This window comes from Citrobacter cronae (genome assembly GCF_016893685.1).
Classification (GTDB): Bacteria; Pseudomonadota; Gammaproteobacteria; order Enterobacterales; family Enterobacteriaceae; genus Citrobacter; species Citrobacter werkmanii.
On record NZ_CP069763.1, the window covers coordinates 622,859 to 680,529 of the forward strand.

General features: G+C 50.8%; 54 protein-coding genes and 2 tRNA genes (1 of these 56 cut by a window edge). 17 read left to right on the plus strand and 39 right to left on the minus strand.

All coding sequences use genetic code 11. The features are described from left to right. Positions 1 to 8: 8 nt before the first annotated feature. From infB to JSN25_RS02585, 4 genes are all read right to left on the minus strand, one after another. Positions 9 to 2,699 carry a translation initiation factor IF-2 gene (gene infB, locus JSN25_RS02570; protein ID WP_038634196.1) on the minus strand — a complete coding sequence of 897 codons (2,691 nt, stop codon included), beginning with the start codon at positions 2,697 to 2,699 and terminating at the stop codon, positions 9 to 11. A gap of 24 nt (positions 2,700 to 2,723) precedes the next feature. Then, positions 2,724 to 4,211 carry a transcription termination factor NusA gene (gene nusA, locus JSN25_RS02575; RefSeq protein ID WP_038634199.1) on the minus strand — a complete coding sequence of 496 codons (1,488 nt, stop codon included), beginning with the start codon at positions 4,209 to 4,211 and terminating at the stop codon, positions 2,724 to 2,726. 28 nt (positions 4,212 to 4,239) lie between these two features. Then, the gene (gene rimP, locus JSN25_RS02580) at positions 4,240 to 4,692 is read right to left on the minus strand and encodes a ribosome maturation factor RimP (RefSeq protein ID WP_003024996.1); all 453 of its coding nucleotides are present in this window, start codon (positions 4,690 to 4,692) and stop codon (positions 4,240 to 4,242) included. A gap of 207 nt (positions 4,693 to 4,899) precedes the next feature. Next, a tRNA-Met gene (locus JSN25_RS02585) sits at positions 4,900 to 4,976 on the minus strand. A gap of 334 nt (positions 4,977 to 5,310) precedes the next feature. On the opposite strand from JSN25_RS02585, the gene argG reads away from it, so the two are divergent. After that, on the plus strand, positions 5,311 to 6,654 hold the full coding sequence (gene argG / locus JSN25_RS02590; RefSeq protein WP_006687887.1) for an argininosuccinate synthase: 1,344 nt from the start codon (positions 5,311 to 5,313) through the stop codon (positions 6,652 to 6,654). 196 nt (positions 6,655 to 6,850) lie between these two features. Here argG and JSN25_RS02595 read toward each other — a convergent pair. The 18 genes from JSN25_RS02595 to rlmE all read right to left on the minus strand — a co-directional run bounded on the left by JSN25_RS02595 (position 6,851) and on the right by rlmE (position 25,190). Beyond that, positions 6,851 to 6,937: transfer RNA gene (locus tag JSN25_RS02595), tRNA-Leu, on the minus strand. A gap of 9 nt (positions 6,938 to 6,946) precedes the next feature. Beyond that, positions 6,947 to 7,279 carry a preprotein translocase subunit SecG gene (secG, locus tag JSN25_RS02600; RefSeq protein ID WP_006687886.1) on the minus strand — a complete coding sequence of 111 codons (333 nt, stop codon included), beginning with the start codon at positions 7,277 to 7,279 and terminating at the stop codon, positions 6,947 to 6,949. A gap of 214 nt (positions 7,280 to 7,493) precedes the next feature. After that, positions 7,494 to 8,807, minus strand: a complete 1,314-nt coding sequence (locus tag JSN25_RS02605) for a M23 family metallopeptidase (protein WP_159121504.1) — start codon at positions 8,805 to 8,807, stop codon at positions 7,494 to 7,496. Further along, the gene (locus JSN25_RS02610) at positions 8,804 to 9,643 is read right to left on the minus strand and encodes a prepilin peptidase (RefSeq protein WP_162620706.1); all 840 of its coding nucleotides are present in this window, start codon (positions 9,641 to 9,643) and stop codon (positions 8,804 to 8,806) included. The genes JSN25_RS02605 and JSN25_RS02610 overlap by 4 nt, the downstream gene beginning before the upstream one ends. A gap of 79 nt (positions 9,644 to 9,722) precedes the next feature. Next, the gene (locus JSN25_RS02615; RefSeq protein ID WP_204525423.1) at positions 9,723 to 10,559 is read right to left on the minus strand and encodes a hypothetical protein; all 837 of its coding nucleotides are present in this window, start codon (positions 10,557 to 10,559) and stop codon (positions 9,723 to 9,725) included. Then, entirely contained in the window at positions 10,556 to 11,584 is a 1,029-nt protein-coding gene (locus JSN25_RS02620; protein ID WP_199966645.1) for a type II secretion system F family protein, read from the minus strand. Before JSN25_RS02620 ends, JSN25_RS02615 begins: the two co-directional genes overlap by 4 nt. Beyond that, the gene (locus JSN25_RS02625; protein ID WP_204525424.1) at positions 11,568 to 12,926 is read right to left on the minus strand and encodes an ATPase, T2SS/T4P/T4SS family; all 1,359 of its coding nucleotides are present in this window, start codon (positions 12,924 to 12,926) and stop codon (positions 11,568 to 11,570) included. The genes JSN25_RS02620 and JSN25_RS02625 overlap by 17 nt, the downstream gene beginning before the upstream one ends. Positions 12,927 to 13,102: 176 nt before the next feature. Beyond that, positions 13,103 to 13,711 carry a hypothetical protein gene (locus tag JSN25_RS02630; protein ID WP_051594486.1) on the minus strand — a complete coding sequence of 203 codons (609 nt, stop codon included), beginning with the start codon at positions 13,709 to 13,711 and terminating at the stop codon, positions 13,103 to 13,105. Next, a complete protein-coding gene (locus JSN25_RS02635; RefSeq protein WP_150345482.1) occupies positions 13,699 to 14,595 on the minus strand; it encodes a hypothetical protein in 897 nt (298 codons plus the stop codon). The genes JSN25_RS02630 and JSN25_RS02635 overlap by 13 nt, the downstream gene beginning before the upstream one ends. Before the next feature lie 3 nt (positions 14,596 to 14,598). Then, on the minus strand, positions 14,599 to 15,141 hold the full coding sequence (locus tag JSN25_RS02640) for a hypothetical protein (protein WP_038634220.1): 543 nt from the start codon (positions 15,139 to 15,141) through the stop codon (positions 14,599 to 14,601). 12 nt (positions 15,142 to 15,153) lie between these two features. After that, positions 15,154 to 16,611: a type II and III secretion system protein gene (locus JSN25_RS02645; RefSeq protein ID WP_150345598.1), complete on the minus strand. Its 1,458-nt coding sequence runs from the start codon at positions 16,609 to 16,611 to the stop codon at positions 15,154 to 15,156. Positions 16,612 to 16,624: 13 nt separating this feature from the next. Beyond that, positions 16,625 to 17,056, minus strand: coding sequence for a TcpQ domain-containing protein (locus tag JSN25_RS02650; protein ID WP_199966648.1), 432 nt, complete (start codon positions 17,054 to 17,056; stop codon positions 16,625 to 16,627). A 30-nt stretch (positions 17,057 to 17,086) separates the two neighbouring features. Then, entirely contained in the window at positions 17,087 to 18,970 is a 1,884-nt protein-coding gene (locus JSN25_RS02655; RefSeq protein ID WP_204525425.1) for a prepilin-type N-terminal cleavage/methylation domain-containing protein, read from the minus strand. Between the two features lie 116 nt (positions 18,971 to 19,086). After that, on the minus strand, positions 19,087 to 19,803 hold the full coding sequence (locus tag JSN25_RS02660) for a type IV pilus major pilin (protein WP_085048647.1): 717 nt from the start codon (positions 19,801 to 19,803) through the stop codon (positions 19,087 to 19,089). A gap of 445 nt (positions 19,804 to 20,248) precedes the next feature. After that, positions 20,249 to 21,586, minus strand: coding sequence for a phosphoglucosamine mutase (gene glmM, locus JSN25_RS02665; protein WP_038634228.1), 1,338 nt, complete (start codon positions 21,584 to 21,586; stop codon positions 20,249 to 20,251). After that, entirely contained in the window at positions 21,579 to 22,427 is an 849-nt protein-coding gene (gene folP / locus JSN25_RS02670) for a dihydropteroate synthase (protein WP_038634231.1), read from the minus strand. The genes glmM and folP overlap by 8 nt, the downstream gene beginning before the upstream one ends. Before the next feature lie 99 nt (positions 22,428 to 22,526). Next, positions 22,527 to 24,461: an ATP-dependent zinc metalloprotease FtsH gene (ftsH, locus tag JSN25_RS02675; protein ID WP_003025013.1), complete on the minus strand. Its 1,935-nt coding sequence runs from the start codon at positions 24,459 to 24,461 to the stop codon at positions 22,527 to 22,529. Between the two features lie 99 nt (positions 24,462 to 24,560). Then, positions 24,561 to 25,190 (minus strand): 23S rRNA (uridine(2552)-2'-O)-methyltransferase RlmE, encoded by a 630-nt coding sequence (gene rlmE / locus JSN25_RS02680; RefSeq protein ID WP_006687879.1) that lies wholly within the window; start codon positions 25,188 to 25,190, stop codon positions 24,561 to 24,563. 125 nt (positions 25,191 to 25,315) lie between these two features. On the opposite strand from rlmE, the gene yhbY reads away from it, so the two are divergent. After that, positions 25,316 to 25,609, plus strand: coding sequence for a ribosome assembly RNA-binding protein YhbY (gene yhbY, locus JSN25_RS02685; protein WP_003025016.1), 294 nt, complete (start codon positions 25,316 to 25,318; stop codon positions 25,607 to 25,609). A 153-nt stretch (positions 25,610 to 25,762) separates the two neighbouring features. Here yhbY and greA read toward each other — a convergent pair whose 3' ends face one another. After that, positions 25,763 to 26,239, minus strand: a complete 477-nt coding sequence (gene greA / locus JSN25_RS02690) for a transcription elongation factor GreA (protein WP_003025019.1) — start codon at positions 26,237 to 26,239, stop codon at positions 25,763 to 25,765. A 248-nt stretch (positions 26,240 to 26,487) separates the two neighbouring features. Between greA and dacB the strand changes: the two genes are divergently transcribed. Beyond that, positions 26,488 to 27,921 carry a serine-type D-Ala-D-Ala carboxypeptidase gene (gene dacB / locus JSN25_RS02695; protein ID WP_085048645.1) on the plus strand — a complete coding sequence of 478 codons (1,434 nt, stop codon included), beginning with the start codon at positions 26,488 to 26,490 and terminating at the stop codon, positions 27,919 to 27,921. Between the two features lie 36 nt (positions 27,922 to 27,957). Here the strand turns inward: dacB and opgB are convergent, their stop codons facing one another. The 5 genes from opgB to rplU form a co-directional block, all read right to left on the minus strand. Then, on the minus strand, positions 27,958 to 30,282 hold the full coding sequence (opgB, locus tag JSN25_RS02700; protein WP_199966652.1) for a phosphatidylglycerol--membrane-oligosaccharide glycerophosphotransferase: 2,325 nt from the start codon (positions 30,280 to 30,282) through the stop codon (positions 27,958 to 27,960). Between the two features lie 123 nt (positions 30,283 to 30,405). Then, on the minus strand, positions 30,406 to 31,578 hold the full coding sequence (gene cgtA, locus JSN25_RS02705; RefSeq protein ID WP_038634240.1) for an Obg family GTPase CgtA: 1,173 nt from the start codon (positions 31,576 to 31,578) through the stop codon (positions 30,406 to 30,408). A 15-nt stretch (positions 31,579 to 31,593) separates the two neighbouring features. Beyond that, on the minus strand, positions 31,594 to 32,559 hold the full coding sequence (locus tag JSN25_RS02710; RefSeq protein WP_006687874.1) for a DMT family transporter: 966 nt from the start codon (positions 32,557 to 32,559) through the stop codon (positions 31,594 to 31,596). A gap of 127 nt (positions 32,560 to 32,686) precedes the next feature. Beyond that, positions 32,687 to 32,944, minus strand: coding sequence for a 50S ribosomal protein L27 (gene rpmA / locus JSN25_RS02715; RefSeq protein WP_003025030.1), 258 nt, complete (start codon positions 32,942 to 32,944; stop codon positions 32,687 to 32,689). A 19-nt stretch (positions 32,945 to 32,963) separates the two neighbouring features. Further along, positions 32,964 to 33,275: a 50S ribosomal protein L21 gene (gene rplU, locus JSN25_RS02720; RefSeq protein ID WP_003025032.1), complete on the minus strand. Its 312-nt coding sequence runs from the start codon at positions 33,273 to 33,275 to the stop codon at positions 32,964 to 32,966. Between the two features lie 258 nt (positions 33,276 to 33,533). On the opposite strand from rplU, the gene ispB reads away from it, so the two are divergent. Further along, complete coding sequence (gene ispB / locus JSN25_RS02725; protein ID WP_204525426.1) at positions 33,534 to 34,505, plus strand: octaprenyl diphosphate synthase; 972 nt, start codon at positions 33,534 to 33,536, stop codon at positions 34,503 to 34,505. A 224-nt stretch (positions 34,506 to 34,729) separates the two neighbouring features. Next, positions 34,730 to 35,014, plus strand: a complete 285-nt coding sequence (gene sfsB / locus JSN25_RS02730; protein ID WP_038634246.1) for a DNA-binding transcriptional regulator SfsB — start codon at positions 34,730 to 34,732, stop codon at positions 35,012 to 35,014. 56 nt (positions 35,015 to 35,070) lie between these two features. On the opposite strand, the gene murA is transcribed toward sfsB, so the two are convergent. The 7 genes from murA to mlaF form a co-directional block, all read right to left on the minus strand. Then, on the minus strand, positions 35,071 to 36,330 hold the full coding sequence (gene murA / locus JSN25_RS02735) for a UDP-N-acetylglucosamine 1-carboxyvinyltransferase (RefSeq protein ID WP_047026390.1): 1,260 nt from the start codon (positions 36,328 to 36,330) through the stop codon (positions 35,071 to 35,073). A 53-nt stretch (positions 36,331 to 36,383) separates the two neighbouring features. After that, positions 36,384 to 36,638, minus strand: coding sequence for a BolA family iron metabolism protein IbaG (gene ibaG, locus JSN25_RS02740; protein WP_032940719.1), 255 nt, complete (start codon positions 36,636 to 36,638; stop codon positions 36,384 to 36,386). Positions 36,639 to 36,807: 169 nt separating this feature from the next. After that, a complete protein-coding gene (gene mlaB / locus JSN25_RS02745) occupies positions 36,808 to 37,101 on the minus strand; it encodes a lipid asymmetry maintenance protein MlaB (protein WP_038634251.1) in 294 nt (97 codons plus the stop codon). Further along, positions 37,101 to 37,736 carry a phospholipid-binding protein MlaC gene (gene mlaC, locus JSN25_RS02750; RefSeq protein ID WP_038634253.1) on the minus strand — a complete coding sequence of 212 codons (636 nt, stop codon included), beginning with the start codon at positions 37,734 to 37,736 and terminating at the stop codon, positions 37,101 to 37,103. The genes mlaB and mlaC overlap by 1 nt, the downstream gene beginning before the upstream one ends. 18 nt (positions 37,737 to 37,754) lie before the next feature. Next, a complete protein-coding gene (gene mlaD / locus JSN25_RS02755; protein ID WP_038642894.1) occupies positions 37,755 to 38,312 on the minus strand; it encodes an outer membrane lipid asymmetry maintenance protein MlaD in 558 nt (185 codons plus the stop codon). A gap of 4 nt (positions 38,313 to 38,316) precedes the next feature. Beyond that, a complete protein-coding gene (mlaE, locus tag JSN25_RS02760) occupies positions 38,317 to 39,099 on the minus strand; it encodes a lipid asymmetry maintenance ABC transporter permease subunit MlaE (RefSeq protein ID WP_085048643.1) in 783 nt (260 codons plus the stop codon). Between the two features lie 7 nt (positions 39,100 to 39,106). Continuing rightward, a complete protein-coding gene (mlaF, locus tag JSN25_RS02765) occupies positions 39,107 to 39,919 on the minus strand; it encodes a phospholipid ABC transporter ATP-binding protein MlaF (protein ID WP_038634255.1) in 813 nt (270 codons plus the stop codon). A gap of 215 nt (positions 39,920 to 40,134) precedes the next feature. On the opposite strand from mlaF, the gene JSN25_RS02770 reads away from it, so the two are divergent. From JSN25_RS02770 to npr, 11 genes are all read left to right on the plus strand, one after another. Then, on the plus strand, positions 40,135 to 41,112 hold the full coding sequence (locus JSN25_RS02770; RefSeq protein ID WP_038634258.1) for a calcium/sodium antiporter: 978 nt from the start codon (positions 40,135 to 40,137) through the stop codon (positions 41,110 to 41,112). 13 nt (positions 41,113 to 41,125) lie between these two features. Continuing rightward, positions 41,126 to 42,112 carry an arabinose-5-phosphate isomerase KdsD gene (gene kdsD, locus JSN25_RS02775; RefSeq protein ID WP_038634261.1) on the plus strand — a complete coding sequence of 329 codons (987 nt, stop codon included), beginning with the start codon at positions 41,126 to 41,128 and terminating at the stop codon, positions 42,110 to 42,112. Between the two features lie 20 nt (positions 42,113 to 42,132). Continuing rightward, positions 42,133 to 42,699, plus strand: coding sequence for a 3-deoxy-manno-octulosonate-8-phosphatase KdsC (gene kdsC, locus JSN25_RS02780; RefSeq protein ID WP_079225927.1), 567 nt, complete (start codon positions 42,133 to 42,135; stop codon positions 42,697 to 42,699). Beyond that, positions 42,696 to 43,271 carry an LPS export ABC transporter periplasmic protein LptC gene (gene lptC, locus JSN25_RS02785; protein WP_038634267.1) on the plus strand — a complete coding sequence of 192 codons (576 nt, stop codon included), beginning with the start codon at positions 42,696 to 42,698 and terminating at the stop codon, positions 43,269 to 43,271. Before kdsC ends, lptC begins: the two co-directional genes overlap by 4 nt. Beyond that, the gene (gene lptA / locus JSN25_RS02790; RefSeq protein ID WP_038634270.1) at positions 43,240 to 43,788 is read left to right on the plus strand and encodes a lipopolysaccharide ABC transporter substrate-binding protein LptA; all 549 of its coding nucleotides are present in this window, start codon (positions 43,240 to 43,242) and stop codon (positions 43,786 to 43,788) included. The genes lptC and lptA overlap by 32 nt, the downstream gene beginning before the upstream one ends. A gap of 6 nt (positions 43,789 to 43,794) precedes the next feature. After that, positions 43,795 to 44,520, plus strand: a complete 726-nt coding sequence (lptB, locus tag JSN25_RS02795; RefSeq protein WP_003025073.1) for an LPS export ABC transporter ATP-binding protein — start codon at positions 43,795 to 43,797, stop codon at positions 44,518 to 44,520. Positions 44,521 to 44,566: 46 nt separating this feature from the next. Then, the gene (gene rpoN / locus JSN25_RS02800; protein ID WP_038634272.1) at positions 44,567 to 46,000 is read left to right on the plus strand and encodes an RNA polymerase factor sigma-54; all 1,434 of its coding nucleotides are present in this window, start codon (positions 44,567 to 44,569) and stop codon (positions 45,998 to 46,000) included. Between the two features lie 22 nt (positions 46,001 to 46,022). Next, positions 46,023 to 46,310: a ribosome hibernation promoting factor gene (gene hpf / locus JSN25_RS02805; protein WP_038634275.1), complete on the plus strand. Its 288-nt coding sequence runs from the start codon at positions 46,023 to 46,025 to the stop codon at positions 46,308 to 46,310. Positions 46,311 to 46,392: 82 nt separating this feature from the next. Beyond that, a complete protein-coding gene (gene ptsN / locus JSN25_RS02810) occupies positions 46,393 to 46,884 on the plus strand; it encodes a PTS IIA-like nitrogen regulatory protein PtsN (RefSeq protein WP_087856899.1) in 492 nt (163 codons plus the stop codon). A 45-nt stretch (positions 46,885 to 46,929) separates the two neighbouring features. Beyond that, positions 46,930 to 47,784: an RNase adapter RapZ gene (gene rapZ / locus JSN25_RS02815; protein ID WP_003025085.1), complete on the plus strand. Its 855-nt coding sequence runs from the start codon at positions 46,930 to 46,932 to the stop codon at positions 47,782 to 47,784. After that, on the plus strand, positions 47,781 to 48,053 hold the full coding sequence (npr, locus tag JSN25_RS02820) for a PTS phosphocarrier protein NPr (protein WP_003025086.1): 273 nt from the start codon (positions 47,781 to 47,783) through the stop codon (positions 48,051 to 48,053). Before rapZ ends, npr begins: the two co-directional genes overlap by 4 nt. 66 nt (positions 48,054 to 48,119) lie before the next feature. On the opposite strand, the gene mtgA is transcribed toward npr, so the two are convergent. The 4 genes from mtgA to mnmL form a co-directional block, all read right to left on the minus strand. Then, positions 48,120 to 48,839 carry a monofunctional biosynthetic peptidoglycan transglycosylase gene (gene mtgA, locus JSN25_RS02825; protein ID WP_038634281.1) on the minus strand — a complete coding sequence of 240 codons (720 nt, stop codon included), beginning with the start codon at positions 48,837 to 48,839 and terminating at the stop codon, positions 48,120 to 48,122. Further along, positions 48,836 to 49,489 (minus strand): isoprenoid biosynthesis glyoxalase ElbB, encoded by a 654-nt coding sequence (gene elbB / locus JSN25_RS02830; RefSeq protein ID WP_110496732.1) that lies wholly within the window; start codon positions 49,487 to 49,489, stop codon positions 48,836 to 48,838. The genes mtgA and elbB overlap by 4 nt, the downstream gene beginning before the upstream one ends. 229 nt (positions 49,490 to 49,718) lie before the next feature. Beyond that, positions 49,719 to 52,055 carry an aerobic respiration two-component sensor histidine kinase ArcB gene (gene arcB, locus JSN25_RS02835; protein ID WP_069324404.1) on the minus strand — a complete coding sequence of 779 codons (2,337 nt, stop codon included), beginning with the start codon at positions 52,053 to 52,055 and terminating at the stop codon, positions 49,719 to 49,721. Positions 52,056 to 52,262: 207 nt separating this feature from the next. Beyond that, positions 52,263 to 53,192: a tRNA modification radical SAM protein MnmL/YtqA gene (gene mnmL, locus JSN25_RS02840; protein WP_110496730.1), complete on the minus strand. Its 930-nt coding sequence runs from the start codon at positions 53,190 to 53,192 to the stop codon at positions 52,263 to 52,265. A gap of 683 nt (positions 53,193 to 53,875) precedes the next feature. On the opposite strand from mnmL, the gene gltB reads away from it, so the two are divergent. Further along, positions 53,876 to 57,671 carry the 5' portion of a glutamate synthase large subunit gene (gltB, locus tag JSN25_RS02845; protein WP_137347345.1) on the plus strand. Its footprint extends 665 nt past the window's final position, so only the first 3,796 of its 4,461 coding nucleotides appear in the window; it begins with the start codon at positions 53,876 to 53,878; its stop codon lies off the right edge, out of view.

A 57,671-nucleotide genomic window follows, 5' to 3' on the forward strand; every position in this document is an offset into this window, starting at 1 on the left:
TACGAAGATTATGCGATGGTACGTTTGATCTCGATAATCTCGAACACTTCGATCATATCGCCAACGCGAACGTCGTTGTAGTTCTTAACGCCGATACCACATTCCATACCGTTACGGACTTCGTTAACGTCATCTTTGAAGCGGCGCAGGGATTCCAGCTCGCCTTCATAGATAACCACGTTGTCGCGCAGGACGCGGATTGGGTTGTGACGCTTGATAGTACCTTCGGTAACCATACAGCCCGCGATCGCACCAAATTTCGGTGATTTAAACACATCGCGCACTTCAGCCAGACCAATGATCTGCTGTTTCAGTTCCGGAGACAGCATACCGCTCATCGCCGCTTTCACTTCGTCGATCAGATGATAGATGACGGAGTAGTAACGCAGATCCAGACTTTCAGATTCGATCACTTTACGCGCAGAAGCATCAGCACGGACGTTGAAGCCAACCAGAATCGCGTTGGACGCCGCAGCCAGGGTCGCGTCGGTTTCAGTGATACCACCTACGCCGGAACCGATGATCTTCACTTTCACTTCGTCGGTAGACAGTTTCAGTAAGGAGTCGGAGATCGCTTCTACAGAACCCTGTACGTCAGCTTTCAGTACGACGTTCACTTCGTGAACTTCGCCATCGGTCATGTTGGCGAACATGTTCTCAAGTTTAGATTTCTGCTGACGAGCCAGTTTAACTTCACGGAATTTGCCCTGACGATACAGTGCAACTTCACGGGCTTTCTTCTCGTCACGCACCACGGTCACTTCGTCACCGGCAGCCGGAACACCGGACAGACCGAGGATTTCCACCGGAATGGACGGACCTGCTTCCAGAACTTCCTGACCCAGTTCGTTACGCATCGCACGCACGCGGCCGTATTCGAAGCCACACAGTACGATGTCGCCTTTATGCAGCGTACCTTCACGTACCAGGACGGTAGCAACCGGACCACGACCTTTATCCAGGAAGGATTCGATTACCGCGCCGCTCGCCATACCTTTACGAACAGCTTTCAGCTCCAGAACTTCGGCCTGCAGCAGGATCGCATCCAGCAGTTCGTCGATACCGGTACCGGCTTTCGCAGAAACGTGGACGAACTGGCTTTCGCCGCCCCACTCTTCCGGCATGATGCCGTACTGGGACAGTTCGTTTTTAACACGATCCGGATCCGCTTCTGGCTTATCGATTTTGTTGACTGCAACCACCACCGGCACACCTGCCGCTTTCGCGTGCTGGATAGCTTCGATGGTCTGCGGCATCACGCCGTCGTCTGCTGCAACAACCAGAACCACGATATCCGTTGCCTGAGCACCACGAGCACGCATAGAGGTAAACGCGGCGTGACCCGGAGTATCCAGGAAGGTGATCATACCGTTGTCAGTTTCAACGTGGTACGCACCGATGTGCTGAGTAATGCCGCCCGCTTCGCCAGAAGCCACTTTCGTAGAACGAATGTAGTCCAGCAGGGAGGTTTTACCGTGGTCAACGTGACCCATGATGGTTACAACCGGTGCGCGCGGTTCAGCCGCAGCGCCGGTGTCACGGTCGCTCATTACTGCTTCTTCCAGCTCGTTTTCACGACGCAGGATAACTTTGTGGCCCATCTCTTCGGCAACCAGTTGTGCGGTTTCCTGGTCGATGACCTGGTTGATGGTCGCCATTGCGCCCAGTTTCATCATCGCTTTGATGACCTGAGAGCCTTTAACCGCCATCTTGTTAGCCAGTTCGCCAACGGTGATGGTTTCGCCGATCACAACGTCACGGTTAACGGCCTGAGCTGGCTTCTGGAAGCCCTGCTGCAGAGCGGAACCTTTACGCTGTTTACCGCCTTTACCACCACGAACTGCGGCGCGCGCTTCTTCACGGTCGGCTTTCGATTCAGCGTGTTTGTTGCCTTTCTTCGCCGGACGCGCGGCTTTCGCGCTGCGAGTACGACCACGGCCGCCTTCAACTTCACGATCGTTTTCGTCTTCTGCCTGGCGAGCGTGCTGAGAAGTCGTGACGTGATAATCGCTGGTATCTTCAACAGGTTCAGCGTTATCCACACCATTTTTCTCGTTTTCTTCCGCCATACGGCGAGCTTCTTCCGCTACGCGGCGAGCTTCTTCTTCAAGCTTGCGACGTGCTTCTTCTTCCGCTTTACGTTTCAGTTCTGCGGCTTCATTTTCACGGCGGGCTTTTTCGGCCTGGGCGGTTTTAGTCATATCGTCGGTCTGTTGATTGCTCACTTTGTCTTTTTCCGCAGCTTCACGTTTCGCTTTATCAGCGGCTTCACGCTTAGCTTGTTCTGCGGCCTCACGTTCGGCTTTTTGTTGCGCCTCGCGTTTGGCAGCTTCTTCTGCCTCACGACGGGCTTGCTCTTCCGCTTCACGCTGCGCCTGCTCTTCCGCGGCCAGGCGTTCAGCCTCTTGCGGATCGCGTTTCACAAAGGTGCGTGTCTTGCGGACTTCGATTTGTACCGATTTGCTTTTCCCACCGGTACCTGGAATATTGAGAGTACTGCGCGTTTTACGCTGCAATGTCAACTTATCCGGCGCTGAGCCGTTCTCACGGTTCAGATGCGCCAGTAAGGTTTGTTTCTCTTGTGCGGACACAGAGTCATCAGCAGACTTCCGGATACCTGCATCAGCAAATTGCTGTACCAGGCGATCCACGGAGGTCTGTATCTCTGCAGCCAGCGTTTTTACGGTTACATCTGTCATACTGTTCCTTCCTGCTACAGTTTATTACGCTTCGTCACCGAACCAGCAAATATTACGGGCAGCCATAATCAGCTCACCGGCTTTTTCGTCGGTCAACCCTTCGATATCAGCCAGATCATCAATGCCCTGTTCGGCGAGATCTTCCAGCGTACAAACACCACGGGCAGCCAGTTTGAAGGCCATATCGCGATCCAATCCTTCCAGATTCAGCAGATCGTCAGCCGGTTTGTTATCACCGAGGCTTTCTTCCTGGGCCAGTGCCAGAGTGGTCAGTGCGTTTTTAGCACGCTCGCGCAGCGCTTCAACGGTCGGTTCATCAAGGCCGTCAATTTCCAGCAGTTCTTTCATTGGCACGTAGGCCAGTTCTTCCAGCGTCGCAAAACCTTCTTCCACCAGAACTGTCGCGAAATCTTCATCGATATCGAGATATTTGGTGAAGGTATCGATGGCGGCATGTGCTTCAGCCTGATGCTTCGCTTGCAGGTCATCAACGGTCATTACGTTGAGTTCCCAACCGCTCAGTTGTGAAGCCAGGCGGACGTTCTGACCGTTACGTCCAATCGCCTGAGCCAGGTTACCGGCTTCAACCGCGATATCCATGGTGTGTTTGTCTTCATCCACCACGATAGAAGCGACATCTGCTGGCGCCATTGCGTTAATCACGAACTGCGCCGGGTTATCATCCCACAGGACGATATCGATACGCTCGCCGCCCAGTTCGGTAGAGACCGCCTGAACGCGCGCACCGCGCATACCCACACACGCGCCGACCGGATCAATACGCTTATCGTTGGTCTTAACGGCGATTTTCGCACGAGAGCCCGGATCGCGAGCAGCCGCTTTAATTTCAATCACTTCTTCGCCAATTTCTGGCACTTCAATGCGGAACAGCTCAACCAGCATTTCCGGTTTGGAACGGGTGACGAACAGTTGCGCGCCGCGCGCTTCCGGGCGCACAGAGTACAGAACACCGCGAATACGGTCGCCAGGGCGGAAGTTTTCACGCGGCAGCATGTCTTCGCGCAGGATCACGGCTTCAGCATTGCTGCCCAGATCCAGGGAAATGTTGTCACGGTTAACTTTTTTCACCACACCCGTAACGATTTCGCCTTCGTGTTCGCGGAATTGATCAACAACCATTGCGCGTTCAGCTTCACGTACTTTCTGTACGATAACCTGTTTCGCAGTCTGGGTGGTGATACGGTCAAAGGTGACAGATTCAATCTGATCTTCAACATAGTCGCCCACGTTCAGGCTTTCGTCTTCGAAGCGTGCCGCTTCCAGCGTAATTTCTTTGGTTGGCTGGGTAACTTCTTCTACGATTACCCAACGACGGAAGGTATCGAAATCACCGCTTTTACGATCAATTTCTACGCGGACGTCGATCTCTTGCTCATATTTTTTCTTTGTTGCTGTAGCCAGCGCACTTTCCAGCGCTTCAAAAATTTTCTCGCGTGGCAGCGCTTTTTCGTTGGATACGGCTTCAACAACAGCCAAAATTTCTTTGTTCATCGCGGGCTTTTCACCTCAATCCAGACTGTTAAAAGTGGGGAACCAGGTTCGCCTTCTGGATATTACTCAGCGCGAACACTTCATCTTTACCTTCGACTGTGACCGTGATCATCTCACCGTCCACCGCTTTGATAACGCCCTGCCATTTACGACGGTTTTGAACCGCCATACGAAGAACCAGCGTGACTTCTTCCCCCAGGAAACGCACGTAGTGTTCAGCAGTGAACAGAGGACGGTCGAGACCCGGCGAGGAAACTTCCAGGTTATAGGCAACGGTGATTGGGTCTTCGACATCCATCACGGCGCTTACCTGATGGCTCACATCAGCACAATCATCAACATTGATGCCATCTTCACTATCAATATAGATGCGCAGTGTGGATGTGCGACCGCGAATAAATTCGATGCCGACCAGTTCGTAGCCCAGGGCTTCAACCGGGGCTGTAATCATCTCTGTTAATTTTTGCTCTAATGTGGACAAGCCCACCCCCAAGACATAAAAAAAGGGCCTAAAGCCCAGTTATTCTGTAGTCAGATAACAAAAAACCCCGATAAATCGGGGCTTTAGATAACTGAACCCTATAACCGCACCTGCGGTTCGGAGAACCTTCCGAAAGAATTTTTTTCAAATCCAGCTACGAAGGCCTAAGTCTTCACAGTATATTTGAAAAAGAACTCTAAGGGAAAGTGGTTGCGGGGGCCGGATTTGAACCGACGACCTTCGGGTTATGAGCCCGACGAGCTACCAGGCTGCTCCACCCCGCGCCTGAAACGTGGCAAATTTTACTCGTTTTGGGTAAAAAATGCAAATACTGCTGGGATTTGGTACCGAGGACGGGACGTAAAATCTGCGCACAGTATATTGATACTCTATGTGTTATGTCAACCTTGTTACCACTATGCAAATCAATGAATGCTGACCAGCGGGTGGTAATCAAGATAAATGTACCGGCCGCGCCGTTATTTAACGAAATTATCACTAAACTCTTCCTGTCATCCAGAAAAGATGATTAAATGAAAACTCATTTATTTTGCATAAAAATGCATTTAGTATAATAAGCCGACCTCTTCACCAGTCTATCAAGCAGGGTTTTATTTTATGACGACGATTCTCAAGCATCTCCCGGTAGGTCAACGTATTGGTATCGCTTTTTCCGGCGGCCTGGACACCAGTGCAGCACTGCTGTGGATGCGACAAAAAGGGGCTGTCCCATATGCATATACTGCGAATTTGGGCCAGCCGGATGAGGATGACTATGACGCCATTCCTCGCCGCGCAATGGAATATGGTGCTGAGAATGCTCGCCTGGTAGATTGCCGTAAGCAACTGGTTGCCGAAGGGATCGCAGCCATTCAGTGCGGCGCCTTCCACAACACCACCGGTGGCCTGACCTATTTTAATACCACCCCACTGGGCCGTGCAGTCACCGGCACCATGCTGGTTGCCGCCATGAAAGAAGATGGCGTGAATATCTGGGGTGACGGCAGCACCTATAAAGGCAACGATATTGAACGTTTCTATCGTTACGGCCTGCTGACCAACGCGGAACTGCAGATTTACAAACCATGGCTGGATACCGATTTTATCGACGAGTTGGGTGGTCGCCATGAGATGTCCGAATTTATGATCGCCTGCGGTTTCGACTACAAAATGTCTGTCGAGAAAGCGTACTCCACTGACTCCAATATGCTCGGCGCGACCCACGAAGCGAAAGACCTGGAATTCCTGAATTCCAGCGTCAAAATCGTCAACCCGATTATGGGCGTGAAGTTCTGGGATGAGAGCGTGAAGATCCCGGCAGAAGAAGTGACCGTACGCTTTGAACAGGGTCATCCTGTAGCGCTAAACGGTAAAACCTTCAGCGACGACGTTGAGATGATGCTGGAAGCCAACCGCATCGGCGGCCGTCACGGTCTGGGCATGAGCGATCAGATTGAAAACCGGATTATTGAAGCTAAGAGCCGTGGTATCTATGAAGCCCCGGGGATGGCGCTGCTGCACATCGCTTACGAGCGTCTGCTGACCGGTATCCATAACGAAGACACCATTGAGCAATATCACTCTCATGGCCGTCAGTTGGGCAAACTGCTGTACCAGGGCCGCTGGTTCGACTCGCAGGCGTTGATGCTGCGTGACGGTCTGCAGCGTTGGGTCGCCAGCCAGATTACCGGCGAAGTGACGCTGGAGCTGCGCCGCGGCAACGACTACTCCATCCTCAATACCGTGTCTGATAATCTGACTTACAAGCCAGAACGTCTGACCATGGAGAAAGGCGAGTCAGTATTCTCACCTGACGATCGTATCGGCCAGCTGACTATGCGTAATCTGGACATCACCGATACCCGCGAGAAGCTGTTCGGCTACGCGAAAGCCGGTCTGTTGACCGCCTCTTCAACGACCGGTCTGCCGCAGGTTGAGAATCTGGAAAACAAAGCGAAGTAACGACTCATCATTTTAAGGCCGCGAAAGCGGCCTTTTTTATGCGCGGAATATAAGGTGTCTGTAGGCCTGATAAACGTAGCGCCATCAGGCGTTGCAATAATGTCGGATGGCGGCGTAAACGCCTTATCCGACCTACAGACAGCCACGAGTAACAGACGAAAAAAAAGACGCTTTGCAGCGTCTTTTTTCTGGAATTTGGTACCGAGGATGGGACTCGAACCCACAAGCCCGTTAGGGCACTACCACCTCAAGGTAGCGTGTCTACCAATTCCACCACCTCGGTACAGAATACTTAGTGTGGGATATCGCTGGTCGGCTGAGCCGGAGCAGCTGGCTGAGTTTGCTCGGTTTTCGCCGGTGCGCTCAGATTTTCCCACTCACTTCCTTTATTGGTCTTATTGCTGTTCATGTTACCCAGCACCAGACTGATGATGAAGAACAAGGTTCCCAATACAGCTGTCATACGGGTCATGAAGTTACCAGAACCACTTGAACCAAACAGAGTACCAGAAGCGCCTGCGCCAAAAGAGGCTCCCATATCAGCGCCTTTACCTTGTTGCAGCATGATCAAGCCAACCAGGCCAATTGCCACAATAAGGAAAACTACTAAAAGAGCTTCGTGCATAATCAACCTGTTCCTTGCGGAGTTGCCGCGTACAATGCTTCGACCATTAAAGCGGGAATATTTACTGTTTCCCACTGAAGCGGGTGTGAATACTAACCAAAGCGAATCACCTTCGCAAGGGCATTTTTAGTGCATTGTATCAACTGCGGAAAAAAACAGCAAAAGCGCCGCATTCTGCCGGTTAAGGGCGGAAAAACGGCTATAAAACAGCCGGCTATTCGGGTTTTGCTTCCGGCGACACTTTCACGAGCCTGTATTTTCCATACCGTTTAACAATGCGCCATACGCCATCCGGCGTCTCTACGGGTTCTCTCTGCGCGTAGAAGGTGGTTTTTTTACCGACGCGCACGCCTATCTGCAAATTCTCCCCTTCCCCACTAATCAAAGCGATGGTCGGCGTCATATCCACCGGCTCGATAACCGCCTGTGTATCTGCCACGTGCGACGCCCGCCTGGCATTGGGGTTTAATGTCGACGCAAAAAGCACCTCCATTGGGTTTACCAACTGGTGATGATGGCTGAGTTCCAGGTGGAGATGAGGACCATTGATGCGCCCGGTCGCCCCTGATAAGGCGATAACATTGCCTCTGAATACCTTATCGCCTTTATGAACCTGAAGCGTATTTAAATGCAAATAGCGGCTGCTCCAGCCATCGGCATGACTGACGGTAATATAGAACCCCGTCACCGGACCATAGCCGGTCGCCGTCACTTCGCCATCGGCAACCGACATTACCGGGCTATTTACCGGTGCGCGCAGATCCACGCCTTCATGCCGCATAAACTGACGGGTGACCGGGTGGTAACGCATGCCATAAGGAGACGTTACAACAATTTCGTGCGTCAGGGGGAAGATAAACGCCCCGGCAGGCAGGGTATCGACCTCAGAAACGGCATGACGATTCGATAAAGACTGCCAGTTTGGCGCTGGGGCGCTGTTCGTGGGGATCGTCAGATTCAGCACCGAAAAAAAGCTGCTCGCCGTATCATTATCAGGAGCCGGATTGGTTGCAAAGCGATCGGTAGATACAACGCCAGCAGGAAAGAAGCTTGCCAGCGCCATAACCTGCGCGCAGGAAAGATCATCATCGGCATCGGCGTTCACCGTAACGTCAGAGGGCCACGTCATAAAAGCGCGACGTGACAAGGTAGCAGCGCTGATGCGACAGGAGAGAGGGTCGGTTTCCCGTCGGGTCTCAATAAGGTTCGCATGGTGTTTACCAGTCTGAAGATCATCGAAACAAGGCTGATAGCGCTGCCGTATTAAAGGCGATGTTGTTACTGGCGGCTGATTCATCAGCACCGCTGTTGCACAGGTTTTCTGCTGATGCACTGGCCGCCATACTGGCAGCGACAATAAATAAAGCGTACGTGGTATTCGCCCCGTCATGGCTGGCACGGTAGTGTATTGTCGTGGAGCGGGCGGAATGAGCGATACCGTCACGCTGAATTCATCACGCGCAACCTCGTCCCGATACATATCTGGCGCAGCGCGCAGCAAAAGTAACGAAAGCAGAAGAGTGATCACAGGTTAAGCACCGCCGTATACATTAGATAGATCGACATCACAACGATCGCCGGGCCAAATGGTATGTATCCCTGTTTCGCCAGCTCTCCCTGCGGCGCGAATCTGCGGATATAGAAGTAGCGAAACAGAAACAGGCAAAGACCCAACAGGGCTGAGCCCAGCATCAGCACCGCAATATTTTCCACCCCTAACCATGTCGCACACGCGGCGAACAGCTTAACGTCCCCTTTACCGAAACCTTCCCGACCGGTTATCCAGCGGTAACCTTCGGCCATTAGCCAGGTAAAGCCCCATATAAAAACGGCGCCCATTACGCTATCCCGCGGTGAAATTGGAATAAGGTGGCGTACGGAGGCAATAAGTCCCGCCCACAGCAATAAAAACACCAGGCAGTCAGGAAGCAAAAAGGTGCGGATGTCGATAACCGCAAGGGTGTACAACAGGCAGAGAAATAACGCCATGAACGCGAGCTGGAGTAAGCTATATTGCGGATAAAGCCAGTAAACCAGAGTGCAAAACACAACGCCAATGACCGCCTCACTTAACGGATAAATACCCGAAATTGTGCAATGGCAATGGCGACATCTGCCGCGTAACAGCAACCAGCTCACCACGGGAATGTTATCCCAGGGCATAACATTGTGCTGGCAGCATGGGCAGTGAGACGGCGGCCACCATAAATTTACCGCGGGAAGCGCACTTCTTTCTTCATCGTCTGCGGTTTCACGCATCAGCATAATCGGTAATCGATAAATAACGACGTTGAGAAAGCTGCCAATGAATAATCCCAGAAGTAGCGCTAGCCAGGGATACGAGGGAGATAAAAAAGCATCCATGCAGAATTTAACTCTTATTAATAGTCGGTGTTGCATTAGTAACGATCGTCTTTTAATAACCGGCGATCGTTACGCGAGATTATTTGCAGTTATCAGGGATAAGCGCCTTCTGGCTTTCTGACATATCCACCTTGTGCGCATGAGGTAATAACGACTTCCATGGGTCACCAGTGCCTGATGACAACCAAACCTGTAAAGCGGCAAGTGCCGTTGGCCTTATTTTATCAGGTAGATTAACGCCATTGAAATTAGCCCCGGCCGCAGTACCACCTACAGCTGTCAATTGCATTTCATCTTTATTCCCTGTCGCTCTATATTCAAAATATAATGGTTCCACATACGGATTATAAGAGTCTGTAAAAACACCTACGGGTCCGGAATAAGGTGTAAAGAATTCGACTCTCAGTAGTTTAAGGTACCGTATAGGCAAAGAAATCCATGAGAGAGTGCCGTCATAGTAAGGGGAACCGGAAAATATCTTAACGTCATCATCAGGAAATTCGGCGACAAGATCTTTATATGCCGAAATACCCTTACCTACGCTTCCCTTACCTTTAGCCACACAACCACCGTCGTTCTGACAAAAGGCCGAGTCACGTCCACTGATTAAACGCGACGGCCAGACAGATTGGTTATTAATAGTGTAAAGATCAATGTAGTCATCCACATGCTTACGTTTACCAGCTGAGATATATATGATGTTAAGCTCAGGCCTGGAATAATTAGACACCCAATTACTTGAAGGGACCTGAAACGAAAGAGGGAAAAAGGTATCCCAAAGCTCGCAGTACTGGAGACTGTCGCTAAGACCATATTTTTGCGCTCCTTGCGCCGTTACGCTCGCCAGGAATAAGGCACCCAGTAAGAGTGCACGCTGACAAATGCTTTGTGGTTTTATATTCATTTCATCAATCATCCTACTGCACTTTTCGACAACGTATCCATTAATGAGAACAGCGCCAGAAATACCCAGATAACGCTCCCGCCCAGGATAACGGTGGCTAAGTTCTTTAACAGTCCGGCAAGTTTTTTAATATACTCCTGTATATGATCGCGGGAGCGCTCCGATACCGAGAGCAAAACCTCATTAAACGAGGGGAGATCGGCATACAGGCTGATGTTGAGTAACTCTTCCGCGCCCATCAGTCCGGTATCGAGCGCTTTACCATAATTCACGCCGTGCGCCATTTTCTCCAGCATGGTGAAAAGATGCCATTTTAGCCAACGGTTAGCATTGAGCTGAATAATTGAAAGCGCATCCGTCAGAGGAATATTGTTACTCAACATTAGCGACAAATTATTCAAAAAAATGGAGGAAGTTAGCTGCCGATAAGTTGAGAACGGCATAATTCTGTCGAGAATCTTATTCCTTATTGTGCCGCTAAAATTGGCCATTGTCAGCCGTGAAAAGATAACCAGAAAGATAAATCCCAGTAGAATTTTTAGCCACAACCCCTCGTAAAGCGCCACGCCAAAATTATAGAGATTCTGTGTCACGGTTGGCCATTTATCAATCGGCACAACGGAGGCAAAGGCGGGGAATACCTTTTGCGAATAGCCGGCAATAACAATTAACGACAAGGTAATCATTATCAGGGGAAATATAAGCGCACCGATGATCTTTTTACGCAGTTCATCGTTGTATTTAATAATCGAAACCAGGGTAAAAAATCCATCAGAAAGGCTGCCGCTTTTCTCCGCCGCGGTGATCACACTCAGTTCAGAATTCGGCACCATACCTTCGAAAACAGCCGCAACGGATGTTTCCTGCTTCATTTGCGTGATAAGATCCATCAACCGTTTACTAAAGGCTTTCCCCAGTAAAGATTGACCTTCTTTTTGCAGTTTTTGCATCGAATCATACAAAGGCAGACCGGCCTTAATCATGTCTGCGCAAAACTGGTAGATATAGATGCGCTGTTTCTTACTGAATTTTTTCAACGATCATCTCCAGATCTTCTGTTGGCAATACGCCAAATTCCATTGCGTACCAGCGCGCATCCACACGACCAAGCAGCACATGCGCCATGACTTTTTCACGGATCTCAAACCCTTCAGCAAGTCCTACCGCTGTCTTTCTTTTTTCCCGCCACAGGGTGTAAACATTAAGCCACTCCTGCCGGGAGATAGCCGCCAGTTCGTCATAGGTTGGCAAAAAATACTCCATCGCCAGCTGCCGTCCTTTGATACCGCTCTTCTTACACTTTACACACCCCTTCTCGCTTGCCCGGAACAGAGTAAAAGTGCGGCCGGAAAGGGTAATCTCTTCATGGACTTGCTTACAGGTATCGCAAAGCACCGGCACCAGTTTCTGACACTGCAACCCAGCAACGAAGCCTGGCGTGGAGAGCTTGTTACTGCTGATACCTAATGCGGACATACGCTGCAGGAGTGAAACGATATTGCCCGCATGCACGGTGGTAAAACAGTAATGTCCACTCTCAACGGCGCCCGCCAGAGCGTTAGCTGAAACATTGTCACGAATCTCCCCCACCATCAGTACATCCGGGTCGCGGCGTAACGCAGATTTAATTGCGGCGTGGAAGCCTCCCCCCTCGACGCTGACAACGGAGCTTTGCTTGGCACCGTATATCTGATATTCCACGGGATCTTCGACCGTCAAAAAGCAGCCGCGATCGTCATAGCGGTTTATTTGTAGCCATTCCATCAGATTTTTCAGCGTGGTCGATTTGCCCGAACCTGTCGTTCCCGCAATGACATACGCGCCATAAGGGTTGCTAAGGATCTTTTTCAAATCGGCAATTTCGGCAGACGAGACGCCTATTTTATCCAGCGAGCCCAGGTTATCTTTTTGCAAACCGGAAGGAATAATACGCAGCACAGCATGGTAACAATCCGCCGTTTCGCCAAAAATGGGAAAATGGGCATAACGGAAGCGGTACGGTTTACCGTTAAGACTGTAGAGAATATTCGCGTTCTGCGGAATTGCCCGGTTCCATGTTGTATCTCTGGTTGTAGCCTCTACGTTGTACAAGACAAATACCAGTTCATCACACTGCTGTGATTTAATCTGCATAAACGGCATCAATACGCCATTTACGCGCGCCTCAAGCAACGCCAACACATCATTCCGTGTAATATGAAGGTCGCTGGCCCCCATATTTACAACGCGCTGTAAGATATTGACCAACTGTTTTTGCGTGTCTGTGATATCAATATCATTATGCGCAGCGTTAAGGGCTTTAAGAGAGATAAATTCCAGTATATGAAAATAATCTTCTTCCGTTACTATCGCCAGGCCAATGACTGGCCGTTTATGCATTGATTTCAGCCGGCTTATCTGGAGCTTGTATTCAAATAGCTTATCGATATTGATAGTGTGTACTAATAAATACTCATAACCATCATGAATAGCATTAATGCCTATTCCTTCAAATTCATGATATTCCCAAAGACCGGAAAATATATCTTCAGTCGTTATTCGTTTAAAATCTATATTCACGGGTTAGCTTCCTTAATTTGCAACCCGTTTTTACGATCTTTGGTTAAAATGTATTGTGCGCCGTCCATGGAAAATACATTTCCTGGAGTGACGTATAACAATGTATCACCGCGTTGATTAGCAATAGCAACCCGAGAAAGACCGCCAATGACTGATTCCAGTACTACGTGCGGCTTCGCAATATTATTACCTGTATTTACCGCAGGCGCGCTCTTTTCAGTCTTGATCTTCGCTTCGATTACGGGAGTTGGAGTTGCCCTCGCTTTTATTTTATCTTCACCGCGCAGCTTACGAATTTCGCTCAACATTTTTTCTAGTTCAACCTGTTGCTGTAGCTTGCGATATTCTGACTGATATAGATAATCCTGCTCAACGAGTGCCTGAATATGATCCTGCATCGTCAGTTCCGCTGACTGTTCATTCAGGGCTTTCTCATCGACATTTTTTACCTCAGGAGACGCAGCTTTCTCGCCATTGCCTACCAGCGCTGGTTTACCGGTCTGGTTTTTGGGGGCAGGCGGCAAGTCAGTAGTCGGAGCGGCCTGTACCAGTCCGGATCCCACCATTAATACTGCAAATATGATGATATTTTTTACGCTTTGCATACTAATCCTCCGGATACTTTTATTCCATCGTTAATTGTTTCAATCTTCCTGATAAGAAAGGCATCCCGATACGCCTGTTTATACAAGGCAACCTGTAATAATATCCCTTCGTTCACTGATGTGGAGTGTGGTTTTGTCAGCGTCATGTTCCACTCTGCTGAAAGCATACCGTAAGCCTTAACGTCCCCCGCTAATGTTTTTTCCAGCGCTGCGACTGTCGATTTAGGCAGGGTCTTAAATACAATCTCGCCATTTTTCTTTTTACCCTTTCCGCCCGTCAACGTTGAGTTATAGCTTTTGATATAAGAGATAACCTCATTACAGGAATATAACGACAAAGGTTTGTTCTTCTTATACGCGCTTAATAAGCCGTTTTCTTTGCGGGCAATTTTCATGTCATTGTATTCAAGTGAAACCCCATTCGACCTGTTCTTTCCTTTTTTTACAGGAAATGATGCTGCGTAGGTTTTACCAAAGAAAGTTAACTCTGGTTGCGTCAAAATAGCAGCGGGATCGATTTCAAAAGTCATGTGACACGCCTTTAGCGAACAGCCATAGCTTCGTCCCTCAACAGGAAGTTTAATCAATGCGAACGGAATAACGCTGCGATGAATTTCATCAATCAGGCGAATACCGAAATCAATGCTCATTCCCTCTAATGATTTCTCATACCAGTCATGTACAGAAGCCTTATCGTTAAGCAGTTTCTGCGCAGCCTGGTGTTGCTGAGCAAGCATTTCGTCTTGCGGCATCTTTATAAAATAATACCAATAGCCTGCACCAGCACCACACAACAGTAAAGCAATAGCCAGAATAATAATTATAATTCGACTTGTAGAAAATGTTCCGCTCTTACCTTTCCAGAAATAGAGACCTTCCAGCATAAATTACCCCGCCACCAGAAAATGAAGTGCTAAAGCAAGCAGCGCCAAAAATATCAGACCACCAGCCAGAATGGAGCTAATAATGAATCTGCGACGTCGCTTCAGAGAGAGCTGATGCGCCGCGCATTTCTCTATCACCACAGAAAGCTGGACTTCGGTCAGCGACGTCACTTCCAGGTGTTCATATTGTTCCGGGTGCCGCATGAGCTCATCAAACAGGCTGCGCTCTATAAAGCAATCGGTTCCACTGACAATCCGGCCACCATTAATAATGAGCAGATAAGTGAAATTATCATCACCATGTGAGAAATAGATGCCATCCCCAAATAACTCTTTAATATAAATCGCAAAAGGCTCATAAAGGGTAGAAATTTTCTCACAATAACCCACTGCTAAACGCCCGTCAGAATCTTTATAGATTACCCGACGATTAGCCTTTACCATTCCGCGAAAAGCTGCCTGCGCGCCAGGGTCAAGATGAGACATACTGTCCGGTTCCCAGAGCAGACCGGTAAGGATATTATTATCCTGTAACAGTTTATCCATAACCATTTATTCCTATCGGGAAGTAATAGGCTGACGATAATAATCGACGCCAATTACCATGACGATCGTCGCAGATTCATCTTCATTTTTGTCACCGATACCCAATACCTGATATTCCAGACCACCATTTTCACCTTTCACATCATACTTGCCTACCATTAGCAGATCGCCCGGCATAATAATTGATGAGTTAAATGATTCCGTGGTGCTTACGTTCGGTAACTGCACATCATCATAAGTTTCAATGCCTTCCAGATACCGTTTTGTGAAACCACTCACTACCTCAATTCGACCATCTGAAAGCACACGGGGGGTGATGATAAAACTGGTCCCTGTAATAATGGATGATGTTGCGACCGCGACGTTAACCTCACCATTGTCATCGACGGTACGGGTTTTGCTGGAGACGTAATTTTGCGACTTCGTCATATTCAGCGGTATCGCCATATTGTTGCGCGTGATAAAGGAACCGCTTTGTAACGTCCGATCACCCGTTAACTTATATAACGCATCCAGCCCGCTGCTGATATCAACATTGCTGTTTTTCCAGCCTGCCGATATGCCACCCGTTAATGAGTCCAGCAAACTTGAACTGATCTTCATGGTGTTTTGCCCATCATCCAGAGAGAAGTTAACGCCGGCAGAAAGCTGTTTCACTTTCGATTTATCGAGCGTGAAAATTTTATAGGTAACAATAAACTGACGGCTGTTATCCGCTTTATATTTATCTAACGCACGATTGAGCGCCTCATACTCTGACGGTCTTGAGTTAACCATTAAGACAGAAGAATCTTTGAATAGGTTGTAGTTTCCTGAAGAAATATAATTCTTCGCCATATCCTCCACATCATCCCAGAAAGATGATTCGAATTTGGTTTCGGTCTTTCCGGTCAACCCGCCGCTGGAAGTCGCCTCGTTACCAGAAAGATCGAGGTTCGTTTCTGTCTTATTGTTTTCACCATAAAAGTCCAGCTTAATGACATACGTTTCATAAACGTTTATTTTAAGAACGTTATGATTATCAAGTTTTGGGCTTACGTCATAAAGAGAAGCGATATACTGGATAAACGCCTCAAAGGTACCATCAAATTTTACGCTACGCGCCGTATTCCAGCTACCGCTGTTATTTGACGCACCGGCTTTTGCGCCTATCGCACTCTCGTTGATCCGGTAACTGATTCCCGTTTGTGCAGAGACAGCGTCCATAATGACTGCCAGCGTGGCGGGTTCATAGGATGAAATTTTGACATGTTTTCCCATGATTCGCTGCTGCTCAACGCTATAATCCACCTTTTTCCCTATGTATGCGCGGTCGTACTTAATATACGGCTTCGCTTTTGATTCATCCTGGGTGGTCGCATCTTTAAAATGCTTCTGAATCTGGCTTTCTGAGTCATATTTTTCTTCAAAATCGCTGACACAACCCTGAAGAAAAATGGCTAATATTAACAACCCTGTCTTAATCTTCATCCCTGCACCCATTTTACATTTCATCAATAACAATAACGCGATTTTTTTGATATTTCTTGACTACCAGGCCATAATTCTCAGAAAAAAACAGCTCGCCAAGTTCTTGCAGGATCTCGTCATCCGATTTCCCTGCCAGCGTAATATTGTTATAAACCAGGTAATCTTTTGCACTGTTCCAGAAAAGCTTATAGCCATTAGCCTCCACCCATTTTCTGATTTCCTGGCTTAATAATTTATCTTCCTGAATTACCAGTGGCGGCGCTGAAGGCGTATCCGCGTGATAAGTGTCACCAGTAAACGGGTTTCTGCCGGTATGTTGAACAACCGCACCAGAAGACACTGGAGATGCCGTCATATGGATCTCTGATGAACTATTATTACTTGCCATAGCCTGCGGCAAAAGCATTACCGACAATAAAAGCAGGCAGTATTTCCTGATAATCATATTATCTTCCCTCTGTTTATCAGATTGCTATTATTTGTATTCTGTCGTCGTCAATAAATCATATGGCGTACCTGATTGCGGTATCGTACTGCACCATTTGGTAATAACATAAGATATTGTCTGCGGGTTTACTATGCTAAACCCTGCTCCCGTTTCTGAATCATACAGGCCCATCGTTGCGGTCACTGCCCATATATACTTACTGCCCGGGAATTTATATTTTTGCGCTGAGTTATGATCGGGACGAACCCCACTTGAAACGTCCATCTCAGCCAACTCTACCTGCACAGTAACGCCGCCAAGCAAATCTACTTTCTTGCTATCATCTAATTTGGCGCGAGTCTCATTTTGTTTGACATAGCTACCAGATATGCCGCCATCGTTATAAGCCGAGACAGAAGATATACTGGCAGACAACCGTGGATATAACGCCCTGGTAACTTTTGTTTTTTCCTTATTGCCATCTTCATCCAGGATTGCGTCACCGTTGGCGTCACGCAAAATAATTTCCTGTTCGATAACAGGGCAGGTCTGCACTGCAAATCGATGCAAGCCAGAGTTTATTGAACTGTCATCATATGCTGCTACATAATCTTTCTTATCTGTAATATCCGCAGATAAAAGTTCATAGCCAGAATATTCACTCACTGACGGAGTCACAAGTTCAAATGCATCATATGCACTGGAAGGATAATAATTCGAAATAACATCAAATCCAGCCATGCTGCTGCCATCCCAAGGACGATAAGAGGTATTATCATCCAGATAAAAATCACCCTCAATTTCTTCATTATTGTTATTTTTGTATGTAAAGCGCTCAGGGCTACCGTCGGCGGAAAGCATTAAATCACCGCCATAATTACGCTTGAATAAAAAAACTGGCCGTGACGTATTTTCCATCACCAGATTGGCTTTTAGCGTACCCGTTTTGGTCTCATCACCATAATTCTCCGGATCGGTCATATCCAGCGAAAGGATCTGATCTTCGCCATGGGCACCTGTGCCTGCCTCCTGGTTGTAACACAGTTCAACTTTACTTGTCTGGGTGTTCCAGCATGCCGTGCCTGAGCCGCCGCCATTGCTCCCCTGATCGTTATCATTCATGTCAAAGGTGATGCGAATACCCAGTTGCTGACCCTTTCCCTGCGTTTCCAGTCGCTCCAGGTTAGACGCCATATCGGAAAACTCGACTGGCGTACTGCCGTCAGATTTCGTTATCAGTTGCCAGGCGTCCGCCGTCCTGACCCGGCGAACAAGCATGATATGCGAAGCAATCAGGCCTGAGTTATTTAACGCATTGTTAAACGCGGAGGCATAATTGGCAAAACTATACTTGTCGTTACTCTCCGTGTAGTTGAACGCAACAATAGCATCCATACGCGCAATTGTGCTGGAGGGGGTTTTAAGATCGTCAGAAGCAAACCCAATCCGTTCAATTTTCGCCGCGGGATTTTTAGCCGCCGTCACAAGTGAGCAGGGTAAATATTCTTGTGTCAGTTCAAATGTTGATTTAAGTGAGACGTTACAGCTTTTGCTGATGAACAAATAACGTTGTTGCTTTTGCTGATTCGCCCCCTCTCCCCACAAAAAATAGTTCGTCCCGGTCCCGGTATCAATGTCCGTAACGTTATTAGTTATCCGGTAACGATATTGGGAATCGGTACTGCTGCCTTGCGTGGCTTCATACAGTGGGTTATCTTTTTCACCGTCTTTTGTTTGCAGAGTTTCATCACGCAAATAATTCATCACGCCCTTCATCTCCTGGACAAGCGCGTTCGCGATGGTCTGGCGCATTTCTTTCGCTGCTTGTTTACGGGCATAATTGGTATACATAGCTAGCGCGCCACCAATGATTGCCAGTACAACAATAACTTCCAGTAGTGAAAATCCAGCCTGATGGTTTCGGGACCGCATACTAATTCCTGAAGAACATGAATCATTTTTATATAAATAATAAGTGGCTATTCACAGTAAATAGCCACTTGTTTTTATTCTAAAAAAGAACAGATTCTAATTTAGAGCACAAAGTATTATTTACTACCGAAGATAACACCGTTAATAGAACCCTGACCGTCACAGACGCCAGTTGCAACAATATCAGAAGGCGAAATATCACTCGAGGTCAGCGTCTTAAGAATTGCACCACTTTTACCCACACTGAAGTCTCGGTCAGCGATACTTGGTTCAGACCCGGCAGCGGCACCGGTATTGAGCGCTTCAACATAGTCCCACTGGTTACCCATCTGGGAAATCAGGTTACGACACTCTTCAGACGCCAGACCATTCACCACCACAACAAAGCCTTTTCTCTGAGAACTTGAGCTATCCGTTAACGCGTTATCCATCTGGAACGCATCGTTAGAGAAGCCGTTAAACGCTTCATCAGCAGAGATTTTACCCATACGTACCAGAGTGGCGATTGGCGAGTCATTGGATACAGAAGTATCGTTGATATCGGATTTAGACAAACCTTTAATAGAATCGCTTTGCGCCGGATATTGAGCCTGATCTTTATAAGCTTCATTCATTGCAGTACGTACACTGGTCAAGTCATCCTGTACAGCAGACAAGTCCTGAGCCGTAAAAGCCCGCTGGGCTAAAATAACCACACCAGCGGCAATAACACCGATAATCCCTAAGACAATAATTATTTCCAACAGCGTAACACCTCGCTGTTTCTTCATCTCTTTTAACTTAGAGACCTTTTTGGTCATATTCCCTTTTATGTTTAAAACCATTGTACTCATGTTATACACCCTTATTAATTCCGTTAAATTCAGGCTTAGCCACCTGTTCGAATATTATTAATATGGAAAAATAAGAATGCAACAGAACGAAAAAAAACTAAGAATACATTTATATTCAGCAAACACATTTCATACATTATTTTTATAAAATTTATAGGAAAGTATAATTATTATGAATTAGTTAAACCAATAAAACAAAACGTACTTTATAGCTGTACTTTTACATGAGATGCGGAATATTTTCAATAATTAAATGTCAATCTTGATAAATTTCTCTTCTTCCTTATTTATTAAGCCCTTATCGATAAAACAATACCGATAATACTGTCATTCCTGTTACTCTGGCATGAGAATGAAAAAAAATGCCCGGTTAAATTAACCGGGCGTCTGATAACAAATTATAACGTTCTTTAATAGAGGTAAAACTAACCCCTATAGCTATGTATTAAACCGCTTTCACTGCATCTGCAATACGATGGGCGAACTCAGATACCTGTGCCTCGTCTTCACCTTCAACCATCACACGAATTAATGGTTCAGTGCCAGACTTACGCAGCAGGACACGTCCACGATTACCCAGCGCCGCTTCAACATCTGCCATCACCGCTTTCACATTGTCATTTTCCAGCGGATCGCCGCTACCTGCGGTGTAACGTACGTTAACCAGCAGCTGCGGGAACATTTTCATGCCGCTGCACAGGTCGTGCAAACTCATATGATTGCGCACCATCGCGGTCAACACCTGCAGACCCGCCACGATACCGTCACCGGTGGTGGTTTTATCCAGCAGGATCACATGGCCTGAGTTTTCCGCACCGATACTCCAGCCTTTTTCCTGCATTTTTTCCAGGACATAGCGGTCACCGACTTTCGCACGGGCAAACGGAATGCCCAACTGTTTCAACGCCAACTCAAGGCCCATGTTGCTCATCAGCGTACCTACCGCGCCACCGCGTAGTTGCCCCTGACGCAGCGCTTCACGGGCGATGATATACATGATTTGGTCACCGTCGACCTTATTGCCTTCGTGGTCGACCATGATCACGCGGTCGCCGTCACCGTCCAACGCGATACCCAGATCGGCTTTTTCCGCGATCACGCGCGCCTGCAGGGCACGGACGTCGGTAGCGCCGACTTCTTCATTGATGTTAACGCCGTTTGGCTCACAACCAATGGCAATAACATTGGCGCCCAGCTCACGCAGTACGTTTGGCGCAATGTGATACGTCGCACCGTTAGCGCAATCGACCACAATCTTAAGCTCGCTCAGGCTCAGTTCATTCGGGAAGGTGCCTTTGCAAAACTCGATATAGCGACCGGCGGCATCGACGATACGGGTGGCTTTACCCAGCTCAGCCGAGTCCACACAGGTGATCGCTTTTTCCATCTCGGCTTCTATGGCTTCTTCAACCGCATCCGGCAGTTTGGTGCCGTCGATAGAGAAAAATTTGATCCCGTTGTCATAGTACGGGTTGTGCGAAGCGGAGATGACAATCCCGGCTTCCGCACGGAAAGCACGCGTCAGATAAGCAACGGCAGGTGTTGGCATTGGGCCAGTGAAAGAGGCAGAAAGACCTGCGGCAGCCAGGCCCGCTTCCAGCGCAGACTCCAGCATATAGCCAGAAATACGCGTATCTTTACCGATGATAATTTTTCGTGAACCATGACGTGCCAGCACTTTTCCTGCCGCCCACCCCAGTTTGAGCACAAAGTCAGGGGTAATTGGGGAGTCGCCTACGCGGCCACGGATCCCATCAGTGCCAAAATATTTACGATTACTCATAGCGTTTGTTTTCCTTTGCAGACAATGTGGCTTCCACCACACGCATCGCTTCTACAGTTTCTTTGACGTCATGGACACGAACGATCTGCGCCCCCTGCATTGCGGCAATCACCGCGCACGCAAGACTACCGTTCAGGCGTTCGGATGGCCCCACATTCAGCAGTTGACCAACCATTGATTTTCGTGACATTCCAACCAGCAGCGGCAGCTCAAAATGATGAAACTCAGCCAGGCGTGCCAGTAATGTGTAGTTGTGGGTGAGATTTTTACCGAATCCGAATCCCGGGTCGAGCAACAATTTATCTTTTGTGATTCCGGCTCGTTCACAACGTGCTATTTGCTCAACAAAGTAACGATTTACCTCAGCGAACACATCCTCGTACTTTGGCGCTTCCTGCATAGTTTTCGGTTGCCCCTGCATATGCATCAAACAAACCGGCAGTCCGGTTTCCGCGGCGGCTTCCAACGCCCCAGGTTCCGAGAGTGAACGAATGTCATTAATGATATGTGCGCCGACCCGCGCGCATTCGCGAATCACTTCGGGTTTTGAGGTATCGACGGAAATCCATACTTCAAAACGTTGAGCAATCGCCTCCACCACAGGGATCACTCGCTGCAGCTCTTCTTCCACGCTCACATCAGCAGCGCCAGGACGCGTGGACTCCCCCCCCACATCAATGATAGTCGCCCCAGCGTTAATCATCAGATTTGCGTGTTTTACCGCCTCAACCAGAGAGTTGTGCGCCCCACCATCGGAAAATGAATCTGGCGTAACGTTTAAAATCCCCATGACGTGAGGATGGCTGAGATCCAGTGAAGAACCCTGAGCAAAGAGTTTCATAGTTTTATCCCTGGTAAAAATCTTGAGTATGCAGATAAGAAAAACCCCGGAGCAAGCCCCAGGGTTTTCGATTAAAACACGGTCATCATCAACGATAACTTATTTGTCGCCCAGTTGCTCTGACATGGTGCCAGAGTCCGGCGCACGCGGTTCATCAACCGGACGCGGCGCGCTCGGCTTACCGGTGCTGCCAGAGTTGTTGTTAGAAGAACCCGGTTCTTCCCAACCCGCTGGCGGACGCACGTCGCGGCGAGCCATCAGATCATCAATCTGCGGCGCATCGATGGTCTCATATTTCATGAGCGCATCTTTCATCGAGTGCAGAATGTCCATGTTTTCGTTCAACAGACGACGCGCACGGTCATAGTTACGCTCAATCAACAGCTTAACTTCCTGATCGATGATGCGAGCCGTTTCATCGGACATATGTTTAGCTTTCGCAACAGAACGTCCCAGGAACACTTCGCCTTCTTCTTCAGCGTACAGCAGCGGACCGAGTTTATCGGAGAAGCCCCATTGAGTAACCATGTTACGCGCCAGGTTAGTCGCGACTTTAATGTCGTTCGACGCACCGGTAGAAACATGTTCAGCACCGTAGATGATCTCTTCCGCCAGACGACCGCCGTACAGCGTGGAGATCTGGCTTTCCAGCTTCTGACGGCTGGCGCTGATTGCGTCGCCTTCAGGCAGGAAGAAGGTCACCCCCAGCGCACGACCGCGCGGAATAATCGTTACTTTGTGTACCGGATCGTGTTCCGGTACCAGGCGACCGATAATCGCGTGGCCAGCTTCGTGATACGCGGTAGATTCTTTCTGCGCTTCCGTCATCACCATGGAGCGACGTTCCGCACCCATCATGATTTTGTCTTTCGCTTTCTCGAACTCAACCATCGACACGACGCGCTTGTTGCCGCGAGCAGCAAACAGCGCCGCTTCGTTCACCAGGTTCGCGAGGTCAGCACCAGAGAAGCCAGGCGTACCACGCGCAATGATTGCAGCATCGATATCCGGAGACAGCGGTACGCGACGCATATGCACTTTCAGGATCTGTTCACGACCGCGAACGTCCGGCAGACCAACCACAACCTGACGGTCGAAACGGCCTGGACGCAGCAGCGCAGGGTCAAGAACGTCCGGACGGTTAGTTGCCGCGATAACGATAATACCTTCGTTACCTTCGAAGCCGTCCATCTCAACCAGCATCTGGTTCAGGGTCTGCTCACGTTCATCGTGACCACCGCCCAGACCAGCGCCACGCTGACGGCCTACGGCGTCGATTTCATCGATGAAGATGATGCACGGTGCCGCTTTCTTGGCCTGTTCGAACATGTCACGCACACGAGATGCACCCACACCCACGAACATTTCCACGAAATCAGAACCGGAAATTGTAAAGAATGGAACCTTCGCTTCACCGGCGATAGCTTTCGCCAGCAGGGTTTTACCGGTACCCGGAGGACCGACCATCAGGACGCCTTTCGGGATTTTACCGCCCAGCTTCTGGAAACGGCTCGGTTCGCGCAGGTATTCAACCAGCTCAGCAACCTCTTCCTTCGCTTCGTCACAACCCGCAACGTCAGCAAACGTGGTTTTGATCTGATCTTCCGTCAGCATGCGCGCTTTGCTCTTACCGAACGACATGGCGCCTTTGCCACCACCGCCCTGCATTTGACGCATGAAGAAGATCCAGACACCAATCAGCAGCAGCATTGGGAACCAGGAAATGAAGATAGAAGCCAGCAGGCTCGGCTCTTCAGGCGGCTCGCCGACAACCTTGACGTTTTTGGTCAGCAGGTTATCAAGCAGCTTCGGATCGTTAACCGGAATGTAGGTCGTGTAACGGTTACTATCTTTCTTGGTAACGTTAATCTCACGTCCGTTGATCTTCGCTTCACGAACCTGGTCCTGATTGACCTCTTGCAGGAAGGTAGAGTAATCAACCTTACGGCCATTAGACTCGCTGGGCCCAAAGCTCTGGAATACTGACATCAGCACAACGGCAATGACCAGCCAGAGAATTAGGTTTTTCGCCATGTCACTCAAGGGATTAACCTCATATTACAACTGTGTTAAAAACAGCGTCAGGATACTCTATATCCAGTTTCTTTCAAACTTTCGTTTGAAATCTACCGGTTATGGTTTACGCCCGGTCGCTACAATATACACTTCACGCGAACGGGCGCGAGAAGAGTCCGGCTTACGAACTTTGACCTTCGTAAACAGGGAGCGAATCTCTCTTAGATACTCATCGAAGCCTTCGCCCTGGAACACCTTCACTACAAAACTACCACCTGGCGCTAAAACATCTCGAGCCATTCCAAGCGCCAGCTCTACCAGATACATGGCCCGGGGAATATCCACCGCCGGTGTTCCACACATATTTGGTGCCATATCAGACATGACAACTTGTACTTTACTGTCACCTACGCGTTCAAGTAACGCTTGCAGGACTAATTCATCACGAAAGTCGCCCTGAAGGAAGTCCACACCAACGATTGGATCCATAGGTAAAAGATCGCAAGCGATAATGCGGCCGCTGTTGCCGATCTGCGTAACCGCATATTGCGACCAGCCACCCGGTGCAGCGCCGAGATCAACAATCGTCATCCCCGGTTTAAAAATTTTGTCACTTTGCTGTATTTCATCAAGTTTAAACCAGGCACGGGAACGTAACCCCTTTTTCTGCGCCTGTTGAACATATTTATCGCTAAAGTGTTCCTGAAGCCAGCGACTCGAGCTGGCAGAACGCTTTTTACCTGTCATTTCACATTCCCAAAGGGCAGTTCATCGTAACCAATGGTGTAAATTTCTACACAGCTATTTGGTGATATATGGGAGATGGCGGTAGAATGACCCGTTTTCAATCCCAACGTAAGCAAAAATATACGATGAATCTGAGTACTAAACAAAAACAGCACCTGAAAGGTCTGGCACATCCGCTCAAGCCGGTAGTTATGCTTGGCAACAATGGTTTGACCGAAGGGGTACTGGCCGAGATTGAACAAGCGTTAGAGCACCATGAACTTATCAAGGTGAAAATCGCCTCGGAAGATCGCGATACCAAAACCTTGATCGTGGAAGCTATCGTACGCGAAACCGGCGCCTGCAATGTACAGGTCATCGGCAAAACGCTGGTACTGTATCGCCCGACTAAAGAACGTAAAATCTCGCTGCCACGCTAAGAATATCCCAAAGTCGCACACGAAGTTTGTGTAAAACGCGGGGTTTTCCGCTAGCAGGAGAGCAAAATGCCACGCTCTCTTCGTTGATAAAAGGCCGCTATGCGGCCTTTTTCCTTTCTTTACAATGTATCAACATCTTAACCAAGATGCGAATTACAGGTATTCGACCTTCGTTACTTCATATTCAACTTCACCGCCCGGCGTTTTGATAACGACGACGTCATCCTGCTCTTTGCCAATCAGGCCACGAGCAATAGGCGAGTTCACTGAAATCAGGTTCTGTTTAAAATCAGCTTCATCATCGCCGACAATACGCCAGGTCTGCTCTTCGTCATTATCGAGATTCAGAACGGTAACCGTCGCGCCGAAAACAACACGGCCATTGTTCGGCATTTTAGTGACGTCAATCACCTGCGCATTGGACAGTTTAGCTTCGATATCTTTAATGCGTCCTTCGCAGAATCCTTGCTGTTCGCGAGCCGCGTGATACTCCGCGTTCTCTTTCAGGTCACCGTGCTCACGCGCTTCCGCGATAGCGGCGATAATTTCAGGACGGCGCACAGATTTCAGAAAATCCAGCTCTTCGCGCAGTTTTTCAGCACCACGTAAGGTCATCGGGATAGCTTGCATTTGTTATACCTCTTGAACATTCCTGTAGGGGGCGATGCTTCTCACCCCGGCTGCTAAGCCCACCCTGGCATACACCATGCCAGAGTCAGAAGCAAAAAAATACCGACCCGGGGCTCAAGGTCCCAGGTCAGCTACAATTCTCTATTTGATGATCATTTTACCCTGGAGTTCCCTATGGGTCATCGTTTACTTTTTGGGGCGTTGCGCCGTAGTATGACGGCCTGTTTCCAGGTTGTTAGCGCGAGATTATGCGATTTCCCAGATTTACCATTGGATTGACTGCCAGTATAGCGTTCAGCGTTCAGGCTGCGAATGTCGACGAATACATCAACCAGCTTCCTGCCGGGGCCAACCTCGCCCTTATGGTACAGAAGGTTGGCGCATCTGCACCCGCTATTGATTTTCATAGCCAGCAGATGGCGCTCCCCGCCAGTACCCAGAAAGTGATCACCGCGCTGGCGGCGTTGATTCAGCTCGGGCCTGATTTCCGTTTTACCACCACGCTTGAGACGAAAGGCAACGTGGAAGGCGGCGTTTTGAAAGGTGACTTAGTGGCGCGATTTGGCGCCGATCCGACGCTAAAACGCCAGGATATTCGCAATATGGTAGCGACTCTGAAAAAATCTGGTGTGACGCAAATTGCCGGAAATGTTCTGATCGACACCTCTATTTTTGCCAGTCATGATAAAGCCCCCGGTTGGCCCTGGAACGACATGACGCAATGTTTTAGCGCCCCGCCTGCCGCAGCCATTGTCGATCGCAACTGTTTCTCGATTTCGCTCTACAGCGCGCAAAAACCGAACGATCTGGCATTTATTCGCGTGGCATCCTACTACCCGGTCACCATGTTCAGCCAGGTGCGAACCCTCGCGCGTGGCTCTGCCGAAGCGCAATATTGTGAACTGGACGTGGTTCCAGGCGATCTCAACCGCTTCACGCTGACCGGATGCCTACCTCAACGCGCCGATCCGCTGCCGCTGGCATTCGCCATTCAGGACGGTGCCAGCTATGCCGGGGCGATTATCAAAGATGAGCTAAAACAAGCGGGTATCACTTACAGCGGCACGCTGCTGCGCCAGACGCAGGTCAACGAGCCGGGAACCGTGGTTGCCAGCAAACAGTCAGCGCCGCTGCATGACCTGCTTAAGATTATGCTGAAAAAATCGGACAACATGATCGCCGATACCGTTTTCCGCATGATTGGCCATGCACGATTTAACGTCCCGGGCACCTGGCGGGCAGGTTCCGATGCCGTACGCCAAATTTTGCGTCAGCAGGCGGGCATCGATATTGGCAACACCATTATTGCCGACGGTTCTGGTCTCTCCCGCCATAACCTAATTTCCCCGGCGACCATGATGCAGGTGCTGCAATATATCGCTCAGCACGATAACGAGCTGAACTTTATTACTATGCTACCGCTGGCGGGCCATGACGGCTCCCTGCAATACCGTGCGGGCCTGCATCAGGCTGGCGTGGATGGCAAAGTATCGGCGAAGACAGGCTCACTACAGGGCGTCTACAACCTCGCAGGCTTCATCACCACGGCAAGCGGTCAGCGTATGGCGTTTGTGCAGTATCTGTCGGGCTATGCGGTACAGCCGGCTGACCAACGTAATCGGCGTATTCCGCTGGTACGCTTCGAGAGTCGGTTGTACAAAGATATTTATCAGTCTAACTAAGCGAATGCAGGGAGCGGTAACGCTCCCTCGTCGTTTCTAATCGTTTACCGGGATTATCCGCAGCTCGGTTAACCCAATCCCCAGCTTCCTTGGCGGAGCGGATTTAGGAAAACCGATATAATTTCCCTCGTTACTCAACTCCGGATAAGGGGGGACAATCGTTAGCGTATCGAGTCTGTCAGGATTCGTCATATGTAATATCACCGTTTCCGCCTCTGCGTGCAGGGTGAGATAGTGGGTACAGGAACCGATGGAAACGGGAAGCGGTGCACCAATATTTTTGCCAAAGGCTTTTGCCTTGATCTCAACGTCAAATTTCGCGGGCAGTGGTTGGTTATAGGTGATAGCCACCGCGGGTGACAGGTTCGCATCTGACCACCGTCCCCAGTATTCTGGATGCCCCACTCCTGTTATTGATTTCACAAATGCAGGCAGTCCTTCCGCCGCAAACAGTATGCGATCGGACTGATAGCGGACATCCTTTGCGGAAAGTAATAACCGCGCCTGGATACGCTGAAAGCGTTCATGATTCGTTTCGCCCGGAAATTCACTCATCCCGCCTGAATAATCTTCAGCCATTATTTTCTCGATGTGAGTCTCGCTACCGGCTTTTCCAGAGGCAACACACCACCCAGTATTGACGGCAGAATCCGGTTGCCATACGGGGCCAATGCTCAGGCATTGATCTATCCAGATAAATTTATGGCCTTCAGGCAGAAATCCCAGGGTATTCCTTAAAGACATTCCCACGTCATTCCCGTCATCGACAACCGGCCAGACTCGTCCCGGAGATACTTCCAGTAAGGCGGGAATAGGGTATTCAAAACTATCAAAACGCAGCAACTTTCTTCTGGTATCAACGGTAAAATTTTTAATGGACTCGGGAATTCCCCAACGGGAGCGGATAGCAGGCCCCCAGGCTAACAACTTATTTTTAAAGTCGTCAAAAACCGCTGCCAGTGAAGGCTGACTTAATGAACTTCTCCCTAAGCCTATTGCATTATCGCCCCCCATCAGCTCAAGCACCGTTGCCCCATTATCTAACGTGCTTCGCTTATCGGCGATAACTTTCGGCGTCACACCATTTCTGAAAACCACAAATAAATTGCGACGAGGCATTTTATTTAAATAATCCACAGCAGCCGTCATATTTTGCATTACCAGATGATCGGATGAGAGAACAATAATTGTATTACTGGCCCAGGGCGAAGCCTGTATCCGTCTAATGAATTTAGCGATTTCCCTTTGGCTACAAAGCACAGAGGTTAACGCATCGACTTCACTACCATTTTTTTTATAGCTGACAGGACAGCTCGTGGGGATATAACCTTCAGGGGGATGGGTATCCAGCGTCAACGTGAATAACGCAAAAGGCGTTTTTTGCCGGGACAAATGCTCAAACTTGCGCCAGACCTTTTCCAGCAGCATATCATCATATAGCCCCCAGGCATTCTGGGCGGAAAAATCCTTCTCCAGGCCAGACTCCGCCAGTCCCCAGGCATGGTCAATGCCGTGCGTTTTAAAAAACACATCCTTATCGGCGAAACGTAAATCAGCGCCCTGCATAAACCAGGTTTCATAACCTGAATTTTTCAAAATATCCCCAAGGCAGACTGAAGAGGAAAAGAAGCCCAGGCTTGCTTTCTTGCCACTTAAATCGGTCGGTGCAAACAGCGGAAGACCACACTGCGATGCCACGATCCCTGCTATGGTAAAATCCATCGCCGGATACTGTTCTGTGCCGCTAAAATCCAGGCCATCTTGTTTCAGCGCCGTTAAATCAGGCAGCAACTGAGGAAATGTGTCTTTATCAAAGTAGGTTCTTTCCAGGCTTTCTGCATAAATATATACCAGATTATATTTTGGATTATTAATCCTGGTATCTGGCGTAATATAGTAGCGCGAAAAATCGGAACCATCTACTTCTGCTGGCGGCTTGTTATAATTAGTGAATTGTAATAATGCCGGAGAGATGCCAACAGCAAAAAATGTCAGCAATACGGCGGTTATCGAAGCGTACTGTTTTCTCTCTTTTTGAACATTTTTACCTTGCATGAATCGCCAGCTCAGAAAGAGTAGCAGTCCAATCAGCAAGACAGCAACGACAAAAGGCGCGACGTAATCTTCAAAATCCGCGCCATAAAGCGAGCGGGTCAAAGTATAAATAACAGCGTCATTAACCCCTTCGCCCGTAAAGTAATAACAGCCTAACCAAAACAGGCTTAAAAATAAAGAAATGCACTGAGCAAGTAAAATAAGAAACGCGTAATAGATTGCCCTATAGCCTTTACTTTTATAAATCAGGGCGGCCAAAACCATTGATGCCAGTGATATAATAATTGCTACAAATGAGTATTGCATTACCTCGTCTCATACATGCACGCTAAATGAGGAGGAATTATAATTGGTCGTTTAATGCGGGAACATCATTAATATTTTTTTCAGAATATATAAATAAAAGGGCTGGTAAACCAGCCCTCAAAATCAACGCTTATAAATGAACTCAACGCCTTCTTCGTCGTCTTCGTCCCAATCGTCATCCCAGTCATCTTCCGCTTCGTCTTCGACTTCAGCGAGCTGCTGGCGGTGATAATCATCCCACATGAACTCAACTTTCTCTGGCTGTTTCGCTTCTTCAGCCTGAACAATCGGGTTCTCAATGATAAAGGTCATCACATCCCAGCACAGATCCTTCACGCCCAACTGGCTGGCGGCGGAGATCAGGTAATATTTACCTTCCCAGCCCAGCGCTTCAGCGATCGCTTTCGCTTTCTCTTCCGCTTCGGCCTTGTCCAGCAAATCAATTTTGTTGAACACTAACCAGCGCGGTTTAGACGCCAGATCCTGACTGTACTTTTCCAGTTCGCCAATAATGATACGGGCGTTTTCTACCGGATCGGAGCCATCAATTGGATCGATATCGATGAGGTGCAGCAGCACGCGGCAACGTTCCAGGTGTTTCAGGAAGCGAATCCCCAGACCCGCGCCTTCAGCCGCGCCTTCAATCAGCCCCGGAATGTCGGCCACTACGAAGCTCTTTTCGTTGTCCATACGTACCACGCCCAGGCTTGGTACCAGGGTGGTGAACGGATAATCGGCAACTTTCGGCTTCGCCGCGGATACCGCACGGATAAACGTCGATTTACCGGCATTTGGCATACCCAACATACCTACATCCGCCAGCAGCATCAGCTCCAGCAACAGATCGCGCTTATCGCCCGGTGTCCCCATCGTTTTCTGACGCGGAGTACGGTTGACCGAGGATTTGAAACGGGTGTTACCCAGGCCGTGCCAGCCGCCTTTAGCGACCATCAGACGCTGACCATGCTTGGTCATGTCACCCATGGTTTCGCCGGTGCCCTGATCGATAACGCGCGTACCGACAGGCACTTTAATCGTAACGTCTTTACCGCGCTTACCGGTACAATCGCGGCTCGCGCCATTCTGACCTCGTTCCGCACGGAAAGATTTTTCAAAACGGTAATCGATCAGCGTGTTCAGGTTTTCGTCGGCTTCCATCCATACGTCGCCGCCATCACCGCCATCACCGCCGTCCGGGCCGCCTTTTGGAATATATTTTTCACGGCGGAAGCTCACGCAACCATTACCGCCATCACCTGCAACGACCAGAATCGATGCTTCATCAACAAACTTCATTTTACTCTCCGTAAATCATTCGCCTGAGCGGGGTTGCGAAACCACCGTTTCATGCTTACGTAAACCGCCCCAAATTCGATGACCAATGGCGGAATACATCGCGCCCGCAACCACGATAAACGCACCGAGATAACCTAAAAGGTTTAGCATCGGTCTGGCGAAGAAATCGGGCCAGGCCAGTGATAATAAATCTGAAAATAACAACGTAAACAGCGGGGTAAGCGTAATAATGGCGCTTACCTGCGCCGCCTGCCAGCGCGCCATCGCTTCCGCGAGAGCGCCGTATCCTACCAGCGTATTCAGGCCGCAGAATACCAGGCAGGCCAGCTGCCAGTCGCTGAGCTGCGTGATGACACCGGGTTTAGCCAGCGGCAACAACGCGATCGTACATAAAGTGTACAGTAAAAACAGGATCTGCGGTGACGCAAGACGGCGCAATAACACCTTTTGCGCGACCCCATAGCTCACCCAGACCATCGCCGCACCGACACCAAAGATAACGCCCCAGGTGTAATCGGTGAGTCGGGTAAAAATTTCGATCAGACTGGTATTAAAAAACAGAACCAGGCCGCTCAGAAGCATAATGGCGCCAATCACCTGCGTGCCACGCATCTTTTCTTTCAGGATAAAGACGCTGGCGATCATCATGCCAACGGGTGACAGCTGACCGATAACCTGCGAGGCCGTTGGGCTCAAGTACTGCAAAGATGAACTAAACAGAATGAAGTTACCGAACAGCCCACCGGTGGCTATTGCCAACAGCACCAACCAACGCGCTTTGCGAAAAATGCGCAATGGGGGGAGCTTTTTTTTAACCGCAAGGATAGCGCCAAGGCCAATACTTGCCATTAAAAAACGGTAGAACACCACGGTAGGAGGCTCCATCACCTCCAGCACTTGCTTCATTGCTATTGGCAAAGCGCCCCAACATATTGCAGTTGTGAGTGCTAACAGAATACCAATGCCTGCCTGCTGCTTCATGCCGTATTCCCTGCAAGGGCTCGTTTCCGGTTTATCACGGCGCGACGAGCATATTTACCGGCCGTCGAATGTAAAAAGCCCCGCAACGTGTTGCGGGGCTTTTATCCGTTACCGGGACGCGAAAAACTTATTCAGCAACGATGCTGATGAATTTACGGTTTTTCGGGCCTTTCACTTCAAATTTCACTTTACCGTCTGCTTTAGCAAACAAAGTGTGGTCTTTGCCGCAACCAACGTTGGAGCCAGCGTGGAATTTAGTACCACGTTGACGAACGATGATGCTACCAGCCAGAACTGTTTCACCGCCGAAGCGTTTTACGCCCAGACGTTTAGCTTCTGAATCGCGACCGTTACGAGTCGAGCCGCCAGCCTTTTTATGTGCCATTTAATCTGCTCCCCTTAACTTAAGCGCTGATGCCAGTGATTTTCACATCAGTGAACCACTGACGATGGCCCTGCTGCTTACGGTAGTGTTTACGACGACGAAACTTAACGATTTTAACTTTCTCGCCACGACCATGAGCAACAACTTCAGCTTTGATAACGCCGCCATCAACGAAAGGAACGCCGATTTTGACTTCTTCACCGTTTGCGATCATCAGAACTTCAGCGAATTCAACAGATTCGCCAGTTGCGATGTCCAGCTTTTCCAGGCGAACGGTCTGACCTTCGCTTACTCGGTGTTGTTTACCACCACTTTGGAAAACCGCGTACATAAAAAACTCCGCTTCCGCGCACACCTTTTTGATGATTCAGAGTGCGCTATAAATATTCACAATAGGGCGCGAATATTACGCAAAACGCGAGCCTTTGACAAGTGCTACCGTCAATACATGAAGAAAAAAAACACAACACGTACGGTAACGTTTATCTACGGCGTTTTTTCAGTACAATCAGCATATATTTATAAACCTGAACCCGACGTTACCTTGCCATACGGTGAGGTAATCGGGGCGAGAAGCCCGGCTTTTGCGATGAATTTAGAAAAAATCAATGAGTTAACCGCGCAAGATATGGCGGGGGTCAATGCGACAATCCTTGAACAGCTCAATTCTGACGTCCAGTTGATCAATCAGTTAGGGTACTACATCGTGAGCGGCGGCGGAAAACGCATTCGCCCAATGATCGCAGTACTTGCAGCACGTGCTGTTGGTTACCAGGAAAATGCGCACGTTACGATTGCAGCCCTCATCGAGTTTATCCACACTGCGACCCTCCTGCATGACGATGTTGTGGATGAGTCCGACATGCGCCGCGGGAAAGCCACAGCGAATGCGGCGTTTGGTAATGCGGCCAGCGTGCTGGTCGGCGATTTTATCTATACCCGCGCATTTCAGATGATGACCAGCCTCGGCTCGCTGAAAGTACTGGAAGTCATGTCTAAAGCAGTTAACGTCATCGCAGAAGGTGAAGTTCTGCAGTTGATGAACGTCAACGACCCGGACATCACCGAAGAAAACTATATGCGCGTCATCTACAGCAAGACGGCGCGTTTGTTTGAAGCCGCAGCCCAATGCTCAGGCATTCTGGCTGGCTGCAGCGAAGAACAAGAGAAAGGATTGCAGGATTATGGCCGCTATCTTGGGACTGCGTTCCAGTTAATTGACGATTTACTGGATTACAGCGCAGATGGCGAGCAGTTGGGTAAAAACGTCGGCGATGACCTTAACGAAGGTAAACCGACGCTACCGCTGCTGCATGCCATGCGCCACGGCACCCCGGAGCAGGCGCAGATGATCCGCCAGGCCATTGAGCAAGGTAATGGTCGTCACCTTCTGGAGCCGGTTCTGGAAGCGATGAACGCCTGTGGCTCTCTGGAGTGGACCCGACAGCGTGCGGAAGAAGAGGCTGATAAAGCCATCGCCGCGTTGCAGGTGCTGCCTGATTCGCCATGGAAAGAAGCGTTGATTGGTCTGGCGCATATCGCCGTACAGCGCGACCGCTAATTACCTTCCCCCCAGCCACTCATCATCCCGTGCCTCGCACGGGATGTTCTTATAAATTCCAATAAGCCCTTTCAGCTTTCCGGATGATCACGCCAGATATTGGCATAATCTGAATATACTCACGCCTTACATGAACATTTTAGAACATTTGTTCTCGGAGCGTTATAGTGTCGCCACAACCGATCGTGAAACCGTAAGTCATTAACCAAAGGAGAGATGAATTTATGGAAAGCAAGCTGATTGACTGGCATACGGCCGACATCATCGCCGGACTGCGCAAAAAAGGCACCTCAATGGCCGCTGAGTCACGTAAAAATGGCTTGAGTTCATCAACGCTGGCGAACGCGTTAACGCGGCCATGGCCGAAAGGAGAGTTGATTATTGCCCGGGCGCTGGGAACCGACCCTTGGGTGATCTGGCCGTCGCGCTACCACGATGCAAAAACGCATGAATTCATCGACAGAACACGGATGATGAGGGGACCGAGAGGGAAAAAGAATCCTGAATGAACATTAAGCAGTAACCCCCGGCCCAAAGACCAGGGGGTTACCAGAGGCGTTGACGATTACTCGCCTTTCACGCGCTCAATGTTTGCGCCCAGCGCACGCAGTTTATCTTCGATGCGCTCATAGCCGCGATCGATGTGATAAATACGGTCGACCACCGTCGTACCTTCAGCAATACAACCCGCCAACACCAGGCTTGCTGACGCACGCAGATCGGTCGCCATCACTTGCGCGCCGGAGAGCGTTTCCACACCGTGGCAAATCACAGTGTTGCTTTCGATTTCCGCGTGAGCGCCCATACGGCTCAGCTCAGGCACGTGCATGAAGCGGTTTTCAAACACGGTTTCCGTGATGAAGCCTGTTCCTTCTGCCACCAGATTCAGCAGCGTGAACTGGGCCTGCATATCAGTCGGGAACGCCGGGTGCGGCGCAGTGCGTACATTGACCGCCTTCGGACGCTTGCCGTGCATGTCGAGGCTTATCCAGTCGTCGCCGACTTCGATATCCGCCCCCGCATCACGCAGCTTCGCCAGGACGGCATCCAGCGTGTCAGGTTGCGCATTGCGGCAGATAATTTTGCCGCGAGAAATCGCTGCTGCAACCAGGAAAGTGCCGGTTTCAATACGGTCTGGCAGAACGCGATAAACACCACCGCCGAGACGTTCAACACCTTCGATGGTAATGCGATCGGTACCCTGGCCGCTGATCTTCGCACCCAGCGCAATCAGGAAATTAGCGGTATCGACGATCTCCGGCTCGCGTGCGGCGTTTTCAATGATGGTGGTGCCTTCAGCAAGTGTTGCCGCACACATAATAGTGACCGTCGCGCCGACGCTCACCTTATCCATAACGATATGCGCGCCTTTCAGACGGCCATCAACGGACGCCTTCACATAGCCTTCTTCCAGCTTGATCGTCGCGCCTAACTGCTCCAGACCGGTAATGTGCAGGTCAACCGGACGCGCGCCGATGGTGCAACCGCCCGGCAGTGAAACCTGCCCCTGGCCAAAGCGAGCAACCAACGGTCCGAGCGCCCAGATAGACGCACGCATGGTTTTCACCAGATCATACGGTGCACAGAAGACGTTAACGTCACGCGCATCAATGTGCACGGAACCATTACGCTCAACTTTCGCACCCAACTGGCTCAGTAGCTTCATGGAAGTGTCAACGTCCTTCAGTTTCGGGACGTTTTGGATCTCTACAGGTTCTTCCGCCAGCAGCGCCGCAAACAGGATCGGCAGTGCGGCGTTTTTAGCGCCTGAAATTGTGACTTCGCCCTGGAGCTTCGTTGGCCCCTGAACACGAAATTTATCCATTATTCTGTTCTCTGTTAAGAATTTATCGTCGCTACCGGCACATCACCCGTAGCTCAAAAACCATTAAGTTTGCGATCGCGCGCCCATTCCGCTGGGGTAAACGCTTTAATCGACAAAGCATGAATGCGGTTGTCCGCAATGTACTCCATCAACGGGCCATAGACTGATTGCTGCTTCTTGACCCGGCTCATGCCTTCAAACATCTCACCCACGGCAATAACCTGAAAGTGACTGCCGTCGCCAGAAACGTGGACTTCCTGGAGGGAGAGCGCATTCATCAGCACGCTCTGAATTTCATTATTTTCCATGGGCTCTTCATTCGTCAGATAGTGAAAACAGCCCAACATCTTAGAGCAAAGTGGCGCTGTCATAAATAAGCAAAAAGCCTCGCTGATAAATCAGACAAGGCTTTGATGGCAGATCCCTTATGATGAGGATGCTGGATGAAGGCACAAGGCCTTATCCAGCCTGAAAAAATTAACGCGGAAGGACATCGTCAGGCAGATTGTAAAGCTGCGCCAGCGTGTAAACTTTATCGTTAACACCAGCGAGCGAAACGCTGTTCCCCTGCTGCTTGCCCTGATCAATCAAGTGCAGCAGTAACGCCAGACCACCGGTATCCACCCGGGAAACCTGGTTCAGGTCGATGCAGGTTACCCCTTGCATCGCCTCAACTCGCGCATCCCATAATGGATTTAACACGTCTTGATCCAGCTCTCCCGCCAGCACCAGCTTGTCACCTTCACGCTTCCAGGTGAGTGACTGGGTCATTATTTTTTCTCTTCCAGGGTAATTTTCTGCTGAGAAATAGATTTCAGCTGTGCTGTCAGGCCATCGATACCTTTGGTACGCAGCAGGTCGCTCCACTCATTCTGTTTGGTGGTGATCATGCTGACGCCTTCGGCGATCATGTCATACGCCTGCCAGTTACCGGTTTGCGAGTTTTTACGCCACTGGAAATCCAGACGAACCGGAGGACGGCCATTAGGATCGATAATGGTCACGCGGATAGGCACGATGGTCGCATCACCCAGCGGCTGCTCAGGGGCAATCTGATAGGTCTGACCGTGATACATTGCCAGCGCCTGACCGTAAGCCTGCTTCAGATATTCACGAAAGGCGGCGAAATAGGCGTCACGTTGTGCCGGGGTCGCTTCTTTGTAGTAGCGGCCCAGGACCAGCGCACCGGCATATTTAACCTGCACGTATGGCAACAATTCCTGATCGACAACATCGCGCAGGTAATCCGGGTTTGCGCGGATTTTAGGTTGCTCGTTCTTCAGGCGGTCAAAGGTCTTCTGCGCCGCCTCATTCATCAACTTGTACGGGTTAGTCTGATCCGCCGCGGTTGCCGCGCTAAGGGGGGCAATGATCAGCATAGCCACCATCATCAATCGTTTAAACATACGTCGATTCTCCTGAGATTATTTCGTTGCGCCCGCAGGCGTAGTGGCTTCATTATTGCCTTCAGTTGCGGCTGGCGCATCGCCAGAATTCTTATTGTCATCACCTTTACTGTTGCTGTTGTAAAGGAACTGACCAATCATGTCTTCCAGCACCATCGCGGATTTCGTGTCCTGAATCGTACCGCCATCTTTGAGGATAGACGTTCCCAGCTCAGGATCTTCAAAACCGACGTTCAATGCCAGATACTGCTCTCCCAGCAGGCCGGAAGTACGGATGCTCAGGGAGCTGGTGTCAGGAATATGGTTAAAACGCGATTCGATTTCCAGGGTCACGCGCGGCAGGTACGTTTTCGGATCCAGCGAGATATCCGATACGCGTCCAACCACCACCCCGCCAATCCGCACCGGAGAGCGTTCTTTCAGGCCGCCAATATTATCAAAAGTCGCATAAATCGTGTAAGTCGGCTCAGTACGCATTGAGGTAACATTCGCTGCCTTCAGGCAGACAAACAGCGCAGCCAGCAGCGCAATCAGCAGAAATAACCCGACCCAAATTTCATTTTTTTTCGTTTGCATGAACTCAATTCCCAAACATCAGTGCGGTGAGCACAAAATCCAGCCCCAAAACGGCGAGAGAGGCGTGCACAACGGTGCGTGTCGTTGCCCGGCTAATGCCGGCTGAGGTCGGGATCGCATCATAACCATTGAACAATGCAATCCAGGTGACCGTTATGGCGAACACCACGCTCTTAATCAGACAGTTGACCAGATCCAGACGCCAGTCGACGGCATTTTGCATCGCCGACCAGAAAAAGCCTGCATCAATACCTTTCCAGCTAACGCCAACCAGCGAACCGCCCCAGATCCCCACCGCGACAAAAATAACCGTCAACAGCGGCAATGAAATGACACCGGCCCAAAAACGCGGAGAGATCACCCGACGCAGCGGATCGACGGCCATCATTTCCAGACTGGAGAGTTGCTCGGTCGCCCGCATCAGGCCAATCTCTGCGGTTAAGGCCGATCCGGCGCGCCCGGCAAACAGTAGCGCCGCAACAACCGGCCCCAGCTCACGTAACAATGACAGCGCCACCAGCATGCCAAGGCTGGTTTCCGCACTGTAGGTCGTCAGAACCAGGTATCCCTGCAACCCCAGCACCATACCGATGAACACACCAGAAACAATAATGATCAGCATCGATAAGACACCGACATTATAGAGCTGGCGTATCAGCAGTGGCGCATGTTTGCGAAACTCCGGCTTGCCGACAACCGCATTGAACAACATTAATCCGGCTCGCCCGAACGTCCTGAGGGTTTTAATCCCTCGATGTCCGAGTGATGCCAGCGCATTTAACAACATGGGTGGCTTAACTCCCTGTTTTGAGTAAATCGATGTGGTAGTCGCCCGCCGGATAACGGAACGGAACCGGCCCATCAGCAATACCGTCAAGGAACTGACGTACGCGCGGGTCGGCGTTTTCTTGCAGAGCCTGAGCACTACCGTAGGCCACTATTTTTTTGTCCGCCATAATATAGGCGTAATCTGCAATACTCAGCACCTCAGGCACATCATGGGACACCACCACGCAGGTGACGCCCAGCGCACTGTTCAGTTCCGAAATCAGTTTCACCAGCACACCCATGGTAATGGGATCCTGGCCGACGAACGGTTCGTCAAACATAATGAGGTCAGGCTCCAGCGCGATGGCGCGTGCTAACGCGGCACGCCGTGCCATCCCACCGGATAATTCAGAAGGCATTAACTTTGCCGCGCCCCGCAGACCAACAGCTTCAAGCTTCATCATCACCGTGCTTTTCAGCAACGCTGCAGGCAACGTCGTATGCTCGCGTAGCGGATACGCGACGTTGTCAAACACGTTCATGTCGGTAAACAGCGCGCCGGACTGAAACAACATACTCATGCGTTTACGCACGGTAAATAAACGCGAACGGGACATGGCCGGAACGTTCTCGCCGTCGAACAGGATCTCGCCCTTATCCGGGGGTATCTGTCCGCCAATCAGACGCAATAGCGTCGTTTTGCCGATGCCTGATGGCCCCATGATCGCCGTCACCTTACCACGCGGCACCGTCAGGGAAATATTATCAAAGATGCAGCGATCGCCTCGGGAAAAGCTGACATCGCGCATATCGACTAGATTCGCCACAGACTGACCCATTGATTCATCCTTTACTATTGCCTCGTTGATCGAAGAGTTTGGCGCTCAATTTAGCCATGAACCCAACATATTTACAGATTATTGCCTGTCCTGGTTAGCGAAAGCTGGCATTTGTTTTACTTTTTAGCCGCATAAAGTCAAAATTAAGACTTCGTTACGGCTTCCAGAAGATCCTTCAAGTGGACCGGCGAGTATACCTGAAGAAAGGACTTTAGATGCTTTTAGCGACGGCGCTGTTAATAATTGGTTTACTTCTGGTGGTCTACGGTGCCGACCGTCTGGTATTTGCCGCATCCATTTTATGTCGAAATTTCGGTATCCCCCCCATTATTATTGGGATGACCGTTGTCAGCGTAGGGACGTCGTTACCCGAGATCATTGTCTCTGTGGCGGCATCAATAAATGGGCAACTCGATCTGGCCGTGGGTACCGCTATCGGCTCTAACATTACCAACATTCTGCTTATTTTAGGTCTGTCGGCGCTGATTCATCCTTTTACCGTGCATTCTGATGTTCTGCGCCGTGAATTACCGCTAATGTTGCTGGTGAGTATTTTAGCCGCCTCCGTGTTGTATGACGGCCAGTTGAGTCGTAGTGACGGTTTCTTTCTCCTGCTTCTGGCCGTGCTATGGCTGCTATTCATTGTTAAAATCGCCCGTCTGGCTGAGCGACAAGGCAATGACACGCTGACCCGGGAGCAGATAGCGGAACTTCCACGCGAAGGCGGATTGCCGGTCGCATTTTTGTGGTTGGGCATTGCGTTGATTATTATGCCAATGGCAACACGGATGGTGGTGGATAACGCCACCGTACTGGCGAACTATTTCGCCATGAGCGAACTCACCATCGGGCTGACGGTAGTCGCTATTGGTACCAGTTTGCCAGAGCTGGCAACGGCCATTGCGGGTCTGCGTAAAGGCGAAAACGATATTGCCGTTGGCAACATCATCGGCGCGAACATTTTTAATATTGTTATCGTCCTCGGGTTACCGGCGCTGATTACGCCGGGTGAAGTCAATCCGATGGCCTTCACCCGTGACTATAGCGTCATGCTGCTGGTGAGCGTGATTTTTGCACTACTCTGCTGGCGACGTCCGCGCCAGATTGGTCGCGGCGCGGGTGCGCTGCTGACCGGCGGTTTTATCATATGGCTGGCGATGCTGTATTGGTTATCGCCACTTCTCGTTGGATAACTGGAAACGCATTATGTCGCACTTAGAGTTGCAACCGGGTTTTGACTTTCAGCAAGCAGGCAAGGAAGTCCTGGCAATTGAACGTGAAGGCCTGGCGGAGCTTGATCAGTACATTAATCAAAACTTTACCCTCGCTTGTGAAAAAATATTCAGTTGCCCGGGCAAAGTCGTGGTGATGGGGATGGGGAAATCCGGACATATTGGGCGGAAGATGGCGGCCACTTTTGCCAGCACCGGCACCCCCTCATTTTTCGTGCACCCGGGCGAAGCCGCGCATGGCGATTTAGGCATGGTCTCGCCGCAGGATGTGGTGATCGCCATATCTAACTCCGGCGAATCCAATGAGATAGCGGCGTTAATCCCGGTATTAAAACGTCTTCATGTCCCGCTTATCTGCATGACCGGCCGTCCGGAAAGCAGCATGGCGCGTGCGGCAGATGTGCATCTGTGTGTTAAAGTGCCCAAGGAAGCTTGCCCGTTAGGCCTGGCGCCGACCAGCAGCACCACCGCAACGCTGGTGATGGGCGATGCCCTTGCCGTGGCGTTATTAAAAGCACGCGGCTTCACCGCGGAAGATTTTGCGTTATCGCATCCGGGTGGCGCACTGGGCCGTAAGCTTTTGCTGCGTGTTAACGATATTATGCATACGGGTGATGAGATTCCGCATGTTAATAAAAGCGCCAGCCTGCGTGACGCCTTACTTGAGATCACACGTAAAAATCTCGGCATGACCGTCATTTGCGATGATGCAATGAAGATTGACGGTATTTTCACGGATGGCGATTTACGTCGCGTCTTTGATATGGGCGTAGATGTACGCCAGTTAGGCATTGCCGATGTGATGACCCCTGGAGGCATTCGCGTGCGTCCGGGCATTCTTGCCGTTGATGCCCTGAACTTAATGCAGTCCCGCCATATCACTTCGGTAATGGTTGCTGATGGCGACCAGTTACTCGGTGTGTTACATATGCATGATCTGCTGCGTGCAGGTGTAGTGTAAGAAACTCAAGGATAAAGAAAATGAGTAAAGCAGGTGCGTCGCTTGCGACCTGTTATGGACCCGTCAGCGCTGACGTTATCACCCGGGCAGAGAACATCCGTTTGCTGATCCTGGATGTGGATGGCGTATTGTCTGATGGTCTGATTTATATGGGCAACAACGGTGAAGAGCTGAAGGCTTTTAACGTCCGCGATGGCTACGGAATTCGCTGTGCGCTCACTTCCGGTATTGAGGTTGCTATTATTACCGGACGAAAGGCTAAACTTGTAGAAGATCGCTGTGCCACATTGGGGATCACGCATCTGTATCAGGGGCAGTCAGACAAACTGATCGCCTTTGACGATCTGCTTGGAAAACTGGCGATCGCGCCGGAAAATGTGGCCTATGTTGGCGATGACCTGATCGACTGGCCAGTGATGGCAAAAGTGGGATTAAGCGTAGCGGTGGCGGATGCCCATCCATTGCTGATTCCACGCGCCGACTACGTCACCCGTATCGATGGGGGACGCGGCGCTGTACGTGAAGTCTGCGATTTATTACTCCTGGCGCAGGGCAAACTGGACGAGGCCAAAGGGCAATCGATATGAGCAAAACCAGACGTTGGGTTATCATTCTACTGTCGCTGGCTGTCCTTGTGATGATTGGTATTAACCTGGCAGACAAAGACGAGGCCACTCAGGTCGCCGTCAATAACAACGAGCCAACCTATAAAAGCGAACATACCGATACCGTCGTGTATAGTCCGGAAGGCGCGCTGAGCTATCACTTGATCGCCCAACACGTTGAATATTATTCGGAGCAAGCGGTTTCGTGGTTTACTCAACCGGTATTAACCACGTTTGATAAAGATAAAGTACCGACCTGGTCAATCAAAGCCGATAAAGCCAAATTGACCAACGATCGAATGCTGTATCTGTACGGCCATGTTGAAGTTAACGCCCTGGTGCCTGACTCTCAACTACGCAGAATTACGACCGATAACGCACAGATTAACCTGGTGACTCAAGACGTCACTTCTGATGATCTTGTCACGTTATATGGCACAACATTTAACTCCAGCGGACTGAAGATGCGCGGCAACTTACGCAACAAGAACGCCGAGCTGATTGAAAAGGTTAGAACCTCATATGAAATCCAAAATAAACAAACTCAGCCTTAATCTTGTGCTTGCCAGTTCACTTCTGGCCGCCAGCATTCCGGCATTTGCCGTCACCGGCGATACCGAGCAGCCGATTCACATCGAGTCGGACCAGCAGTCCCTGGATATGCAGGGCAACGTGGTGACGTTTACTGGTAACGTGATTGTGACTCAGGGCACCATCAAAATTAATGCCGATAAAGTCGTTGTGACCCGCCCGGGCGGTGAAGACGGTAAAGAAGTGATTGATGGTTACGGTGAGCCCGCCACCTTTTACCAGATGCAGGACAACGGTAAGCCAGTGAAAGGCCGCGCCTCACACATGCACTATGAACTGGCGAAAGACTTCGTCGTGCTCACCGGTAAGGCTTACCTGGAACAGCTCGATAGCAACATCACGGGTGATAAGATCACCTATCTGGTAAAAGAGCAGAAAATGCAGGCCTTCAGCGATAAAGGCAAACGCGTCACCACCGTTCTGGTTCCGTCGCAGTTGCAGGACAAAAACAAGGCTCCGGCAGAGAAAAAAGGTAACTGATTCGTTATGGCAACATTAACTGCAAAGAACCTTGCAAAGGCCTATAAGGGCCGCCGTGTGGTGGAAGATGTCAGTCTGACCGTCAACTCCGGGGAGATCGTCGGTCTGCTTGGTCCTAACGGTGCGGGCAAGACAACGACATTTTACATGGTGGTCGGCATTGTCCCGCGCGATGCGGGCAACATTATCATTGATGACGAAGATATCAGTCTGCTGCCACTGCATGCGCGCGCGCGTCGCGGCATCGGCTACCTACCGCAGGAAGCGTCTATTTTCCGTCGCCTGAGCGTGTTTGATAACCTGATGGCGGTACTGCAAATTCGTGACGATCTCACTAGTGAGCAGCGGGAAGATCGCGCCAATGAGCTGATGGAAGAATTCCATATCGAACATCTGCGTGACAGCATGGGCCAATCGCTCTCCGGTGGTGAACGACGCCGTGTGGAAATCGCCCGCGCGCTGGCCGCGAATCCGAAATTTATCCTGCTTGATGAACCGTTTGCCGGTGTTGACCCGATTTCCGTTATCGATATCAAACGGATCATCGAACACCTGCGCGACAGCGGGCTTGGGGTGTTGATTACCGACCATAACGTCCGCGAAACGCTGGCAGTTTGTGAGCGCGCCTATATCGTGAGCCAGGGACACCTGATCGCCCACGGCACGCCGACAGAAATACTGCAGGATGAGCACGTTAAGCGCGTATACCTTGGGGAAGACTTCAGACTCTGATAGGGTAGAAGACTTCACGTCACCGCAGGAGAAAACCACTCTGAACATGAAGCAAGGTTTGCAACTCAGGCTTAGCCAACAACTGGCGATGACGCCTCAGCTACAACAGGCTATCCGTCTGTTGCAGTTGTCCACGCTGGAACTTCAGCAAGAACTTCAGCAAGCGCTGGAAAGTAACCCACTGCTCGAGCAAACCGATCTTCACGACGAAATTGATACCCAGGAAAAACAGGACAGCGAATCCCTCGATACCGCAGATGCACTCGAACAAAAAGAGATGCCAGAGGAATTGCCGCTTGACGCCAGTTGGGATGAAATCTACACCGCCGGTACGCCTTCAGGCACCAGCGGAGATTACATTGACGACGAACTGCCTGTTTATCAGGGGGAGACCACGCAATCGCTGCAGGATTACCTGATGTGGCAAGTGGAGCTGACCCCGTTCTCGGATACCGATCGCGCGATTGCAACATCGATTGTTGATGCGGTTGACGAAACCGGTTATCTCACCGTGACCCTGGACGATATTCTCGAAAGCATGGGCGATGACGACGTCGGTATGGATGAAATCGAAGCCGTGCTTAAACGCGTTCAGCGCTTTGATCCCGTTGGCGTGGCAGCCAAAGATCTGCGTGACTGCTTACTGATCCAACTTTCGCAATTTGATAAGTCCACACCATGGCTGGAAGAAGCGCGCCTGATCATCAGCGATCACCTCGATCTGTTAGCCAACCATGACTTTCGCTCGCTGATGCGCGTAACCCGACTGAAAGAAGACGTGCTGAAAGAAGCCGTCAACCTCATCCAGTCGCTCGATCCCCGCCCAGGACAGTCGATCCAAACCGGCGAGCCGGAATACGTCATCCCGGATGTGCTGGTGCGTAAGCATAACGATCGTTGGGTGGTCGAACTCAACGGCGACAGCATTCCACGCTTGCAGATTAACCAGCACTACGCTGCGATGTGCAATAGCGCGCGCAACGATGCCGACAGCCAGTTTATTCGTAGCAATTTGCAGGATGCGAAGTGGCTGATTAAAAGTCTGGAAAGCCGTAATGATACGCTGCTGCGCGTCAGTCGCTGTATCGTTGAACAGCAGCAGGCCTTCTTTGAGCAAGGCGAAGAATTTATGAAACCGATGGTGCTGGCGGATATCGCCCAGGCCGTCGAGATGCACGAATCGACCATTTCCCGAGTGACCACGCAAAAGTATTTGCACAGTCCGCGCGGCATATTTGAACTGAAGTATTTCTTTTCCAGTCACGTTAACACTGAAGGCGGGGGCGAAGCCTCATCCACAGCTATCCGCGCACTGGTGAAGAAATTAATTGCTGCGGAAAACCCCGCGAAACCGCTGAGTGACAGCAAGTTAACCTCTATGCTGTCGGATCAGGGTATCATGGTGGCACGCCGCACCGTTGCGAAGTACCGAGAGTCTTTATCCATTCCGCCGTCTAACCAGCGCAAACAACTGGTGTGACCCAACCGATAAGGAAGACACTATGCAGCTCAACATCACTGGAAACAACGTCGAAATCACGGAAGCTCTGCGCGAGTTTGTTAATACCAAATTCGCCAAGCTTGAACAATATTTCGACCGGATTAATCAGGTCTATATTGTGTTGAAAGTGGAGAAGGTTACACATATCTCGGATGCAACACTGCATGTAAACGGTGGCGAAATTCATGCCAGCGCGGAAGGTCAGGATATGTACGCCGCCATTGACGGTTTAATTGATAAACTGGCTCGGCAGTTAACAAAACATAAAGATAAACTGAAACAGCACTAACTTTCCGGGCAGTTAGCGGGTGCAGGACGGCCTGTTGTGCAGCACAACGGGCCATTTGTACAGTTAGCGCTTAGGTGAAATTATGACAAATAACGATACGACTCTACAACTGAGCAATGTTCTTAACCAGGAATGTACGCGCGCGGCCGTTCACTGCCAAAGCAAGAAACGCGCACTGGAAATCATCAGTGAACTGGCGGCAAAACAGCTCAGCTTGCCCTCTCAGGTGGTATTTGAAGCCATTCTGACGCGTGAAAAAATGGGCAGTACCGGCATCGGTAATGGTATTGCCATCCCGCACGGCAAGCTGGAAGAAGACACGATGCGCGCGGTTGGCGTGTTTGTGCAACTCGAAACGCCCATCGCCTTCGACGCCATTGATAATCAGCCCGTCGATCTGCTTTTCGCCCTGCTGGTCCCGGCAGACCAAACCAAGACGCATTTGCATACATTATCGCTGGTCGCCAAACGTCTGGCAGATAAAGCCATCTGCCGTCGCCTGCGCGCCGCACAGAGTGACCAGGAGTTGTATCAAATCATCACGGACACCGAAGGTGGACAGGATGACGCATAACAACCCAATGGCATCCTTTTTTGTCGTTGTGAGGAGAAACAGTACATGGTACTGATGATCGTCAGCGGTCGTTCAGGGTCAGGCAAATCCGTTGCCCTGCGTGCGCTGGAAGATATGGGTTTTTACTGCGTGGATAACCTTCCCGTAGTGCTGTTGCCCGATCTGGCTCGTACACTGGCCGATCGCCAGATTTCTGCGGCCGTCAGCATTGATGTGCGTAACATGCCGGAATCCCCGGAGATTTTCGAGCAGGCAATGAACAATCTGCCTGAAGGCTTCTCACCGCAGTTGCTGTTCCTTGATGCTGACCGTAACACGCTGATTCGCCGCTACAGCGACACGCGTCGTTTACACCCCCTCTCCAGCAAAAACTTGTCGCTGGAAAGCGCTATCGATAAAGAAAGCGATTTGTTGGAGCCGCTGCGTTCCCGCGCAGACCTGATTGTTGATACCTCCGAAATGTCCGTACACGAACTGGCGGAAATGCTGCGTACCCGACTGCTGGGCAAACGTGAACGTGAACTGACGATGGTATTCGAATCCTTTGGTTTCAAACACGGTATCCCGATTGACGCGGACTACGTCTTTGACGTGCGCTTCCTGCCCAACCCACACTGGGATCCGAAGCTGCGTCCGATGACCGGTCTTGACCGCCCTGTCGCCGCCTTCCTCGACAGGCACACAGAAGTACACAATTTTATCTACCAGACCCGCAGCTATCTTGAGCTATGGTTACCCATGCTGGAGACCAACAACCGCAGCTACCTCACTGTAGCCATCGGCTGTACCGGCGGGAAACACCGTTCGGTGTATATTGCAGAGCAGTTGGCAGACTACTTCCGCTCACGCGGTAAAAACGTGCAGTCACGCCATCGTACGCTGGAAAAACGTAAATCATGACCGTGAAGCAAACCGTTGAAATCACTAATAAGCTGGGCATGCATGCCCGGCCAGCAATGAAACTTTTTGAATTGATGCAGGGTTTCGAAGCAGAAGTTTTGCTGCGTAATGATGAAGGAACGGAAGCCGAGGCAAACAGCGTTATCGCGCTGCTGATGCTGGATTCTGCGAAGGGGCGGCAGATAGAAGTTGAAGCCACAGGCCCGCAGGAAGTTGAAGCTCTGGCCGCGGTAGTTGCCCTGTTTAATTCAGGGTTTGACGAAGATTAATCGAGTACACAGAACGTAGCCAGTAGGCCGGATAAGGCGTTTACGCCGCATCCGGCAATAACTCAGCTAATACAGCTTATTTTCCCGCATAAACGACTCACCGCCTAACTGGCGCATTTGGCGCATAATCCACGCCTGACGGCTACGCACATAACCCGAAGGCGCATTCGCTTTAAAACGTAAAGGATTAGGTAGGACCGCCGCCAGCAAGGCCGCTTCAGACATACTTAAGCGACTGGCAGGTTTATGAAAATACCGCTGCGCCGCCGCCTCCACGCCAAAAATGCCGTCGCCAAACTCCGCAACGTTCAGATAGACGGTCAGAATACGTTTCTTGCTCCAGACCGTTTCCATCCCCAGCGTGAGCCCGGCTTCAAGGCCCTTACGCACCCAGCTACGTCCATCCCACAGAAAGAGGTTTTTTGCCGTCTGTTGCGATAACGTTGACGCCCCGCGAATACGGTTTTCATTACGTTCATTATGCGCCAGCGCTTTCTCGATGGCAGAGACATCGAATCCCCAATGGTCAGGGAACTTCTGGTCCTCGGCGGCAATCACCGCCAGCCCCATCCACGGTGAGATCTCATCCATACTCACCCAGTCCGAGTGCGCCACATACCCGAAATCACCGGATAACCATGCGCCCAGTTGCCGCTCGACCATCACCGCCGAAAACGGCACCGGCATCACGCTGAAAAGGGCGATGCCCCCGCCCCAGAATACGGCGAGGACGATAACCGCTCGTAGAAAGATACGCCGCAGAAAAGCGGTAACGCCTGTTCTCATTCAACCAACACCAGCACACGCGAGACCAGTTTATCGATGCCACTCGCGGCCTGAGCGATATCCTGCGCCAGCATATAGGCGGGCGTGGTAACGATTTTGTTGTCTTCATCAACGACAATGTCATCAACTGGACAAGGCACATGTTCAGCGCCCATCTCCTCCAGTACCTCTGCCGTATCGATATCCGTGCCAATGGTCAGACGCAGCGGAAAATCAAAAATTTTGGGTAACATGGCGGGCGCAATACACATAAATCCCAACGGTTTCCCCATCTGATGCATGGCAACTGCCAGCGCGGCTAAATCACTGTCAACCCGGCATTCGCTGCCCTGGCTGGCAAAATTACTCAGATTTTTGGCGGCGCCAAACCCACCCGGCACGATCAACGCATCCAGTTCCGTTGAAACCGCCTGAGCAAGCGGGCGAATCTCGCCGCGTGTGAGGCGAGCGGCTTCAATCAGGACATTGCGTGTTTCCGACATCGGCTCACCGGTCAGATGATTAATCACATCAGCTTGTTGTTTATCCGGTGCGAAGCAGACGGCCTGCGCGCCGTTGCGGGCAATGGCCAGCAGCGTGAGTACGGTTTCATGGATCTCTGCACCGTCATACACACCGCATCCGCTGAGCACGACTCCCACTTTTTTCATCGTGATACTCCTTTCTCAACTGGCTGAAACATATTAGTTATTATGATTTAAATGCTACGCTTCACACATTTAACTGATTCATGTAACAAATTATTTAAGATTTGCTATCTTAACTGCGTGCGGCCTGAAAAATAGGGCTGTGCCTTTGTACACAATGACAATAAGTTACGGCGCAGCCACGATTTCCCTGGTGTTGGCGCAGTATTCGCGCACCCCGGTCAAGCCGGGGTCATTTTTTTTCCACACTCGCCACCCAGGCTTTTAGTACCGCCACGTCGTGCTGCCACTCCTGCTTCATCTCTTCAATCCATTCAGCAACGTTATCTTCCCAGGCTGGAAGATCTGGCGACTGGATTTGCTGACCTAACTGTTGCAGATGGCGCAGCCCCACCGAACCTGCCGCACCTTTAATTTTATGACCTTCCTCAACCACGCCTTTTTTATCACGTGCAGTCAGATTGGATTCCAGCACGCTCAAATATCCCGGCATCATCTTCTCAAACACCGCCAGCCCGTCGGTAATTAACTTCGGTCCCACCAGCTCGAGGTATTGTTCCAACATAGGAATATCTAATAGCGCTTGCGATTTACTGCTCTCTTCAGATGTCACAGTGCTCTCCTCTTTGTTTCGGGTATCCCAGTATTTTTTGATCATGGCGGTTAAAGCCGGGACTGACAGCGGCTTACTCAGCACGTCGTCCATTCCCGCATCCAGATACTCTTTTTTATCTTTCAGAACGTTGGCGGTAAGGGCCACCAGCGGCGGCAGATCTTCACGCGCGTATTTTTGCGTAAGCTCGCGGGAGATATCCAGCCCGGTCATATCCGGTAGCTGAATATCCAGCAATACCAGGTCATATTCACCCGGCGTGAACATTTCCAGCGCGGCTTTCCCGGTCATGGCGACATCCACGCTATTACCCAGTTTTTCCAGCACTGAGCGCGCGACAATGACGTTCAGTTCAATGTCTTCCACCAGCAGGACATTCAGGGCGGGCAGCGGCATGTCATCGTCTTCAAAAGCGTCTTCAATCTCTTCCGCTACCGCAGGCGCATGCACAGTCAGCGTAAAGACAGAGCCTTTACCAGCCTGGCTGGAGACCGTAATATCGCCGCCCATATTTTTCGCCAGACGCTTTGATACGGCCAGACCAATCCCGGTTCCTGTTGCCGGTTTGCCGCCGTTACTGTCCTTCACCTGATAATACATGGCGAAGATTTTATCCTGTTCATCCTGCGGAATGCCGATCCCGGAATCTTCTACCTCGAAATGCAGCATATTCCCCTGGTCATAGCGCGCCCGCACGGTCACCTGCCCCTGCTGGGTAAACTTCACGGCGTTGCTGATCAGATTCCACAGAATCTGGCGCAAACGCGTGCCGTCGGTAATCACTTTATGCGGCAACGGTAGCGTTGGCTCAAGCACAAAACGCAGCCCTTTTTGCTGCGCCTGCAGGCCAGAGAGGTTTTCCAGATCCGCCATAAAGCTGGTGAAATCGATCGGCTGGTTATCGAGCTGGACTTTACGCCGCTCCATCTTATCCATATCGATAATATCGTTGAAAATATTGCCCAGCGTCACGGCTGAGACGTGGATAGTTTTCAGGTATTTTTCCTGCTCGGCGGTCAAATCCGTATCCAGCAGGATCCGGCTTAAGCCAACAATACCGTTCAGCGGCGTACGCAGCTCGTGACTGATGGTGGAAATAAACGTGGTCTTATCGCGGCTGGCGCGTTCAAGCGCGTCCTGATAACGCTTACGTTCGGTAATATCGCGACCAAAGCCCATCAGGCCATGTCGTTTACCGACGCGGTCGTAGTAAGGCACTTTACGAATTTCAAAGCAGGCTTTGCGTCCATCCGGATAGTCCAGCCACTGTTCATAGGTGAGCGAGACGTTATGACGAAACACCTTCTCGTCGGTCTCAATAACTTTTTCAGCCGCCTCAGGGGAGTAAACGTCAGCCGGTTTCAAATTCACCAGTTGCTTTTCGCTCTTGCCGGTCAGCAACTCCATGGCGCGGTTACAGCCGGAAAATTCTTTATCTTCATTACGATAAAAGACCAGGTCCGGCGAGGCATCAAGGAAAGAGCGTAAAAATGAAGACTGTTGCTCAAGCTGAATCTGCGCTTCTTCGCGCTCTTTGATTTCGACCTTCAGTTGCTCAAACGTTTCCTGACGCTCCGCTTCAGCTTTTTCGCGCTCAACAATTTCCTGATTGAGCTGGGCGATATTATCTTTCAACTGCACATTGAGCTTGAGATCGCGCTCGCGCATCTCTTCCAGCTTTTGCACCAGCCGTGACAGACGCTGCCGGGATTCCTCCAGTTGCTCCACCACCACTGACAAAAAATAGACGGCCCAGGGGGTAATTAACAGACCAAAAAAGATAGAGCGGATGACATCAATGCTTTCTACCTGGCCATGCAGCACCATGGTGACAGCCATTTGCACCACAATTGCCAACACGACCAAAGCCAGCGCTAATAGCAGCGAAAAGCGCACCAGACCTAACTTCATCATCAGGTCGACATAATATTGCGCCAGCATACGAATTTGCTTCATAGAGGGTTCCTTCACGACAACTTGGCACAATAATACTCAATTCTCAGCGTGACGTTGAAGATTGTGCAAGAAATGCGGCGGTTATCGGTGAAATGACCGGGTAGGCGGTAGGCCGGATAAGTTCATCGTAGGCCTGATAAGCGAAGCGCCATCAGGCAAGCAGGCGCAGATTGCCTGATGGCGGCTTTGCCTTATCAGGCCTACATACTAGCTCCCCAGTTGCACCCACGGCGTACCCAGCGCCGAGCCTTGCACGCCGTGCTCGTTAAGGTACTTATCCAGTTCGACCATCCCCGTCCAGCGATTTTCACACCATAGCGGCGCCAACAGCGTTGGGCGACGCGCGCTGGCGGAAATACGATGATAAATCACCTCCGGCGGCGTATGGCGGATCATCTCACCTGCGGTAATCGTGTAGTCGTCCAGTTCAATCCCGTTCAGCCGCCCGGCTTCCCAGGCTTTTGCCATCGTACTGCCTTTCACAATATGCAGCGGATGCAGCTTAATACCGTCAACGCCCGTCTCCACCACGCGTTCCATGGTTTGCAGACATTCTGCCTGCCCTTCTCCCGGCAGACCGACGATCAGATGCGAGCACACTTTCAGCCCGCGCTCGCGCGCCAGCCGCGTGGTGTTTTGGTAGCAGGCGAAATCATGGCCGCGGTTAATTCGGTGCAAGGTTTTGTCATGCGCGGTTTGCAGACCGAGCTCCAGCCACACTTCATAGCCCAGATCTTTATACTCGCAAAGCAGATCAAGCACCGCTTCCGGCACACAGTCGGGGCGTGTCCCAACGCATAACCCAACGATACTGGCCTGGCTGACCGCCTGTTGATACATCGAACGCAGCACCTGTACTTCAGCAAAGGTGCTGGTGTAGGCCTGGAAATAGGCCAGATAGCGTTTTGCGCGATTGACCAGGTGCGCCTGATGTTCAAGCTGCTCGGCTATGGAATGGTGCTGCTGCGCTTCATCGGCAAACGAGGCAACATTACAGAAAGTACATCCGCCGCGCCCGATGGTGCCATCGCGATTTGGGCAGCTAAAGCCGCCGTGCAGCGTGAGTTTATGAACCTTTTGTCCATAACGGCGAGAAAGATCCCCACCAAACATATTGACTAATTTCTGTAACTGCATAATCTGGTAGACCGCGCCTTGAAAAGAGGCCAAAGCCTGCCATTTTTTGCCCCAGTCGGCGATGACCTGGATCAATCGCCCTGGCGAGCCTTTATTCATTGCATAACAAATCAAAATAATCGAAATTTCATTCACTAAAAATGTAATTACTTTTCCTTATATTCGACTCTTTTTTTTATCTTCTTATACTCTTTGCATAAAAACAGTATCTTTAAGACGCCAAAACTTTAAAAACCAGCATAAAATGCCAAACATCTTGATAAACAAAGGCAGGACGAGGGATATACAGCCGTTCTGACAGTGAGACAGATCACACTTCCCTGACCGTTCCCCCTACGTTAAACCTATGTAAAAAACCATTTTATTTCAGCAATTTCATAAAGTTAATTGTCCCATAGCACATTTTTGCATAAATAAGATTGCCATTTGACCTGTGTGTGGATTCCCGATAACGTGGAAATCCGCTGGAAGCTTTCTGGATGAGCAGCCTGCTCATCATATTTATGCAGTAATTGAGATTCCCTCTGAAGCAAGTCCTCAAACTTGTTTGACCTGTGCGAAAAGGATAAAGAGGGCGAATGCGAGGTAAGCGTATGCACGCAAACCCCGTCGCCATGCTCTTGGAGTGCCCGTGCGCAACGGTTCAGATGGGAATCCCGCAGAGCCTGGGGAGGTTCACTCATATGTTGTACGATAAATCTCTTGAGAGGGATAACTGTGGTTTCGGCCTGATCGCCCACATAGAAGGCGAACCTAGCCACAAGGTAGTGCGTACCGCCATACACGCACTGGCCCGCATGCAGCACCGTGGCGCAATTCTTGCCGATGGAAAAACCGGCGATGGTTGCGGCCTGCTGTTACAAAAACCGGATCGCTTTTTCCGCATCGTGGCGCAAGAGCGCGGCTGGCGTTTAGCCAAAAACTACGCCGTCGGCATGATCTTTTTAAATAAAGACGCCGAACTGGCGGCAGCCTCTCGCCGCATAGTCGAAGAAGAATTACAGCAGGAGACCCTGTCGATTGTCGGCTGGCGCGACGTGCCGACCAACGAAGGTGTTCTCGGTGAAATCGCTCTATCCTCCCTGCCTCGTATTGAGCAAATTTTCGTTAACGCCCCTGCGGGTTGGCGCCCACGTGATATGGAACGCCGCCTGTTCATTGCTCGCCGTCGTATTGAAAAACGCCTCCTGCAAGATAAAGACTTCTACGTCTGTAGCCTGTCGAACCTGGTCAATATCTATAAAGGTCTGTGTATGCCGGCGGATCTGCCGCGCTTTTACCTGGACCTCGCGGACCTGCGTCTGGAATCGGCCATCTGCCTGTTCCACCAGCGCTTCTCCACCAACACCGTGCCGCGCTGGCCGCTGGCGCAGCCGTTCCGCTACCTGGCGCACAATGGCGAAATCAACACCATCACAGGTAACCGCCAGTGGGCGCGCGCCCGTACCTATAAATTCCAGACGCCACTGATCCCTGACCTGCATGACGCGGCGCCGTTCGTCAACGAAACCGGCTCCGACTCCAGCTCCATGGATAACATGCTGGAGCTGCTGCTGGCGGGCGGGATGGACATCATCCGCGCCATGCGCTTACTGGTGCCGCCGGCCTGGCAGAACAACCCGGATATGGATCCGGAGCTGCGCGCGTTCTTTGACTTCAACTCTATGCACATGGAACCGTGGGACGGCCCGGCGGGCATCGTCATGTCCGATGGTCGCTTTGCCGCCTGTAACCTCGATCGTAACGGCCTGCGCCCGGCGCGCTACGTCATCACCAAAGACAAGCTGATTACCTGCGCCTCTGAAGTCGGGATCTGGGATTATCAGCCGGATGAAGTGGTGGAAAAAGGCCGCGTCGGCCCTGGCGAGCTGATGGTTATCGACACCCGCAGCGGCCGCATTCTGCACTCAGCGGAAACCGATAATGACCTGAAAAGCCGCCACCCCTACAAAGAGTGGATGGAGAAAAACGTTCGTCGCCTGGTGCCGTTCGAAGAGCTGGCTGACGATCAGGTCGGCAGCCGCGAGCTGGACGATGATACCCTCGCCAGCTACCAGAAACAGTTTAACTACAGCGCCGAAGAGCTGGATTCCGTCATTCGCGTGCTCGGTGAAAACGGCCAGGAAGCGGTCGGCTCAATGGGTGACGATACCCCGTTTGCCGTGCTGTCCAGCCAGCCGCGCATCATTTATGACTACTTCCGTCAGCAGTTCGCGCAGGTGACTAACCCGCCGATCGACCCGCTGCGTGAAGCGCACGTTATGTCGCTGGCCACCAGCATCGGTCGCGAAATGAACGTCTTCTGCGAAGCCGAAGGTCAGGCACACCGTCTGAGCTTTAAATCACCGATCCTGCTGTACTCCGATTTCACCCAGCTCACCACCATGAAAGAGGAGCATTATCGCGCTGACCGGCTGGATATCACCTTTGATGTGACCGAAACCACGCTTGAAGAGACCGTCAAAGCCTTGTGCGATAAGGCGGAACAGATGGTACGTAACGGCACGGTACTGCTGGTGCTTTCTGACCGTAACATCGCGAAAAACCGCTTGCCGGTTCCGGCACCGATGGCCGTGGGCGCAGTGCAAACGCGTCTGGTAGAACAAAGCCTGCGTTGCGACGCCAACATCATCGTTGAAACGGCGAGCGCGCGTGACCCGCACCACTTCGCGGTGCTGCTCGGCTTCGGTGCGACGGCCATTTATCCGTATCTGGCCTATGAAACGCTGGGGCGTCTGATCGACACTCAGGCGATTGCCAAAGATTACCGGACCGTGATGCTGAACTACCGTAACGGCATCAACAAAGGTCTGTACAAGATCATGTCCAAAATGGGCATCTCAACCATCGCCTCTTACCGCTGCTCGAAGCTGTTTGAAGCCGTTGGTCTGCACGATGATGTCGTGGCGCTGTGCTTCCAGGGCGTAGTCAGCCGCATCAGCGGCGCAGCTTTTACCGACTTCCAGCAGGATCTGCTAAACCTCTCGAAACATGCCTGGCTGGCGCGGAAACCGATTAGCCAGGGCGGTTTGCTGAAGTACGTCCACGGCGGCGAATACCACGCTTACAACCCGGACGTGGTACGCACGCTGCAACAGGCTGTACAAAGCGGCGAATACAGCGACTATCAGGAATATGCCAAGCTGGTCAATGAGCGTCCGGCAGCCACGCTGCGCGATCTGCTGGCGATTACGCCTGGCGATGAAGCCGTGAGCATTGACGAGGTAGAGCCCGCAAGCGAATTATTTAAACGCTTTGATACCGCAGCCATGTCTATCGGCGCATTAAGCCCGGAAGCACATGAGGCGCTGGCGGAAGCGATGAACAGCATCGGCGGTAACTCTAACTCCGGCGAAGGCGGCGAAGATCCTGCGCGTTATGGCACCAACAAGGTATCGCGTATTAAGCAGGTGGCTTCCGGTCGCTTTGGCGTAACCCCGGCGTACCTGGTCAACGCCGACGTCATTCAGATTAAAGTCGCTCAGGGCGCGAAGCCGGGCGAAGGCGGTCAGTTGCCGGGTGATAAAGTTACCCCGTACATCGCCAAACTGCGCTATTCGGTGCCGGGGGTGACGCTGATCTCCCCGCCGCCGCACCACGATATCTACTCTATCGAGGACTTAGCGCAGCTGATTTTCGACCTTAAACAGGTTAACCCGAAAGCGATGATCTCGGTGAAGCTGGTGTCCGAACCGGGTGTCGGCACCATCGCTACCGGCGTGGCAAAAGCCTATGCGGATCTGATCACCATCGCCGGCTACGACGGCGGCACCGGCGCAAGCCCGCTCTCCTCTGTGAAATATGCGGGCTGCCCATGGGAGCTGGGTCTGGTGGAAACCCAGCAGGCGTTGGTCGCCAACGGTCTGCGTCATAAGATTCGTCTGCAGGTCGATGGCGGTCTGAAAACCGGCGTGGATATCATTAAAGCGGCGATTCTTGGCGCGGAAAGCTTTGGTTTCGGCACCGGCCCAATGGTCGCGCTGGGCTGTAAATACCTGCGTATTTGCCATCTGAATAACTGCGCAACCGGCGTGGCAACTCAGGACGACAAACTGCGTAAGAACCACTATCACGGTCTGCCGTTCAAAGTGACCAACTACTTTGAATTTATCGCCCGCGAAGTACGCGAGCTGATGGCCGAGCTGGGCGTGAAACGTCTGGTGGATCTGATTGGTCGTACCGACCTGCTCAAAGAGCTGGAAGGGTTTACCGCCAAACAGCAGAAGCTGGAGCTGTCGCGTCTGCTGGAAACCGCCGAGCCGCATCCTGGTAAGGCGTTGTTCTGCACCGAGAACAACCCGCCGTTTGATAACGGCGTACTGAACGCACAGCTACTGCAACAGGCAAAACCGTATGTCGACGAGCGCCAGAGCAAAACCTTCTGGTTCGATATCCGCAACACCGACCGTTCCGTCGGCGCGTCGCTGTCTGGCTATATTGCCCAAACCCACGGCGATCAGGGCCTGGCATCTGACCCGA

Excerpts from the sequence above, each read along its gene's own strand:
- ibaG (WP_032940719.1), bottom strand. The coding sequence starts at position 36,638 with ATGGAAAATAATGAAATTCAGAGCGTGCTGATGAATGCGCTCTCCCTC.
- arcB (WP_069324404.1), bottom strand. The coding sequence starts at position 52,055 with ATGAAGCAAATTCGTATGCTGGCGCAATATTATGTCGACCTGATGATG.
- nusA (WP_038634199.1), bottom strand. The coding sequence starts at position 4,211 with ATGAACAAAGAAATTTTGGCTGTTGTTGAAGCCGTATCCAACGAAAAA.
- JSN25_RS02610 (WP_162620706.1), bottom strand. The coding sequence starts at position 9,643 with ATGGATGCTTTTTTATCTCCCTCGTATCCCTGGCTAGCGCTACTTCTG.
- rlmE (WP_006687879.1), bottom strand. The coding sequence starts at position 25,190 with ATGACAGGTAAAAAGCGTTCTGCCAGCTCGAGTCGCTGGCTTCAGGAA.
- JSN25_RS02630 (WP_051594486.1), bottom strand. The coding sequence starts at position 13,711 with ATGCAAAGCGTAAAAAATATCATCATATTTGCAGTATTAATGGTGGGA.
- ftsH (WP_003025013.1), bottom strand. The coding sequence starts at position 24,461 with ATGGCGAAAAACCTAATTCTCTGGCTGGTCATTGCCGTTGTGCTGATG.
- mlaD (WP_038642894.1), bottom strand. The coding sequence starts at position 38,312 with ATGCAAACGAAAAAAAATGAAATTTGGGTCGGGTTATTTCTGCTGATT.
- lptC (WP_038634267.1), top strand. The coding sequence starts at position 42,696 with ATGAGCAAAACCAGACGTTGGGTTATCATTCTACTGTCGCTGGCTGTC.
- mnmL (WP_110496730.1), bottom strand. The coding sequence starts at position 53,192 with ATGCAGTTACAGAAATTAGTCAATATGTTTGGTGGGGATCTTTCTCGC.
- JSN25_RS02770 (WP_038634258.1), top strand. The coding sequence starts at position 40,135 with ATGCTTTTAGCGACGGCGCTGTTAATAATTGGTTTACTTCTGGTGGTC.
- argG (WP_006687887.1), top strand. The coding sequence starts at position 5,311 with ATGACGACGATTCTCAAGCATCTCCCGGTAGGTCAACGTATTGGTATC.
- JSN25_RS02640 (WP_038634220.1), bottom strand. The coding sequence starts at position 15,141 with ATGGATAAACTGTTACAGGATAATAATATCCTTACCGGTCTGCTCTGG.
- ispB (WP_204525426.1), top strand. The coding sequence starts at position 33,534 with ATGAATTTAGAAAAAATCAATGAGTTAACCGCGCAAGATATGGCGGGG.
- JSN25_RS02625 (WP_204525424.1), bottom strand. The coding sequence starts at position 12,926 with ATGCATAAACGGCCAGTCATTGGCCTGGCGATAGTAACGGAAGAAGAT.
- mlaC (WP_038634253.1), bottom strand. The coding sequence starts at position 37,736 with ATGTTTAAACGATTGATGATGGTGGCTATGCTGATCATTGCCCCCCTT.
- JSN25_RS02660 (WP_085048647.1), bottom strand. The coding sequence starts at position 19,803 with ATGAGTACAATGGTTTTAAACATAAAAGGGAATATGACCAAAAAGGTC.
- elbB (WP_110496732.1), bottom strand. The coding sequence starts at position 49,489 with ATGAAAAAAGTGGGAGTCGTGCTCAGCGGATGCGGTGTGTATGACGGT.
- glmM (WP_038634228.1), bottom strand. The coding sequence starts at position 21,586 with ATGAGTAATCGTAAATATTTTGGCACTGATGGGATCCGTGGCCGCGTA.
- npr (WP_003025086.1), top strand. The coding sequence starts at position 47,781 with ATGACCGTGAAGCAAACCGTTGAAATCACTAATAAGCTGGGCATGCAT.
- rplU (WP_003025032.1), bottom strand. The coding sequence starts at position 33,275 with ATGTACGCGGTTTTCCAAAGTGGTGGTAAACAACACCGAGTAAGCGAA.
- lptB (WP_003025073.1), top strand. The coding sequence starts at position 43,795 with ATGGCAACATTAACTGCAAAGAACCTTGCAAAGGCCTATAAGGGCCGC.
- folP (WP_038634231.1), bottom strand. The coding sequence starts at position 22,427 with ATGAAACTCTTTGCTCAGGGTTCTTCACTGGATCTCAGCCATCCTCAC.
- hpf (WP_038634275.1), top strand. The coding sequence starts at position 46,023 with ATGCAGCTCAACATCACTGGAAACAACGTCGAAATCACGGAAGCTCTG.
- dacB (WP_085048645.1), top strand. The coding sequence starts at position 26,488 with ATGCGATTTCCCAGATTTACCATTGGATTGACTGCCAGTATAGCGTTC.
- greA (WP_003025019.1), bottom strand. The coding sequence starts at position 26,239 with ATGCAAGCTATCCCGATGACCTTACGTGGTGCTGAAAAACTGCGCGAA.
- murA (WP_047026390.1), bottom strand. The coding sequence starts at position 36,330 with ATGGATAAATTTCGTGTTCAGGGGCCAACGAAGCTCCAGGGCGAAGTC.
- mlaF (WP_038634255.1), bottom strand. The coding sequence starts at position 39,919 with ATGGGTCAGTCTGTGGCGAATCTAGTCGATATGCGCGATGTCAGCTTT.
- infB (WP_038634196.1), bottom strand. The coding sequence starts at position 2,699 with ATGACAGATGTAACCGTAAAAACGCTGGCTGCAGAGATACAGACCTCC.
- JSN25_RS02650 (WP_199966648.1), bottom strand. The coding sequence starts at position 17,056 with ATGATTATCAGGAAATACTGCCTGCTTTTATTGTCGGTAATGCTTTTG.
- rpoN (WP_038634272.1), top strand. The coding sequence starts at position 44,567 with ATGAAGCAAGGTTTGCAACTCAGGCTTAGCCAACAACTGGCGATGACG.
- secG (WP_006687886.1), bottom strand. The coding sequence starts at position 7,279 with ATGCACGAAGCTCTTTTAGTAGTTTTCCTTATTGTGGCAATTGGCCTG.
- JSN25_RS02655 (WP_204525425.1), bottom strand. The coding sequence starts at position 18,970 with ATGCGGTCCCGAAACCATCAGGCTGGATTTTCACTACTGGAAGTTATT.
- kdsD (WP_038634261.1), top strand. The coding sequence starts at position 41,126 with ATGTCGCACTTAGAGTTGCAACCGGGTTTTGACTTTCAGCAAGCAGGC.
- JSN25_RS02615 (WP_204525423.1), bottom strand. The coding sequence starts at position 10,559 with ATGATTGATGAAATGAATATAAAACCACAAAGCATTTGTCAGCGTGCA.
- mlaB (WP_038634251.1), bottom strand. The coding sequence starts at position 37,101 with ATGACCCAGTCACTCACCTGGAAGCGTGAAGGTGACAAGCTGGTGCTG.
- lptA (WP_038634270.1), top strand. The coding sequence starts at position 43,240 with ATGAAATCCAAAATAAACAAACTCAGCCTTAATCTTGTGCTTGCCAGT.
- yhbY (WP_003025016.1), top strand. The coding sequence starts at position 25,316 with ATGAATCTGAGTACTAAACAAAAACAGCACCTGAAAGGTCTGGCACAT.
- sfsB (WP_038634246.1), top strand. The coding sequence starts at position 34,730 with ATGGAAAGCAAGCTGATTGACTGGCATACGGCCGACATCATCGCCGGA.
- opgB (WP_199966652.1), bottom strand. The coding sequence starts at position 30,282 with ATGCAATACTCATTTGTAGCAATTATTATATCACTGGCATCAATGGTT.
- rapZ (WP_003025085.1), top strand. The coding sequence starts at position 46,930 with ATGGTACTGATGATCGTCAGCGGTCGTTCAGGGTCAGGCAAATCCGTT.
- ptsN (WP_087856899.1), top strand. The coding sequence starts at position 46,393 with ATGACAAATAACGATACGACTCTACAACTGAGCAATGTTCTTAACCAG.
- JSN25_RS02710 (WP_006687874.1), bottom strand. The coding sequence starts at position 32,559 with ATGAAGCAGCAGGCAGGCATTGGTATTCTGTTAGCACTCACAACTGCA.
- JSN25_RS02645 (WP_150345598.1), bottom strand. The coding sequence starts at position 16,611 with ATGAAGATTAAGACAGGGTTGTTAATATTAGCCATTTTTCTTCAGGGT.
- cgtA (WP_038634240.1), bottom strand. The coding sequence starts at position 31,578 with ATGAAGTTTGTTGATGAAGCATCGATTCTGGTCGTTGCAGGTGATGGC.
- kdsC (WP_079225927.1), top strand. The coding sequence starts at position 42,133 with ATGAGTAAAGCAGGTGCGTCGCTTGCGACCTGTTATGGACCCGTCAGC.
- mlaE (WP_085048643.1), bottom strand. The coding sequence starts at position 39,099 with ATGTTGTTAAATGCGCTGGCATCACTCGGACATCGAGGGATTAAAACC.
- rpmA (WP_003025030.1), bottom strand. The coding sequence starts at position 32,944 with ATGGCACATAAAAAGGCTGGCGGCTCGACTCGTAACGGTCGCGATTCA.
- mtgA (WP_038634281.1), bottom strand. The coding sequence starts at position 48,839 with ATGAGAACAGGCGTTACCGCTTTTCTGCGGCGTATCTTTCTACGAGCG.
- JSN25_RS02635 (WP_150345482.1), bottom strand. The coding sequence starts at position 14,595 with ATGCTGGAAGGTCTCTATTTCTGGAAAGGTAAGAGCGGAACATTTTCT.